The sequence below is a fragment of the Acidobacteriaceae bacterium genome, from assembly GCA_035944135.1.
Lineage (GTDB): Bacteria > Acidobacteriota > Terriglobia > Terriglobales > Acidobacteriaceae > Granulicella.
The window spans coordinates 1,211,102-1,268,772 of record DASZBM010000002.1; the positions used below are offsets into that span (position 1 = coordinate 1,211,102).

General features: G+C 57.7%; 45 protein-coding genes and 2 tRNA genes (2 of these 47 running past the window's edge). 27 read left to right on the plus strand and 20 right to left on the minus strand.

Annotated features, from left to right (window positions below; all coding sequences use genetic code 11):
• A protein-coding gene (locus tag VGU25_07700; GenBank protein ID HEV2577080.1) for an SCO family protein crosses the window boundary here: on the plus strand, positions 1 to 331 show its end. The gene continues 542 nt to the left of window position 1, outside the view; the window shows 331 of its 873 coding nt (coding positions 543-873); its start codon lies off the left edge, out of view; it ends in the stop codon at positions 329 to 331.
• Between the two features lie 33 nt (positions 332 to 364).
• Here the strand turns inward: VGU25_07700 and hemA are convergent, their stop codons facing one another.
• The 3 genes from hemA to VGU25_07715 form a co-directional block, all read right to left on the minus strand.
• Complete coding sequence (gene hemA, locus VGU25_07705) at positions 365 to 1,669, minus strand: glutamyl-tRNA reductase (protein ID HEV2577081.1); 1,305 nt, start codon at positions 1,667 to 1,669, stop codon at positions 365 to 367.
• A gap of 5 nt (positions 1,670 to 1,674) precedes the next feature.
• Positions 1,675 to 2,490 carry a cytochrome c biogenesis protein CcsA gene (gene ccsA, locus VGU25_07710; protein HEV2577082.1) on the minus strand — a complete coding sequence of 272 codons (816 nt, stop codon included), beginning with the start codon at positions 2,488 to 2,490 and terminating at the stop codon, positions 1,675 to 1,677.
• A gap of 78 nt (positions 2,491 to 2,568) precedes the next feature.
• On the minus strand, positions 2,569 to 2,820 hold the full coding sequence (locus VGU25_07715) for a hypothetical protein (GenBank protein HEV2577083.1): 252 nt from the start codon (positions 2,818 to 2,820) through the stop codon (positions 2,569 to 2,571).
• Between the two features lie 83 nt (positions 2,821 to 2,903).
• Between VGU25_07715 and mutS the strand changes: the two genes are divergently transcribed.
• The 3 genes from mutS to VGU25_07730 are packed head-to-tail and all read left to right on the plus strand — an operon-like array spanning position 2,904 to position 8,406.
• Positions 2,904 to 5,678: a DNA mismatch repair protein MutS gene (gene mutS, locus VGU25_07720; GenBank protein HEV2577084.1), complete on the plus strand. Its 2,775-nt coding sequence runs from the start codon at positions 2,904 to 2,906 to the stop codon at positions 5,676 to 5,678.
• Positions 5,675 to 6,868 (plus strand): anhydro-N-acetylmuramic acid kinase, encoded by a 1,194-nt coding sequence (locus tag VGU25_07725; protein HEV2577085.1) that lies wholly within the window; start codon positions 5,675 to 5,677, stop codon positions 6,866 to 6,868. The genes mutS and VGU25_07725 overlap by 4 nt, the downstream gene beginning before the upstream one ends.
• Positions 6,865 to 8,406 carry an ABC transporter substrate-binding protein gene (locus VGU25_07730; GenBank protein HEV2577086.1) on the plus strand — a complete coding sequence of 514 codons (1,542 nt, stop codon included), beginning with the start codon at positions 6,865 to 6,867 and terminating at the stop codon, positions 8,404 to 8,406. Before VGU25_07725 ends, VGU25_07730 begins: the two co-directional genes overlap by 4 nt.
• Here the strand turns inward: VGU25_07730 and VGU25_07735 are convergent.
• Positions 8,378 to 8,572 carry a galactokinase family protein gene (locus tag VGU25_07735; protein ID HEV2577087.1) on the minus strand — a complete coding sequence of 65 codons (195 nt, stop codon included), beginning with the start codon at positions 8,570 to 8,572 and terminating at the stop codon, positions 8,378 to 8,380. The two genes, VGU25_07730 and VGU25_07735, sit on opposite strands and share 29 nt — an antisense overlap.
• A 154-nt stretch (positions 8,573 to 8,726) precedes the next feature.
• On the opposite strand from VGU25_07735, the gene VGU25_07740 reads away from it, so the two are divergent.
• The 11 genes from VGU25_07740 (at position 8,727) to VGU25_07790 (ending at position 30,282) form a co-directional block, all read left to right on the plus strand.
• Positions 8,727 to 9,695 (plus strand): aldose epimerase, encoded by a 969-nt coding sequence (locus VGU25_07740; protein HEV2577088.1) that lies wholly within the window; start codon positions 8,727 to 8,729, stop codon positions 9,693 to 9,695.
• A 56-nt stretch (positions 9,696 to 9,751) separates the two neighbouring features.
• A complete protein-coding gene (locus VGU25_07745) occupies positions 9,752 to 12,022 on the plus strand; it encodes an alpha-galactosidase (GenBank protein HEV2577089.1) in 2,271 nt (756 codons plus the stop codon).
• 397 nt (positions 12,023 to 12,419) lie between these two features.
• Positions 12,420 to 13,346 carry a hypothetical protein gene (locus VGU25_07750; GenBank protein ID HEV2577090.1) on the plus strand — a complete coding sequence of 309 codons (927 nt, stop codon included), beginning with the start codon at positions 12,420 to 12,422 and terminating at the stop codon, positions 13,344 to 13,346.
• Complete coding sequence (locus VGU25_07755) at positions 13,347 to 14,555, plus strand: hypothetical protein (GenBank protein ID HEV2577091.1); 1,209 nt, start codon at positions 13,347 to 13,349, stop codon at positions 14,553 to 14,555. It begins immediately after the preceding gene.
• A gap of 253 nt (positions 14,556 to 14,808) precedes the next feature.
• A complete protein-coding gene (locus VGU25_07760; protein HEV2577092.1) occupies positions 14,809 to 17,022 on the plus strand; it encodes a glycoside hydrolase in 2,214 nt (737 codons plus the stop codon).
• 101 nt (positions 17,023 to 17,123) lie between these two features.
• Positions 17,124 to 20,786, plus strand: coding sequence for a carboxypeptidase-like regulatory domain-containing protein (locus VGU25_07765; GenBank protein ID HEV2577093.1), 3,663 nt, complete (start codon positions 17,124 to 17,126; stop codon positions 20,784 to 20,786).
• A 79-nt stretch (positions 20,787 to 20,865) separates the two neighbouring features.
• On the plus strand, positions 20,866 to 22,062 hold the full coding sequence (locus VGU25_07770; GenBank protein ID HEV2577094.1) for a tetratricopeptide repeat protein: 1,197 nt from the start codon (positions 20,866 to 20,868) through the stop codon (positions 22,060 to 22,062).
• Positions 22,063 to 22,356: 294 nt separating this feature from the next.
• Positions 22,357 to 25,704, plus strand: coding sequence for a DUF5107 domain-containing protein (locus VGU25_07775; protein HEV2577095.1), 3,348 nt, complete (start codon positions 22,357 to 22,359; stop codon positions 25,702 to 25,704).
• Entirely contained in the window at positions 25,701 to 27,131 is a 1,431-nt protein-coding gene (locus tag VGU25_07780) for a sugar porter family MFS transporter (GenBank protein HEV2577096.1), read from the plus strand. Before VGU25_07775 ends, VGU25_07780 begins: the two co-directional genes overlap by 4 nt.
• Before the next feature lie 74 nt (positions 27,132 to 27,205).
• Positions 27,206 to 29,161, plus strand: coding sequence for a family 16 glycoside hydrolase (locus VGU25_07785; GenBank protein HEV2577097.1), 1,956 nt, complete (start codon positions 27,206 to 27,208; stop codon positions 29,159 to 29,161).
• 35 nt (positions 29,162 to 29,196) lie between these two features.
• The gene (locus VGU25_07790; protein ID HEV2577098.1) at positions 29,197 to 30,282 is read left to right on the plus strand and encodes a LacI family DNA-binding transcriptional regulator; all 1,086 of its coding nucleotides are present in this window, start codon (positions 29,197 to 29,199) and stop codon (positions 30,280 to 30,282) included.
• Between the two features lie 410 nt (positions 30,283 to 30,692).
• Here VGU25_07790 and VGU25_07795 read toward each other — a convergent pair whose 3' ends face one another.
• Positions 30,693 to 31,430, minus strand: a complete 738-nt coding sequence (locus tag VGU25_07795) for a hypothetical protein (GenBank protein HEV2577099.1) — start codon at positions 31,428 to 31,430, stop codon at positions 30,693 to 30,695.
• A 730-nt stretch (positions 31,431 to 32,160) separates the two neighbouring features.
• On the opposite strand from VGU25_07795, the gene VGU25_07800 reads away from it, so the two are divergent.
• Positions 32,161 to 32,973 (plus strand): winged helix-turn-helix domain-containing protein, encoded by an 813-nt coding sequence (locus VGU25_07800; GenBank protein ID HEV2577100.1) that lies wholly within the window; start codon positions 32,161 to 32,163, stop codon positions 32,971 to 32,973.
• Positions 32,974 to 33,413: 440 nt separating this feature from the next.
• Here the strand turns inward: VGU25_07800 and VGU25_07805 are convergent.
• The 3 genes from VGU25_07805 to VGU25_07815 form a co-directional block, all read right to left on the minus strand.
• Positions 33,414 to 33,487, minus strand: a tRNA-Gln gene (locus VGU25_07805).
• Between the two features lie 106 nt (positions 33,488 to 33,593).
• On the minus strand, positions 33,594 to 36,194 hold the full coding sequence (locus VGU25_07810; protein ID HEV2577101.1) for an FtsX-like permease family protein: 2,601 nt from the start codon (positions 36,192 to 36,194) through the stop codon (positions 33,594 to 33,596).
• A 2-nt stretch (positions 36,195 to 36,196) separates the two neighbouring features.
• Positions 36,197 to 36,898, minus strand: coding sequence for an ABC transporter ATP-binding protein (locus tag VGU25_07815; protein HEV2577102.1), 702 nt, complete (start codon positions 36,896 to 36,898; stop codon positions 36,197 to 36,199).
• Between the two features lie 139 nt (positions 36,899 to 37,037).
• On the opposite strand from VGU25_07815, the gene VGU25_07820 reads away from it, so the two are divergent.
• Positions 37,038 to 37,742, plus strand: a complete 705-nt coding sequence (locus tag VGU25_07820) for an arylesterase (protein ID HEV2577103.1) — start codon at positions 37,038 to 37,040, stop codon at positions 37,740 to 37,742.
• A gap of 4 nt (positions 37,743 to 37,746) precedes the next feature.
• Here the strand turns inward: VGU25_07820 and truB are convergent, their stop codons facing one another.
• From truB to VGU25_07845, 5 genes are all read right to left on the minus strand, one after another.
• On the minus strand, positions 37,747 to 38,619 hold the full coding sequence (gene truB / locus VGU25_07825) for a tRNA pseudouridine(55) synthase TruB (protein ID HEV2577104.1): 873 nt from the start codon (positions 38,617 to 38,619) through the stop codon (positions 37,747 to 37,749).
• 10 nt (positions 38,620 to 38,629) lie between these two features.
• On the minus strand, positions 38,630 to 39,187 hold the full coding sequence (folE, locus tag VGU25_07830; GenBank protein HEV2577105.1) for a GTP cyclohydrolase I FolE: 558 nt from the start codon (positions 39,185 to 39,187) through the stop codon (positions 38,630 to 38,632).
• A gap of 110 nt (positions 39,188 to 39,297) precedes the next feature.
• Positions 39,298 to 39,741, minus strand: a complete 444-nt coding sequence (locus tag VGU25_07835; protein HEV2577106.1) for a 6-carboxytetrahydropterin synthase — start codon at positions 39,739 to 39,741, stop codon at positions 39,298 to 39,300.
• Positions 39,738 to 40,151, minus strand: coding sequence for a 6-carboxytetrahydropterin synthase (locus tag VGU25_07840; GenBank protein HEV2577107.1), 414 nt, complete (start codon positions 40,149 to 40,151; stop codon positions 39,738 to 39,740). The genes VGU25_07835 and VGU25_07840 overlap by 4 nt, the downstream gene beginning before the upstream one ends.
• A gap of 62 nt (positions 40,152 to 40,213) precedes the next feature.
• The gene (locus tag VGU25_07845; GenBank protein ID HEV2577108.1) at positions 40,214 to 41,386 is read right to left on the minus strand and encodes a glycosyltransferase family A protein; all 1,173 of its coding nucleotides are present in this window, start codon (positions 41,384 to 41,386) and stop codon (positions 40,214 to 40,216) included.
• 20 nt (positions 41,387 to 41,406) lie between these two features.
• Between VGU25_07845 and VGU25_07850 the strand changes: the two genes are divergently transcribed.
• From VGU25_07850 to VGU25_07860, 3 genes are all read left to right on the plus strand, one after another.
• On the plus strand, positions 41,407 to 41,970 hold the full coding sequence (locus VGU25_07850) for a TlpA disulfide reductase family protein (GenBank protein HEV2577109.1): 564 nt from the start codon (positions 41,407 to 41,409) through the stop codon (positions 41,968 to 41,970).
• Positions 41,971 to 41,993: 23 nt separating this feature from the next.
• On the plus strand, positions 41,994 to 42,260 hold the full coding sequence (locus tag VGU25_07855; GenBank protein HEV2577110.1) for a hypothetical protein: 267 nt from the start codon (positions 41,994 to 41,996) through the stop codon (positions 42,258 to 42,260).
• 124 nt (positions 42,261 to 42,384) lie between these two features.
• A tRNA-Arg gene (locus VGU25_07860) sits at positions 42,385 to 42,460 on the plus strand.
• Between the two features lie 1,337 nt (positions 42,461 to 43,797).
• Here VGU25_07860 and VGU25_07865 read toward each other — a convergent pair.
• Both VGU25_07865 and VGU25_07870 read right to left on the minus strand, forming a co-directional pair.
• The gene (locus VGU25_07865; GenBank protein ID HEV2577111.1) at positions 43,798 to 44,058 is read right to left on the minus strand and encodes a hypothetical protein; all 261 of its coding nucleotides are present in this window, start codon (positions 44,056 to 44,058) and stop codon (positions 43,798 to 43,800) included.
• A gap of 205 nt (positions 44,059 to 44,263) precedes the next feature.
• Positions 44,264 to 44,485: a helix-turn-helix transcriptional regulator gene (locus VGU25_07870; GenBank protein ID HEV2577112.1), complete on the minus strand. Its 222-nt coding sequence runs from the start codon at positions 44,483 to 44,485 to the stop codon at positions 44,264 to 44,266.
• Between the two features lie 527 nt (positions 44,486 to 45,012).
• Here VGU25_07870 and VGU25_07875 point away from each other — a divergent pair.
• On the plus strand, positions 45,013 to 45,522 hold the full coding sequence (locus VGU25_07875; protein ID HEV2577113.1) for a hypothetical protein: 510 nt from the start codon (positions 45,013 to 45,015) through the stop codon (positions 45,520 to 45,522).
• Between the two features lie 68 nt (positions 45,523 to 45,590).
• On the opposite strand, the gene VGU25_07880 is transcribed toward VGU25_07875, so the two are convergent.
• Both VGU25_07880 and VGU25_07885 read right to left on the minus strand, forming a co-directional pair.
• Positions 45,591 to 46,466 carry a hypothetical protein gene (locus VGU25_07880; protein ID HEV2577114.1) on the minus strand — a complete coding sequence of 292 codons (876 nt, stop codon included), beginning with the start codon at positions 46,464 to 46,466 and terminating at the stop codon, positions 45,591 to 45,593.
• Between the two features lie 745 nt (positions 46,467 to 47,211).
• Complete coding sequence (locus VGU25_07885; protein ID HEV2577115.1) at positions 47,212 to 48,228, minus strand: hypothetical protein; 1,017 nt, start codon at positions 48,226 to 48,228, stop codon at positions 47,212 to 47,214.
• A gap of 499 nt (positions 48,229 to 48,727) precedes the next feature.
• Here VGU25_07885 and VGU25_07890 point away from each other — a divergent pair, with 499 nt between their 5' ends.
• The 5 genes from VGU25_07890 (at position 48,728) to VGU25_07910 (ending at position 52,893) form a co-directional block, all read left to right on the plus strand.
• Positions 48,728 to 49,615 carry a hypothetical protein gene (locus VGU25_07890; protein HEV2577116.1) on the plus strand — a complete coding sequence of 296 codons (888 nt, stop codon included), beginning with the start codon at positions 48,728 to 48,730 and terminating at the stop codon, positions 49,613 to 49,615.
• Between the two features lie 148 nt (positions 49,616 to 49,763).
• On the plus strand, positions 49,764 to 50,375 hold the full coding sequence (locus VGU25_07895) for a site-specific integrase (GenBank protein ID HEV2577117.1): 612 nt from the start codon (positions 49,764 to 49,766) through the stop codon (positions 50,373 to 50,375).
• Positions 50,376 to 50,807: 432 nt separating this feature from the next.
• On the plus strand, positions 50,808 to 51,413 hold the full coding sequence (locus VGU25_07900) for a hypothetical protein (GenBank protein ID HEV2577118.1): 606 nt from the start codon (positions 50,808 to 50,810) through the stop codon (positions 51,411 to 51,413).
• The gene (locus tag VGU25_07905) at positions 51,413 to 52,426 is read left to right on the plus strand and encodes a hypothetical protein (GenBank protein HEV2577119.1); all 1,014 of its coding nucleotides are present in this window, start codon (positions 51,413 to 51,415) and stop codon (positions 52,424 to 52,426) included. The genes VGU25_07900 and VGU25_07905 overlap by 1 nt, the downstream gene beginning before the upstream one ends.
• A 14-nt stretch (positions 52,427 to 52,440) precedes the next feature.
• Positions 52,441 to 52,893 carry a hypothetical protein gene (locus VGU25_07910; protein HEV2577120.1) on the plus strand — a complete coding sequence of 151 codons (453 nt, stop codon included), beginning with the start codon at positions 52,441 to 52,443 and terminating at the stop codon, positions 52,891 to 52,893.
• Positions 52,894 to 53,021: 128 nt separating this feature from the next.
• On the opposite strand, the gene VGU25_07915 is transcribed toward VGU25_07910, so the two are convergent.
• Complete coding sequence (locus VGU25_07915; protein HEV2577121.1) at positions 53,022 to 53,234, minus strand: hypothetical protein; 213 nt, start codon at positions 53,232 to 53,234, stop codon at positions 53,022 to 53,024.
• Positions 53,235 to 54,111: 877 nt separating this feature from the next.
• On the opposite strand from VGU25_07915, the gene VGU25_07920 reads away from it, so the two are divergent.
• Positions 54,112 to 54,432 (plus strand): hypothetical protein, encoded by a 321-nt coding sequence (locus VGU25_07920; GenBank protein HEV2577122.1) that lies wholly within the window; start codon positions 54,112 to 54,114, stop codon positions 54,430 to 54,432.
• A 230-nt stretch (positions 54,433 to 54,662) separates the two neighbouring features.
• Here VGU25_07920 and VGU25_07925 read toward each other — a convergent pair whose 3' ends face one another.
• Complete coding sequence (locus tag VGU25_07925) at positions 54,663 to 56,720, minus strand: AIPR family protein (GenBank protein ID HEV2577123.1); 2,058 nt, start codon at positions 56,718 to 56,720, stop codon at positions 54,663 to 54,665.
• On the minus strand, positions 56,717 to 57,671 hold the 3' portion of the coding sequence (locus VGU25_07930; GenBank protein HEV2577124.1) for a PD-(D/E)XK motif protein. It continues 8 nt past the right edge of the window; 955 of the gene's 963 nt are visible here — the last part of the coding sequence; the start codon falls outside the window, past its right edge; the stop codon is at positions 56,717 to 56,719. Before VGU25_07930 ends, VGU25_07925 begins: the two co-directional genes overlap by 4 nt.

Consider the following 57,671-nt stretch of genomic DNA (forward strand, 5'->3'; position numbering starts at 1 on the left):
CTTCGTACGCGTGCCGGGACCGGACGGCAAGATGGATCAGTTCGCGCACTCGAGTGTGATCATGTTCGCGACGCCGGATGGAAGGATGTCGAAGTACCTGGCAGGGATTGAATATCAGCCGCGCGATTTGCGCATGGCCCTGCTGGAAGCGAGTAACAGGAAGATCAGCAACCCGGTGGATCTGCTGATCCTGTATTGCTGCAACTATAGCCCGTCGGCGGGTAGGTACACGGTGTCGGTGATTCGGGTGCTTGGGCTTGCAGGGATGGCGTCAATGGCAGGATTGATTACGCTGATGGTGCTGCTGACGCGGAAGCCGAAGACGGCGTGAAAAGTAAATAGCAGGTAGCGAAGAAGAGCGAGGCTATTCTTCGTCGCGGCGCCTGGGGTCGGTACTGCGCAAGGCCATGATCTGCGGGTGGAGCAGCTTGTTGGTGATTGAGCGCGTGAGGTGCTCGATGGCGGACTGTTGTTCGGGCGTGAGCGGCAGGTTGAGGTTGGCGAGCCGCTGGGCGGTGCGGGCGAGCTCGGCCTCGCGCATGGCTTCTGCGGCGGATTGAAGCTGCTTAATGGCCTCGGTGGTTGGGCCCTGGGCGAGTCGCTCGCCATAGCGGTCGGCCTCGAGCTGCACGATGGATTCGGCCGTCTGGGCCTCGCGGCTGCGGAGCGTGCGGTTCTCCTGCGCGACCTGCTGGAGGTCGTCGATGTCGTAGACAAAGCAGCCTTCGAGATTGTTGACCGCGGGGTTGACGTCGCGCGGAACGGCTATGTCGATGAAGAAGACGGGGCGGTTGCGCCGGCGATGAACGAGCGCGCGGCCGTTATCGGGAGAGAAGATCTGGCCGGCTCCCGTTGAAGTGATGATGATGTCGGCGCGATGCGTCTGCTCGTGAAGCTGAGCAAAGGGGATGACGCCGGTGGTAATGGCGGGGGTGCGCAACGCGTCGGCGATCTTTTCGGCACGCGCCTCAGTACGGTTAGAGACGAGAAGCGTGGTCGCGCCCTGCTGGATGAGGTGCTTCGCCGCAAGGTCGCTCATCTTCCCTGCACCGACGAGCAGGATGGTCTTGTTGGCGAGTGAGCCGAAGATCTTGCGCGCGAGCTCGGCCGCAACCGAGGCGATGGAGACGGAGGAGCTGCCGATCTGGGTCTCGGTGCGCACGCGCTTGGCAACGGAGAAGGCGCGCTGCAGCAACGGGTCCAGCATCGAGCTGAAAGCTGCGGTGGAGTTGATCGCGCCGACTTCGCGGGCGATGTTCCAGGACTCCTTCACCTGACCGAGGATCTGGGGCTCGCCGACGACCATGGAGTCCAGCGAACTCGCGACGCGGAAGATGTGCCGGATGGCCTCGCGCTCACGCAGCGTGTAAAGGTGCGGCGTAACGGCCGCGGACGGAATGTTCAGGTATTCGTGCAGGAAGTTGAGCGCGATCGCGGGCTCTGCGCCGTCTTCCGGGCCTTCTGCGCTTTCGGTGACGGTGAGGAGTTCGACGCGATTGCATGTGGAGAGGATTAGGGCTTCGCGAATGCCGGGCTGGCCGGCGAGCGAGCGCGTCGCGTCGGCGAGGCGAGCGAGCGGGATGGCGAGGCGCTCGCGGATGTCAAGCGGCGCGGTCGTGTGGTTTACACCGACGAGGAGCAAGGAGCCGAGTTTTGTCTGATCACTCACGGAGCTTATGGAGTTTTGAACCTGTGCACGACGGAAAGCTGGTTCGCGGCCCAGACCGCGAGGACGATAAGAAAGACGAACCCGGAGAGATAAATTGCGCGGCGTCCGCGCAGGCCGGAGTGGCGGCGGATGAAGATCATGGCGATGTAGACGACCCACATCGCGAGCGAGAGCAGAACCTTGGGGTCCGCGAAGAACCTCGGGCCGATGGTTTCCAGTGCGACAACGGAGCCGATGAGCAGGCCGGCGGTCATGCATGGCAGGCCGAAAAGAAGTGACTTGAGGGCGATCTGGTCGGTGGTTTCGAGCGGAGGCAGCCAGCTGCGGGCCTGCGAGGTGCGCTTCTGCTTCAGGCGGCGCTCCTGCACGAGATAAAGGACGCTGGCGATGAGTGAAATGAGCAACGCAGCGTATGCGGCAAGCAGCAGGGCAACGTGGAGGAACAGCCACCCGGTGTGGAGCAGAGGGTAATTCAGAAGCTCGGCGCCGGGGCGAAACGCCGGCACGACGGTGAGGAGGGCCGCAACCGGCAGAAGGAAGATGCCGAAGGAGACGGTGCGGTATCGGACGGCGAGGACGAGGAACGCAGCGCCCAGAAGCAGACCGAGCATCGACAGTGTCTCGTGGGTGTCGACCGGAAGGGCGTGGTGCGCCGCGTTGAGCATCTCCGCCAGCGCGACGAAGTGGAAGAAGACCGCGCAGAGCGCCGCCGGCATGGCTATGTGACGCCAGCGCGGGCGGTTATAGAGTGCCGCGGGCAGCACGGTAAGCGCGGCGATGCCGTAGAGAAGAACCGCGACTCGGAGCCAGAGGAGGGTCATTCGGACGTGCGCCTGTAAGATTCTGCGCGAATCCTCAGTATATCGTCCGGATCCTTATCCCGGGCTCGCTCCACGGCGTCAGGCGGGCCGGTCGAGCTCAGTTAGGCCCTTCTGGATATAGCTGCGCATCTGCGACTCAATGGTGCTGAGGGGCATGAAGAACGGCTTGTCGATGATCTCGATCGTAAGCAGGTTGTTGGCGTAGTTGTAGCGGGCGGTAACGCCGCTGCGCGAGAGCGTTCCAGAGGGGCCGGTGAGGTTGACTCCGTAAGCCTGCAGCCGCTTGCCGGCCGCGGCGAACTGATCCTCGGTGAGGGGGACTTCGATCATTCTTCGAGTGTACGGCGGTGACCGATTTTCGGCCCAGTTATGCAGAGGGGCGAAGACGATATCCTGAGCCTTCCAGCATAGTGATGGCCGTGGTGAAAGACATGACGGGCGAGGCGGGGCTGACCCCGGCAACCACCCCAGCGAGCACAGACCGCTCGCAGGGGACCCCGGCGATGCGGCAGTATCGCGCGGCCAAGGAGGCCCATCCTGATGCCCTGCTCTTCTTCCGGATGGGCGACTTCTACGAGCTGTTCTATGAGGACGCGATTGTGGCGTCGCGCGAGCTGCAACTGACGCTGACGGCCCGCGATAAGGCGCGCTCCGTGCCGATGTGCGGCGTGCCGTATCACGCGGCGGGCGGATACCTGCAGCGCTTGTTGCGCAAGGGGTTCAAGGTCGCGATATGCGACCAGATGGAAGATCCGAAGCTCGCAAAGACGGTCGTGCGGCGTGAAGTGACTCGCGTGCTGACGCCGGGCACGGCGCTTGACGCGGCTTTGGGTGCGGGCGAGAGCCAGTGGCTCGCGAGTACAGCGAGTGTGGGAACGGGCGCGAACGCATGCGTGGGTGTCGCGTCCATCGATCTGTCGACCGGTGAGTTTCGTGCCACGGAGTTCAACGGAGCGCATGCATGGGCGCTGGCGTGTGATGAACTGGCGCGGATGAGTCCGGCAGAGATGCTGCTGGCGCGCGGAGCGACGTTCGGCGGTGCTGGGAGCAGGAAGCAGCCGACCCTTGCGCGCAATGGCGATGAATCTGCCGGTTTCGGCGAAGACGAGAATGCGCCGCAGGATGTTGCGGGAGCGCGCACGGAGCTCGACGAGTGGGTGTTCACGGAAGACTACGCGGTTCCCTTGTTGCGGCAGCAGTTGCGTGTGCACTCGCTCGACGGCATGGGGCTGAGCGGGCACGCGGCCGCAGCCGTTGCCGCGGGTGCGATTGTGCACTACCTGCGCGCGACGAAGCAGGGCGCGCTGGAGCATCTGGACGGCCTGCGCTTCTATGAGAAGCGCGAGAGCCTGGAGCTCGATGCTGTGAGCGTGCGGAATCTCGAACTTGTGGAGCCGTTGTTTTCGAGCGAAGGGCCGCAGACGACGCTGTTGTGGACGATGGACGCGTGCTCGACGCCGATGGGTAAGCGGCTGCTGCGCGCGCAACTGCTACGGCCGATGCAGTCGCTAGAGGTCATCAACGCGCGACTGGATGCAGTGTCACTCGCAGTAGGTGATCTGCGCAGACGCGAGGGAGTTCGGCGCGCGCTGGATGGTGTGCTCGATCTCGAACGGCTGCTGGGCCGCGTGGCGCTGGATTCAGCGGGTCCGCGTGAGGTGGTGTCGCTGGGAGTGACGATCGGCAAATTGCCCGGTGTGCTCGCAGCCGTGAAGGAATGTGCATCGGATGCGTTGCGATGGGCAGAGCTCGCGCGCGCGCTCGATCCGCTAAGTGATTTGCAGGAGATGATTGCGCGCACGCTGATTGAGGAGCCGCCACTAACGCTGACGGATGGTGGTGCGATTCGCGAGGGCGTCGATGCGGAGCTCGATGAATTGCGCAATCTTTCGCAGAACGGCCGCAGAATGATCGCAGCCATTGAGGAGCGCGAGCGCGGACGTACGGGAATCGCGTCGCTGAAGGTCAGGTTCAACTCGGTTTTCGGTTATTACATCGAGGTGACGAAGGCGAATTCGAAGGCGGTGCCGGCGGACTACGAGCGCAAGCAAACGCTGGTAAACGCCGAGCGATTCACGACGCCGGAGTTGAAGGAACTCGAGACAAAGATCCTGACCGCGCAGGAGCGTTCCGGCGATATCGAGCGCAGGATCTTTGCAGAGCTCCGGCGGCAGTTGCTCGCAAACGCATCGCGTGTGCGCGAGACGGCGCGGCACGTTGCGGAGATCGATCTGCTGGCGTGCTTCGCCCATGTCGCTGCCATGCGCGGGTGGACGAGGCCGCAGGTGGATGCAAGTGGAATACTGGAAGTGATCGGCGGTCGTCATCCTGTGGTCGAGCGCAGATTGGAGGAGTCGGGCGGCGGTCGCTTTGTGCCGAACTCAGTGTACCTGTGCGCGGGCGAAGGATGCGAAGGGCCTTCCCTGCTGCTGATCACAGGCCCGAACATGGGAGGCAAAAGTACCTATCTGCGCCAGGCAGCGTTGCTGACCATTCTCGCGCAGTGCGGATCGTTTGTGCCTGCCGAGCGCATGCGACTGGGACTGGTGGACCGCATCTACACCCGCATTGGCGCCAGTGACAACGTGGCGCGCGGGCGCTCCACCTTCATGGTTGAGATGACCGAGACCGCCGCGATTCTGAACACCGCGACCGATCGTTCCCTGGTGCTGCTCGACGAGATGGGGCGTGGCACGGCGACATACGATGGCCTCTCGCTCGCGTGGGCGACCGTAGAGCATCTGCACGATCGCATCGGCGCACGCACGTTATTTGCAACTCACTATCACGAGCTGACGCTGCTGAGCGAGCGGTTGGCGCAAATGCAGAATGCGCGCGTTACAGTGCGGGAGGGTGCGGCAGGAATCGTATTCCTGCACACGGTTGAAGCTGGCGCGGCGAACAAAAGTTATGGCATTGAAGTCGCGCGGCTGGCAGGTTTGCCACAGACTGTCGTCGAGCGCGCGCGCGAGGTTTTGAGACTGCATGAACGCGCGGAGTCTCAGCAGGTTCGTGAAGCTGTGCCGGTGAAGGAGCGCTTGCCCACACTGCAGATGACGATGTTCACGCCTCTCTCGCAGAAGATTGTCGATCGTGTAGAAGGCCTCGATGTGGATGGCCTGACACCGCGGGAGGCTCTGCAGATTCTCGCCGAGTTGCAGCGCGAGTTGAAAGGCGGCGCGGCGTGATCGCTGTTAAACCGAAGGCGATGATCGTTGCAGGCGTGATGAGCGGGACGTCGGCGGACGGTGTTGACATCGCCATCTGCCGCGTGTCGCCGGGAGCAGAGCGTGTGCCGCGCGTAAAGGTGCTGGCGCATCACGCGATGGCGTATCCAACGAAACTGCGCGCGGCGGTGCTGGCGGCGATGGATGCGACGAACACAAGCACGGCGGAGATGGCGCGACTGAACTGGCGACTCGGCGAGGTCTACGCGGAAGCTGTCGAGACTGCGGCGCGCAACGCGGGCCTGAAGCCGCAGTTGATCGCATGCCATGGGCAGACGATCTACCACCAGGGCTCCGCGACGAAATATCTTGGCGTGCCCGTGCGATGCACGTGGCAGACGGGCGAGGCGGCGGTTATCGCCGAGCGCATGCGCGTGCCGGTAGTGAGCGACTTTCGGGCTGCCGATATGGCCGCAGGCGGACAGGCAGCGCCACTGGTTCCAATGTTCGATTTCTGCGTGTTCCGGCACGCAAAGCGCAGTCGCCTGCTGCTGAACCTTGGTGGCATCGCAAATGTCACGGTGCTTCCGGCAGCGTGCCGTGCGGAGGATGTCGTGGCGTTCGATACAGGCCCCGCCAACATGGTGATCGACGCCTGCATGGAGCGCTTGTTCGGACGCGGGTTTGATCGCAATGGCACGATCGCTGCGCAAGGGCGCGTGCTTGAGAGTGTCCTGGCGAAGCTGCTGCGCATGCGCTACTTCTCCGCCCCACCGCCAAAATCGTGTGGGCGCGAAGAGTACGGGGAAGCATTCGTGAGCCGGTTCATTGCGGCATGCGAGCGCAACTCGGCTCGCAAGGAAGATGTGATTGCGACTGCGACGGCGTTGACCGCGGCCACCATCGCTGATGCGTTCGTGCGGTTTTGCAATCCGCTGCTCGAAAAACTCGCGCCGAGAGCTAAGGTGGAGTTGATTGCTGCAGGCGGCGGGGTAAGGAATTCCACCTTGATACGAATGTTGAGTGAATCGCTTAGGCCTCAGGGAGTGCGCGTGCGTTCGATCGAAGAGACTGGCCTGAATCCAGGCGCAAAAGAAGCCGCCGCATTTGCGTTGCTCGGCTGGTTGACCTGGCATGGTATGCCCGGCAACCTGCCGAGCGCGACCGGCGCGAAACGGCCGGTCGTTCTGGGCAAGGTGACGCTCGCGTGAGGATTCGAGCACTGTGCGCCGCAGCACTGGCCGCGCTGCTGTTGCCGCTCGTTGCATGCAACGGACGGCAGCAGGATGCGGAGACGCTGCGATTCCTCATCGAGAGCTCGCCAAACAATCTGGACCTGCGACAAGGAACGGACGCGCAGTCCGAGCGCGTTGGCGGCTTGATCTACGACGCGCTGGCGAAGAAAGACGCGCACTTCGTTCTGCAGCCATGGCTCGCAACAAGTTGGGAGCGGCCGGATCCGCTGACGTGGATCTTTCACGTTCGCAGTGGTGTGCACTTCCACGATGGTAAGTCGCTGACCGCCGATGATGTTGCGTGGTCGATCAAGAGCATGATTGACGGCACGCTGATTACCGCAAAAGGCGGCGCTGCGCTGGCCGATGTGAGCTCAATAGTTACGAGCGGGCCGCTAACTGTCGTCGTACGCACGAAGCAGCCTGAGGCCAGCTTACTTTTCGATCTAAGTGATGGACTGTTCGGCGTCGTAGAAAAGGGCGCAGGACGCGACGAGGGCCTGCACCCCGTCGGCACAGGCCCATTCCGATTCGTGAGCCAGATGCAGGACAAAGAGGTCGTTCTCGAGCGCAACGCGAACTACTGGGCGGGTGCGCCGAAGATCCAACGGGTGCGATTCGAAGTTGTGCCCGACACGATTACAGCGGCGCTCGAAATGCGCAAGGGCTCTGGCGACGTGGAGAGCAATGTGCTCACACCCGACATGGTGGACGCTTTGCGCAAAGAGCATAACGTCATCGTTCAGTCCGGACCGGGTGCGATCGTGATGTACGCAAACTTCAACACGCAGGATCCGAAGCTGCGCGATCCACGTGTGCGGCAGGCGATCGCATGTGCGATCGACAGGCCCGAGTTGATCGCAGCGTTGTGGCGTGGCGATGCGCGCATTGCCGACACGCTGCTACCCGAAGGACATTGGGCCGCGGCGAGCCCTGCCGAGCTGCCGCAGTACCCGCACGATGTCGCACGTGCGGTGAAGTTGCTCGACGATGCTGGTCTGAAGCCCGGCAAAGATGGCATCCGCTTGCGGCTCACGCTCAAAACCTCTACGGATGAAACGACGCGGCTCGTGGCGCAGGCCATGCAGCAGCAAGTGCGTGCTGCGGGGATCGAGCTTTCGATTCGATCAGCGGAGTTTGGCACCTTCTACTCCGACGTCACGCGCGGCGCGTTCGAGATGTATATGCTGCGCTGGATTGGCTCGAACGAGGACCCGGACTTTCTAACCTACGCGTTTGCAAGCTCGAGCTTTCCGCCCAAGGGCGGCAACCGCGGGCGTTATGCGAACCCGCAGGTGGATTCATTGCTGATGCAGGCGAATGCCGAGACGAATGAAGTGGCAAGAAGGCGCGACTACGTCGAGGTCCAGCAGATCTTGGCGCGCGATCTGCCATCGATTCCGCTGTGGTATCCCAACAACGAGGTTGTGCACTCAACGCGCATAACCGGAGTACAGCTGGACCCCGGCGGAACGTTTGATTTTCTCAGGACCGCGGAGCTCTACGCGCATTAATGAACGCCTGAGTGTAGAACGGAATGGCAACCGGCATCACCAGGCCATCCGTATAGTCCGTTTGCTCTCCCAACAAATTCACACGCGCCGGTGCAGATAACGAGGCGCCGGGGACTGCGTCGGTTAGACGTGCGCGCACAGCGATATTTGCGCTTCTTTCCTTCATAAGGGGGCTGCTTCTTGAATGATTCTTTGACACGACGTCAAAGATACGTGTACGTTACCGCCAAATGGTAAAGACCGAGACAAAGCCTTATCAAGATAAGCTTTGTCTCGCTGTTTGTTTGGCCCTAACCGGAAACTGTGGCGCACGAGAGCGTATGCACTCGCTTCAAGAGTACACTTTGCAAAACTTAGATCTACGGGTGTTGATAAAGCCTGCGGAAGGCGGACGGGTGGCGTCGTTGAAGAGCGTTCACACCGGCGTTGAGTTTTTGGCACAGTCTCAGCATTCAACGACTCCCATTCAACCCGGGTGGGACACTAAGTTCCAGAACGGCGCCTGCGCGGGGATCGAGGAGTGCATTCCTACGATTGGTGCGTGTGGCGAAGGCATGGTAGGCGGGCCCGTTCCTGATCATGGCGATTTCTGGCAAATAGACTGGACGGTGACAGATCGTTCGCTCACACGACTTCATCTCGAGGCAATGGGCTTCAGTCGTCCTCTGTTCTTCCAGAAGGAAATCTCTCTCCAGGGCAATAGGCTCAACATCGGGTACCGGGTAACAAACTTGAGCAAATCCGAGGTGCCATTTCTCTATGCATGCCATCCCCTTTTCGCAATCGAAGAGGGAGATCGAGTCTGCCTGGCGCAAGAGGTTTCATCATTGTCTTTGTACTATTCGCGGGAGAGCCGACTCGGGAGGCAGGGCACTCATGTCTCATGGCCGGTCACTTCCCTAGGCGTAAACCTTGAAAGAGTATTGCCCGTTCAAACCGGCTTCGCTGAAATGTTGTATACCGACCGTCTTCATACAGGTCGTTGCGGGCTCTATCGAAATGCCGCACAGCAAGGACTTTGTCTTCATTTCGATCCGGCGGTACTTCCCTATCTCGGACTGTGGCTCTGTTACGGTGGCTGGCCTGAGTCGGCCGTGGGCCCAAAACAATATGCCATTGCATTGGAACCGACCTTCGCACCCGCCAACACGCTCTCAGAGGCTATCGATATGGGATTAGCCGTACGACTGCCGGCCAACGAAAGTGCCTCATGGAACATCGCCTTCGAAATCAGTTCCCCGAGCCTTCCTTTGTCGCAATTTCGCTCTATGGTGAAGGGCTCAGTCTAGGCGAGGGTAATCGTGCCTCGATAATAGGCCCCAAGGCCGCAAAGGATGACTACGTAATGAGAAATCTTTCACTGATAGTCGGGCGCTATAATCCCGAATCTCAATCGCCCCGCAGAGCATTGGCAGTGAGGATCGCGATCTTCATCGCGCTGTTCCTCGGTTACACGAGCGATGCTCAGTCCCTCAATGCGCTGATCCGATATGACGCCGCCTCACAGACCTTTCGAATCGATGCTGCTGAGACCACCTATGTGCTGGGAATAAATGAAAAAAAACAGGTACAGACGATCTATTGGGGGAAACACCTCAACCAGACAGATGCGTTTGCTCAGGCTCGATCCATGCGTGGAGGAGGATTTGATTTTTCGGCCTCAAGAACACCCCAGGAGTTTGTAGGCTGGGGCGGTGGGCTTGCGGTTGAACCCGATCTGAAAATCACATTTCCAGATGGCAATCGCGATCTCGTCCTTCAATATGTGTCGCACCGCATTGAGGGCAGCACGCTTGAGATCGTGATGAAGGATATCTCGCGCGAAGTCTATGTGACGCTCGTGTACCAGGCGGACTCCGAGACTGGGATAATCCGTCGGTTTGCAACTGTAGAAAATCGGACGAGACTGCCGTTCACCATCGAACAGGTAGCTGCGGGGACATGGAATCTGCCTAGCGCCGGTGATTATAGAGTGCGCTATCTCGCGGGTCGCTGGGCGGCGGAGTGGAACGCCGAGGAGCAGCAGTTGCGTCCAGGAAAGCTTGTGCTGGAGAGCCGTAGTGGGTCGACCGGGGCACAGAATAATCCATGGTTTGCGATCGAGGAGGCAGAAGGCTCAGAGGGCCAATCGAATGATGTGTGGTTCGGCGCATTGGGCTGGAGCGGTTCATGGCAGATTTCTATTGAGCAGGATCTCTCGCAGACAGTGCGTATCACTGGCGGCCCCAATGCCTTTGACTTCGGATACCTGCTAGCCAGCGGGAAAACCTTTGAGACATCCTCCTTTTATGGAGGCTATTCGGACGCTGGAATCGGAGGGGCTTCCCGACTACTGCATCGTTATGAAATAGATTCCATCCTGCCACACCATCCAGCACCGCGGCTTCGGCCGGTCCTTTACAACTCTTGGGAGGCGACGGGCTTTGATGTCAATGAGGCAGGCCAAATCGCTCTGGCTGAAAAGGCGGCCAGCATAGGTGTTGAACGCTTCGTTATGGATGACGGCTGGTTCGGCGAGCGTAAGGACGATCATGCTGGCTTGGGCGACTGGTACGTGAACCCGCAGAAGTTTCCGCATGGACTCACGCCTCTGATCGACAAGGTGCACTCGCTTGGTATGGACTTTGGACTTTGGGTGGAACCAGAGATGGTCAATCCAGACAGCGACCTTTATCGCAAACATCCGGACTGGGTTTTGTACTTTCCCGGCAGACCGCACACGGAAGGCCGCAATCAGTTGGTGTTGAACCTCGCACGGCCTGATGTCCGCGCTTACGTGTTTGGCGTGTTGGACAAGCTCCTGCGCGACAACGATATTGCCTTTCTCAAATGGGACTACAACCGGTACTGGTCTGAGCCTGGATGGCCATCTGTGCCGCCGGCTCAGCAAAAGAATGTCTATGTTGATTTTGTCCAGAATTTCTACTCCATTCTTGCTGAAGTGCGGCAGAAGCACCCTAACGTTGAGATCGAATCCTGCTCAGGAGGCGGCAGTCGCGTGGATCTCGGTGTGATGCAGTACACGGATGAAGTATGGCCCTCGGACAACACTGACGCCTACGATCGCCTCTCGATCCAAGATGGCTTCACCTACGCTTATAGTCCGGGCGTGATGATGGCTTGGGTCACAGATTCGCCGACCTGGGTTAACAACCGTATGCTTTCCCTCGAGTATCGTTTCCTTTCGTCGATGCAGGGAGCACTGGGCATCGGCGCGAACCTGAACAAATGGACCCCGGAGAACTTCGCAAAAGCACGCGAGATGATCGCCTTGTACAAGACCATCCGCGAGACGGTTCAGCGGGGCGAACTCTATCGCCTCATTCCTGCCGAACACGACAGCGAGCAATCCGTCACCGAGACAGTATCGCGCGACGGGACGCAGGTCGTTACGTTTGCGTTCTTGCATTCAAGTACGGAGCTGTTTCCATTTCCCCGTATCTTCCTTAGAGGACTGGATGAGAACGGGATCTATAGGATCAGCACGCTTGCGGGTAAAGTGGACAGCAATACCCCGGCAGAGGCGAGCGGAGCCTATTGGATGCACCATGGAATTGACCTCGATCTCCGAAGTGATTTTCAGGCGGCGGCTTTTGAATTGACCCGGATTCACTGAGGCCCATCAACGCGGTGGGTTACATCTGGGTCCCGTAGTTGAAATAAGTGCATTTAACAGGCAGTAGACACCCATGGCACTCACTATCTGCTTGACATTGCAAGCTGTCAGGTCATAAAAGCGTGTACGTACACTATCACCTTCTTCGAAGAGAGTGAGAGGTCGCGCTGTGGCTTCGCATAAATTGGCCCCACACGAAATCGGAAAACAGCTCTCATACGGCCGGCGCGAGTTTCTGCGCAGTTCCGCAGGTCTGGCATTAGGGAGCACGCTCTTACGGTCACCGTTTGCTCGTGCAGCGACCGCCAGGGACAGGAAGGTAGTAGTCGTCACGTTCGGCGGCGGCGCGCGAGATCAAGAGACTTTCGCTCCCGAAGGTCAGGAAAACATTCCGCATATGATGGGGGATCTGATTCCGCGCGCCACATTCTTCACCCAGGTCGTAAATCGCGGAATTCTTGGCCATTACGTGGCGACCGCCAGCCTCGTAACCGGGGCATATGAGACGTTCAATAATTTCTCTGCGATCCCTCCCGATAACCCGACAGTCTTCGAGTATTACCGCAAAGGTTTGAAGCGCCCGTCATCTGATGCGTGGGTTGTAGCTCCGAGCAACGGGTTCAATTGCATCGGAGAGAGCCGTCATCGCTCGTATGGAGAAGGCATGGGCGCCAGGGTGATTCTTCCGAAGTATCTATTGAAAACTGCGATGTCGGGCGGTGCCGCCGATTACGAACACCTGCTGCGCGACAATTACGAGAATCCCTATTTCACGCCGGACATCGAGAGCAGGGAGTTCGAACTCGATCAGATGGAGACGATCCTGAAGCTTTCTGCGAGTGACTTCAGGGAGCACGCGAAAACACTTTCGAGCCCCGATGAGCTTTCACTGTTTATCGTGCGCCGGCTGATTCAGCAGGTGGCTCCGAGCTTTCTCTGGATCACAATGCACGATATCGATATCGCACACGCCGGTGCGTATTCGCTGTATCTCGAAGGCATCCGGCGGACGGACAGACTGTGTGGGGAGTTGTGGCAACTGCTCGAGAGCGAGCCCGAATACGCAGGCAAGACGACTCTTCTCGTGCTTCCGGATTTTGGAAGGGATGCGGACGAAGATGCGGGAGGGAATGGCTTCCAGCACCACCGCACTGGCGATGCTGTCGCGCGTACTACGTGGCTTATGGCCCTTGGCTCAGGCGTTCGGGAAGGTGTCGTTTGCGATCGGGCGGTGGAATCCATCGACCTGGTGCCAACACTGGGAGCCATGCTGGGTTTCTCACCTATATATGCGAAGGGTAAGCCTATTCAGGAGCTGTTGTAATTGCTGCCGCGCGACCTAGGTTCGGTCGATTTTAGAAGCTATCCGCCCCAAGCGAGACAGCTGGCGATCGAGAATATATCAATCTTGCGGCGGTTGCCACTCGGTCTGCTATCGAGCTTGCTTGCAGAGTTGATCGAATACGATTTCAAATTCCCTGCTGAGCGAACACGGTTATCGAGGGAGCTGGCGAGCCTGGGCGCACTCACTGATGCGCAGCTTAGTGAGCTACTAAAAGGGTTCTTCAAAATATCGCTCACCTCACAGCTCGAAAATCTGAATTGGGTGAACTCGCCGGCGCAGTTTGTGGAACAGCTTTCGGCGCATCTGTGGAGGACCGGGCAGCAGGATGCTTTCAGCATCGCCGCCGTAAAGTACGATGATCATCTCACCGCGACGACGGCCGCACAGGCTCCTCCCATTCCACGACTTGGCATCGTCATCATCGGCCGGGGCGTCGCGTCGTACGATGGACAGCTGTTCCGCAGGCTGCGTCCTTACGCTACTTATTTCAGCCGCGTAAGACCGGAAAATGGGTTGCGGCTGTTACTCGATGCAATCGCATCAAGAGCGGAAGCGCACCCAGCTGCATACGCGCATTGGTACATTGATGGCGGTGAGCCAGAGAACCACGATTCGAGGCTCACCGCAATTTCGTGGGCGGCCCTCGCTCCGGTGCGCACCGCACTCCTGGGCCACATTCATTCAGAGATAGAACGTCCCGGCATGGGGCCCGAAAAGCTTCGCAGTATCATGGCGCGAACAACGCCGTCGGAACTCGGCATGAAAACAGCGGCCGGGGATGAAGTGCTGCAGCGATTCCAACTCAGACTGCTGACTGAGGGCTCCGGAACCCAGCTCTTCAGCACTAGCTTCGCACAGTGGGGGGCTCGCGAGGCGCTTCGACGGGCTCAGCCGATAACGCTGCTAGTTCGGTTTGCGCCGCGCCAGCGGCTGAAGCCAATGAATGAGTTACTCTCTGCGCAATCTGGGGCGCCAGAGACAGACCCGTTGGGATCGCTGATTGATGCCGACATGGCTGCCTGGTACACCTGGCTGGATCAGCAGCGCCTGCCTGGCGCAGACCGGAGTTGCTTTCTCGTCTGGTTTGAAGCCCAGAGGTTGGCGCTGGCCATCAGTCCCCAACTGCCGCGCGGAACGGAGTCATCGTCAGAGGTAGGCCTCGAAAAATTGCTAGCGTGGATGACCTGATACGAGCACAGCAACGGGATCGCGCGCCGACGGTTCGTGTAAACGCACACCGCATATTCGATTAGACGACCTAATTCCTGACTGTTGATTTTTCTCTTGACAGATCAATTCGCAGAAGTATATGAAGAGTCGTCACCGTGAACGTTCACGTTAATATTTAGATCACTACTAACGGAGGCCTGCAATGCACTGGAAAAGCAGACACTACCAACGATTCACGGGGTTGATTGTTGCAATCGCTACAGCCTTCTGCATGCCTCCATTGTTAGCTCAGACCGTGAACGTTGACGTATCCATGTCGAACCAAACGCTTGAAGGCTGGGGCACTTCCCTGGCCTGGTTCGCCAACGGTGTCGGCGGCTGGACGAACACTACCAACCAGACGGGCCTCATGGACGCGCTTTTCAATCCCACCTCGGGTTTGGGCCTCACTTACCTCCGCTACAACATCGGCGGAGGCGACAATCCGAACTGCGGCCAATCGGGGTACTACGCCTGCATTAGCTCCCCGCAGAATGCGGTTCCGGGCTACCAGCCGGCGCCAGGAACCTACAACTGGAACGCGGACGCGAACCAGCGGTGGGTAGCGCAGACAGCCCAATCAATGGGAGCCAATCTCTTCGAAGCTATCTCCTACTCCCCACCCTACTGGATGACCAACAGCGGCACCAGCCAGGGCGGTGCTAGCGGCGCCGAGAATCTGGCCAGCGGATATTACGGCTCCGGCTCAGGCACCTTCGCCGATTACCTGACGACGGTGGCGCAGCACTACGCCGAAAATTGGAGCATCACGTTTCATCATCTGGAGCCATTGAACGAGTCCGGGCAGAACTGGTGGGTCGCCGGCGACGCGAAGCAAGAGGGTTGCGCGTTCAGCCTGGCCGATCAACAGACCACGATCCAGAATGTGCAAGCATCGCTGACGGCAAAGGGGCTGACCACGCAGGTCTCCGCTATGGACGAGTACCAGGAGGGCGTGCTCAATTCCACCGCCGCCACGACTGCCTACGAGTTCCACAACTACAACTCGACTACGGTTGGCGATTTTACGGCGCTCAATACTCACGGCTACTCATCAACTCTGGGCAGCGTGGCGGTGGCGACATCGGCTCAACACGCGGGCAAGCGCGTGACGGTGTCGGAGTGGGGAAGCAACGACAGCACCGGACAAGACCTGTCCAATCAAATTCTCGCGGACATCTATTTGACACGTCCTGTGGCATGGTCGATTTGGCAGCCGGATTGGCCGGAACTGATGTCGATCAACTATACCGGCCAATCCTACACATTGAACGAAGGGTATTACGTCTACGAAAATTACACCAAGTTCATCCGGCCGGGATTCCAATTCATCGCCATCTCCGATCCGCAGTCGCTGGCCGCATACAACGCGCGCACTCAGACGCTGGTAATAGTCACGCAGAACTGGACGTCGAGCAGCCGCAGCGTTACCTATCAGCTCAACAACTTCACTTCATTGGGCTCGGCGGCCGCAGTCTATCAAACTTCATCAAGCGAGCAATTCGCCTCGCTCGGAAACGTCAGTGTGGTAAGCGGCACCTTCAGCGACTCGGTGCCTTCCCAATCCGTGACGACTTTCATTATCTCGAACGCGGTATATCAGCCTGCGGCGACGACGGTGAACGACAACACCACGGGGACCGGATTGAACCAGTTCAACTACGTTGGCAGCTGGAGTTACTATGCCGGCCAAACTGGCGCCTACGATAACGACAATCACTGGAGCAGCACCACAAACAATTACTACACGTTCGAGTTCAGCGGCCAGCAGGCGCGTGTGTATGCGTCTCTGGCGCCGAACAGCGGCATCGCGGCAATCTCGGTGGATAACGGCGCGGAGACCTACTTCGATACCTACGCTGCGACTCGCGTGGACAACGTGTTTCTGTTTGCTACACCGACGCTCGGCAATGGCACACACACTTTGAAAGTTCGCGTGAGCGGCCTTAAGAACTCCGCTTCCGGCGGGTACAACGTGTCCGCAGATCGCATAGACGTGGTCGGCTCCGGTTCCGAAGTCGGCCAGGACATCTACAAAATCGTCAACGTCAAGAGCGGGCTCGATCTGGAAGTAAACTCGGCCAGCTTGGCGGACGGCGGCACAGTTGACACTTACAAGGATGTTTCCGGCGCCAACAACGAGCACTGGAACCTGATGGCGGTTGGAGATGGATCCTACCGAATCGTAAACGTAAACAGCGGGCTCGACCTCGAAGTGCATGGCGCCAGCAAATCAAATGGTGGGACAGTTGATCAGTGGCAGGACAGCGGTTCCAGCGTGACCAATGAGCATTGGACGCTGGTTCCGGTTTCCGGAGGATACCGGATCGTCAATCTCAACAGCGGGCTCGACCTGGAAGTGAATGGAACGTCAGGGGTAGTTGACCAATGGCAGGACATCGCGGGCGCGTCGAATGAGCACTGGACACTGACCCTTACAAATTAAAGCAGCAAGCAAAAGCCCCAGCTCACCGGATCTTGGTGGGAGGGCCCAATCAAAAAAACGTGTACGTTACCTACACTGCATTACTGAAAAGGAGTTTGAAAATGAGGCCACACGCAAATTCGATCGCCGCAAGTTGGTTGTTCTTTCTTGCGCTCGCGCTGCTCTGCATCGGCTTGCCCACGGCTGCGCGTGCCCAGGTTGACGCCGGCGCGGTGCGCGGCACCGTTAGCGACGCTAGCAAAGCTGTCATTCCCGGAGCGAAAGTTACTCTCGTCAATGTTGGCACCGGTCTGACGACCTCAGTGGTCACCGCTAAGGACGGTGCCTACACCTTCAGCCCCGTAAAAGTCGGGTCATATAAGGTCACAGCGGAGTTTTCCGGCTTTCGCACTGACGTCCTGCACGTTACTGTCAACGTCCAGGACCAGGTTCGCGCTGATTTCACTCTCGTTCCCGGAGAGGTGACGCAGCAGGTGCAAGTGACATCAGTAGCGCCTCAACTGCAAACACAGGATGCGTCGGTGGGCGCAACAGCCACGCACGAGCAGATCGAAAATCTCCCCCTCAACGGGCGCAACTACACCTTCCTTGCCCAGTTGAACGCGGGAGTCACCAGCCTCAACCCGACCCGCGGTCTTGATCAGACCGGAAGCTTTGTGGCCAACGGCCTTACGTCGGTTCACAACAACTACATCCTTGACGGTATCGACAACAATAACGACACAGTCGACTTCCTTAACGGGGCAGCGTACGTGAATTTGCCGCCTCCTGATGCAATTCAGGAGTTCAAGCTGCAGACCAGCAACTTCAGTGCAGAGTTCGGCAGGGCCGGCGGCGCTGTCGTCAACGCCTCCGTCAAGTCCGGTACGAACCAGTTCCACGGCTCGCTTTGGGAGTTCTTGCGCAACAACGACTTGGACGCGCATCCGTTGAGCGAATACTTCAACTCCGCCAGCAATCGGCCCGTGGTCCCTTACAAATGGAACCAGTTTGGCGGGTCGGCCGGCCTCCCCATTCTGAAGAACAAACTCTTTATCTTTGGCGACTATGAAGGCATGAGGATCCGCCAGGGAGACCAGACCTCAGCGACTGTGCCGACCCCAGCTGAAGTAACGAGCAAATACACCAACTTCAGCGACCTCTTTCAGTCGACTTCGGCAACCGCGACCGATGCTCTGGGCCGCATCATGAACGTTGAAACTATTCTTGATCCGGCAACGACGCGCCAGGTTACGCAGGGGCAGGTGGATCCGGTTTCGGGGCTGGTTGCCGCGCAAACCGGCTACGTGCGTGACCCTTTTTATACCGGGGGTAGCATCGCGGGAATTACGAACTTTACAACGTTGAGTTCTCAGTTGAACCAAATGCCCGCGAACCGTCTCGACCCGAACGCTATTAAGCTGCTGCAGCTTTATCCGGCGGCCAATCAAACCACCGGCGCCAATGAATTCACCAGCAACTACGCGGTTAACCAGCCCGAGCCCGATAACCGCCAGCACTTCGACGTGCGCGTGGATTACAACCTCGGCAGCAGAGACCAGATGTTCGTGCGCGAGAGCTACGGCCGCAGAATCGCGAACATTCCATCTTCGATCAATGGTCTCGGAGCCAACCCAGGCTTCGGTTCAGGTGTCTTTCAGGATTTGTCGAACAACCTTGCAGCGAGTGAGACGCACGAATTTTCAGCAACGCTGATAAATGAGGCCCGCTTCGGCTACAGCCATCTGTATACCTCGGCGGAGCCTCCAGTTGCGAGTCAAAGCGGAATTCCGACGCAGTTCGGCATTCAGGGAATTCCTCAAGGTCCTGGAAATGGCGGTCTCCCGAACATCAACGTCGGCGGTTTGACCTCTTTGGGCCCAGGCGGCTACGCGAGCCCGAACGACCGAACCAGCAATACCATTCAGTTCACAGAAAACCTGACGAAAATATGGAGCGGGCACAGTCTGAAAGTGGGCATGGAATACCAGCGACTGAGCTTCCCCTGGGTATGCCCACCGTATTCGCGCGGTTACTTCGCGTTTTCCGGTTATTCCGGCATCCCTAATGTGACCAACGGCGTCGGGGCGGCGGACTTGATGCTGACACCTATCCCATCAACCGTCACGAATAGCTCCACGGGCGTTAAGGGCGTGGACTATGTTGGGGGACCAAACAATACTCAGGTCTCTACGATCGATGCACCGAATGATCTTCGCAGCTATTACGGAGCGTATGTTCAGGATGATTGGAAAGCTACGCGGAAACTCACCGTCAATCTCGGCCTTCGTTGGGAGGCGTTTTTGGCCATTTCAGAAGCGAGCGGTTCGCAGGCCGGCCTGATTCCGTCGGCGGATCAGACGACCGCCACGTACAACATCCTCTCGCAACAGAAGAGCGTTCAGCTGTCCAACTCCTTCCTCTCGCTGCTGGCCAAAGACAATATCCCCCTGAAATATGTTGGAGGATCGAGCATCCTGGCAGGCCAAAAGGCAAACTTTGCGCCGCGAATCGGTATGGCTTATCAGTTCACGCCGAAGCTCGTCGCCCGGGCAAGTTACGGCGTGTTTTACGGAGGATTTGAAAACATCGGCGGCTCCCCTGACCCGGCCGAGAACTACCCCTTCTACGTTTATCTCAGCATATCGAGGCCAGACGCCTCACACCCCATGATCTATGGAGACGGAAACAGGGCAACGCTCGAAGACGGTCTGAACGATGCTGAACCCGATCCCAACAATCCAGCTTTCAATGCCGAATACCTCGGCCCGATTGCATATCAGCAGAATCCGAAGACTCCTTATACCCAGGAATGGAATGCGTCGGTGCAGTATCAACTCAGAGCCAACGAGGCGGTGACTGTTGCCTACGTCGGCAATAACAGCCAGCACATGCTCAATGGCGCGTATACCAACCAGCCAACAGAGATCCTGCCGCCGGGAACCAATCCACAGAATTACATTCAGTTCCCGGATCTTTCGCGCAGCCTCAATTACATGGTTAACAACGGCTCCTCTTACTATCACAACTTCGAAGTAACCTACGAGCGCAGGTACAGCAATGGAGTGCAATTCCTGGCGAACTATACGCGCTCAGTCTGCAAGACCGACAATCGCAACATCCTGAACATAGGCGAGGGAGCGGCTGCCCGCGCCTATGAGTTGCCCGGCTGGGGTCCGGAAAAGGACTACACCTATTGCGGAGACGATGTTCCTAACATCTTCCACGCCAGCGGCATCTATGCCCTTCCGTTCGGAAAGGGCCAGCATTTCGCTTCAAATGCATCCACGCCGGTAGATGCCGTGATCGGAGGCTGGAGCGTGCAGGGAATTTATACCCTTCAGGATGGATTCCCATTCTCGATCGGTTGCCCGGTGAGCACCACCGCCGACTACGGATGCTATGCCAACCTGGTTGCGGGACAGAACATCTACAGCCACACAAGCAATTCTTTAGGAACGCAGTTCCTGAATCCGGCAGCTTTCGCCAATCCGCCTGTGGCCACGAGTATCGGCCAGTCCGATACATCGCCACTCGGCGGCACCGGGATGCAGGCGCACGGCCCGGATTATGACGACATTGACCTGTCGTTATTCAAACAATTCCAGACCACAGAGCGTACGCATCTGGAATTCCGTGCGGAGGCTTTCAACGCTCTCAATCACCCGAACTTCGCGGCAGGTTTCCGCTCGCTTGACTTCAGAAATACACAATACTTTGGAGTCATCGATGCAATCCGCGGAAATTCTCGCGAACTGCAGTTGGCATTGAAGTTCCACTGGTAGAGTTTACGGAGCATAGGGCTTATGCCCTATGCTCCGTAAATAGCAAGGGTTTTAGAGTGTCTCCGACCAGGATAAGGCTGTGACGGCCAGTCTGCCGCGACCGATTACTGATCTATTCTTCAAGTGCATGGCAAGGTTAAGTCGTAATCTAGTCCCGGCGCTTCTGGTTATGCTTCTGTCCGCAGCCCTACCGACGGATCGACTGACATATGCGCAAGCACCGCCAGCCAAACGTAGCCTGTGTCAAAATCCCGCCACCGGGTTAACCGGACACTTCGGCGTGCAGCAAAGCATGGCCTTCGCGGAGCAGTACCTCAATCTCGGCCGTACGAGTGAAGCGATTCCCTGCCTAGAGAATGCCTACTCGGCCGATCGCGAGGATCCGAAGATAGCCTATGAGCTTTCCGTCGCATACCTTGCAACGCGAAACAGCGGAGCAGCCCGTGAGGTTGTCGAAGACCAGCTAAAAATTCAGGAGAGCGCGACATTTCATAGTCTGCTAGGGACGATCGACGCGCAGCAAGGTCAATTTCGGGAAGCAACGGCACAATTTCAGCAGGCCACACGGGAGGACCCGAGCGAACGAAACACATTTGATTTTGGGACCTCCTTGCTCCGGTTTCAGGGGAACTCCGCAGAACAAATATTTCGTTACGGCATCTCGCGTTTTCCTGATTCGGTTCGCATGCATATGGGCCTCGGATATTCGCTATGGATTCAAGGCCACACCATCGAAGCAGTGCAGGAAATGTGCGCAGCGGAGCAAATGGATCCTGACGATCCGCGCCCGATGGAGATGCTGGGCGATATCGAGCAAATCCCATCTTCCGTGGCAGAGCGCGTCACAGCGCAGCTGGCTGGGCTGGTCAAACAGCATCCGGACAACGGACAACTGCTTTTCTATTATGCGATGGCGCTGTCCGGCGTATGGTCCGGGCAGGATTCGTCTCATCTGAATGCTGTCCTCCCCATGATCGAGCACGCTCTCGCTCTCAACCCGAAGCTTGTGAAAGCGTATTTTTATCTCGCAGAGAACGAAGAACAAAAGGGCGAAAAGCAGAAAGCATTGCAAAACTATCAGCGAGCTGCAGAGCTAAACCCTAACGACGAACGCATTGCTTACCGTTTGGCTTTTGCCTACAAACAGGCGGGTGACGATGCGATGTTTCGGAAGCAGTTGCAGAAATTCAGGGCGCTCCATGAAAAGGCCGCCGACAACGCAAGTGCGGCTGCGGTTGAAGAACTAAACGCCGGGAATTCAGCAAAGGAGCCATAACACCAATTGCACTACCAGGACACGCTTCGCGCGCTTCGTCTGAAACCCATGCCGGACCTCGACCTCGAATGAATGCCCACAACGATGCGAGTTTCCAGCCGGAGACTGTGCGGTCCTAGAGTTTCTCCCCCGCGCGAATATAATCGGGCCGCCATTCTGACGATCTCAAATGGCCAACCAGGCAACGTTTGTTGACAATCGTTTATGCTACCGTGTACGTTACCGACACCTGCCGTTTCCCGCATTCATGTTCAGTTCGGGCTCGGCATTTGTGCGGCGGCAGACTAACGTTGAGTGCGGGGTGCGAATCCGGTGAATGTTGCGAACAAGTGCGAAGCCGTGAGCTGCTACGAACGGGAGATCATACTTCCGACGTATCCTGTGCAGGATGCCGATCCTAACCCCATGTTCCTCGAGAAACGTGTCTACCAGGGAAGCAGCGGCAAGGTCTACCCGAACCCGTTCACTGATCGCGTCGCCCTGACGAGAGAGGATAGATCCTATCGCGCGATATTCCTCGAAAACGAGTTCGTTCGGCTAATGATCCTACCGGAGATCGGCGGGAGAATTCACGCGGCCACCGACAAGACGAATCAGTACGATTTCTTTTATCGCCAGCAGGTGATCAAGCCCGCGTTAGTCGGCCTGCTCGGGCCGTGGATCTCAGGGGGGGTAGAGTTCAATTGGCCGCAGCATCACCGTCCCTCCACCTACATGCCCGTCCATGCCGCGATTGAACACAATGATGAAGGCGGCTGTACGGTGTGGCTCAGCGAGCATGACCCCATGTTGCGCATGAAGGGGATGGTTGGCATCCATCTTGCGCCTGGTAAGTCGATCATTGAGGCACGTGTGAGGCTCTTCAATCGCACGCCGCTGCCGCAAACTTTTCTATGGTGGGCCAATGTCGCGGTGCGGGTGCACGATCAGTACCAGAGCTTTTTCCCGCCCGACGTGAGCTTCGTCGCGGATCACGCCAAACGTGCCATCTCTTCGTTCCCGATCGCGCGGAACTTCTACTACGGAGTTGATTACCGCCCGGGCACCGACATTTCGTGGTACAAGAACATCCCCGTACCCACTTCATACATGGTGACGGAGTCGAAGTACGATTTCTTCGGCGGTTACGATCACGCGCAACGTGCCGGTGTGGTGCACACCTCAAACCACCGTATAGCGCCTGGCAAAAAACAGTGGACGTGGGGCAACGCCGAGTTTGGCTACGCCTGGGATCGCAACCTGACAGATGAAGATGGTCCTTACGTAGAGTTAATGGCCGGCGCTTACACCGACAACCAGCCCGACTTCTCCTGGCTTCAACCGTACGAGACCAAGACCTTCAGCCAGTACTGGTATCCGATCCAGGAGATCGGACCGGCAAAAAATGCCAATACCGAGGCCGCGCTGAATCTCGAATTTCGCGACGGCCGAATCTTGGCGGGCGTCTGCGTAACCTCCTTACGCACTATTCGAGTGCTGCTTGCACGCGATGGAGTTGCCCTCTTTGACGAAACCGTCGAAGCCGCTCCGGGCAGACCTTTCACCAGGACTATTGAATTCGCCACAGAGGATCCGACCCACTTCCGCCTTGCCATTCTTGCGGAAGACGGCTGCGAACTGCTTGCCTGGCAACCGGAGTCATTGCCAGAACGTGAGCTTCCAGCGCCCGCTACCGAACCTCCATTGCCAGCGGAAATCGACAGCACGGAGGAACTCTACCTTACCGGCCTGCATCTGGAGCAGTACCGGCACGCGACGCGCTCGCCCGAGGCGTATTGGAGCGAGGGCCTGCGCCGCGATCCCGATGACGCGCGCCTGAACAATGCCATGGGCCTCGCGCTGTTGCGCAACGGCCTCTTCACCGAAGCCGAGCAGCACTTCGCGCGGGCGGTTCGCCGCCTGACCTTCCGCAACCCCAATCCTTACGACGGGGAGCCGTTTTATAACCTCGGCCTGGCGTGTCTCTATCAGGGCAAGGACGCAGATGCCTACACCGCTTTTCATAAGGCCGTATGGAATTACGCATGGCAGAGCGCGGGCTACTTCTGGCTTGCCAGCCTCAGCCTCAAGCGCGGTGAGCTTGCTCTCGCTCTTGAGCAGATAGAGCGGAGCCTCTCGACAAACACGCCAAACCTAAGCGCGCGAGCATTGAAGGCAAGCGTATTGCGCCGCATAGGGCGCGCGCAGGCGACTCGAGAGATCATAGACAAAACTCTGGCTCTCGATCCTCTCTTCTTCCGCATGGTCGCCGAGCGTTTTCTGCTCAGCCGCGATCCTGCGGATCTGGAAGCATTCTTTCAATCACTTGAAGGCGATGTGCAGACGCTGCTCGACGTGGTTTACGAACTCGCTTGGGCGGGTCTGCACGAAGATGCGTTCACGCTACTCAAGGCCGCCGCCGATACGGTTCACTTCAAACATCCGATGATCGGCTACACGCTCGCGTGGCTCGTTTCACAGCTAGGCCGCGCGACAGAGGCAAAGCCATTCATCGACTGGGCCGAAGCCGCATCGCCGCTCTACTGCTTCCCTGCGCGTCTCGAAGAGATGCTCGTGCTGGAGGATACCATCGTGCGGCGCCCTGAATCCGCTCGCGCACACTGCTACCTCGGCAACCTCTACTACGACAAACGCCGCTACCAAGGCGCAATTCATTGCTGGCGCCGGTCCGTAGAGCTCGATGCCTCCTACTCCGTTCCATGGCGCAATCTCGGCCTCGCCGAGTTCAACGTCCTCCACGATCCCGTTGCAGCGGACCGCATGTATGAACGCGCCTTTGCCGCCAATCCGCGCGATGCGCGCCTTTTGTATGAATGGGACCAACTGAAGAAACGGGACGGCCTCGCCTCGCCGGATGATCGTCTTCGCATACTGGAGCAGCACAACGAGCTCGTCAATCATCGCGACGATCTCACGGTCGAACTCATTACGCTGCTTAATCAGACCGGACGTTTCGCGGAAGCGCTCCGCCGCCTCGAGTCGCGACGTTTCAGCCCTTGGGAGGGCGGTGAAGGCCTCGTCTCAGCGCAGTTCGTCTTCGCGCACAAGGCTCTCGGCCATGCCGCTCTCGTCACAGATGACGCCGCTAAAGCGCTGAAGCACTTCGAGGCTGCCCGCGACTATCCGGAAAATCTCGGCGAGGGCAAGCACCTGCTCACCTTGGAGCGCGATCTGGATATTCTCTGCGGTCTCGCTGCCGAACAACTGGGCGATGGCGCCGACGCGCAGAGGTATTGGCGAGCGGCCGCAGCGCCGCTGCCTTCCGTTGGGTATCATTCGTTTTTCCAGGCGTTCGCAGTCCAAAGGCTCGGCAACCCGCAGGAGGCCCGCGAGATCCTCTGTGGTCTCGCCCACTTCGCGGGTACACAAATGAACATCGAGCCCAGGATCGACTACTTCGCCACTTCCCTGCCCAATTTCCTGCTCTTCGACGACGACCTTGCAAAGCGCAATCGCATCGAGTGCACCTTCCTGAAAGGGCTTGCGCATTACGGCCTGGGAGAAATCGACTCAGCGACACGTGAGATCGAGAACGTTCTTTCCGAGGATCCCAATTACCTTGCGGCGCTAGAGATTATTAGCTGGATCAAGACCGGAACGAGGGTCGCGCCTGCAATGGCAGAAGCTGAATCCATCCGATGACTGTGCCCGTTCACGCCTCGGCTGCTGCCGCGCCGCAGGGCAATGCCTCAGTACGCACCGTGTATCTTTGGCTCGCCGCCGCTTCAGGCGCATTAGGCGGTCTGCTCTTTGGCTACGACTGGGTAGTTATCGGCGGAGCCAAGCCCTTTTACGAAATCTACTTTCATCTCACTTCGCCCGAGTTGCAGGGCTGGGCCATGAGCTGCGCACTCATCGGCTGTCTTGCCGGCGCCGTGGCTGCAGGTCGGCTCAGCGATCGCTTTGGAAGAAAGCGTCTGCTGAAACTATCGGCGCTCGTGTTCGCGTTGTCGTCGCTGGGAACTGCACTGGTGACGCATTTCGCTGTCTTCGTCACTTGGCGCATTCTGGGCGGGTTTGCGATCGGGCTCGCCTCGGGCGTCTCGCCTATGTATATCGCAGAGATTTCTCCGGCCCACCTGCGCGGCCGTCTCGTCTCTCTCAACCAGATGGCGATCGTCATCGGCATCCTGCTGGCACAGGTCGTCAATTGGCTCCTCGCTCGTCCCGTGCCCTCCGGCGCCACCGCCGCACAAATATTGGTTTCGTGGAATGGCCAATTTGGCTGGCGCTGGATGTTCGGTGTCACCGCGATTCCTTCGCTGCTGTTCCTCGCGGCCACCTTTTTCCTTCCAGAGAGCCCTCGCTGGCTGGCCACCAAAGGGTGCGATCAGCAGGCGCTACGCGTTCTCGAACATCTAGGCGGCGAACCATACGCTCGCCAGGTCATGGACGAATTTCGCATGACGAGCGGCGAGCAGAATACTATATCTCTGCTCCGCGAGCTCGCCCGTCCCGGCGTCCCCCGTGCGCTTTTGCTGGGCTTGGTGCTCGCCGTACTGCAGCAGTGGTGCGGCATCAACGTCATCTTCAATTACGCACAGGAAATCTTTGCCGCCGCCGGGTACCAGATCTCAGGCATCCTCTTCAATATCGTTATCACCGGCGCCGTCAACGTTGTCTTCACAGTGATCGCGCTTGGCACTATTGACCGCTTCGGTCGGCGCGTCTTGCTGCTCACCGGCGTCACCGGCTTGACCATCATCTATACCGTCCTCGGCCTGCTCTATCGTCTGCACTTCCACGGAATCCCCATGCTGGTCCTCGTGCTTGCTGCCATCGCCTGCTATGCCATGTCGCTTGCGCCGGTCACGTGGGTCGTCATCTCCGAAATCTTTCCCAACCGCATTCGTGCGAGCGCCGTTTCCGTGGTTGTCACCGCACTGTGGATCGCCTGCTTCATCCTCACCTACACCTTTCCGTTATTGAATGCCATCAGCACCGCGGGCGTCTTCTTCCTGTACGCCGCAATCTGTCTTGCGGGACTCTTGTATCTATCCTCGCGCCTACCGGAGACACGCAACCGCACCCTTGAAGAGATTGAAGCGACCCTTCGAGGTGCCGAGTAACAAGGGAGACCATGCACCCACGATCTATCTCTTCCAAGCGGCGCCGCAATTCCTCTGCGAGAAATACTCTTGCGTTGGTTCTCGCAATGTTCGGCGTCGGTGCCTTTGGCCATGCACAGCAGACGACGATCCTTCTGAACGGCAACAGTACCGGCCGCATCTTCGATGGTCTCGGCGCGGTCAGCGCCGGAGCGTCTTCGCGATTGCTCTACGACTATCCCGAACCGCAACGGGGCCAGATCCTTGATTACTTGTTCAAGCCCGGATATGGAGCGGCGCTGCAACGCCTCAAGATTGAGGTCGGCGCCGACGTGAACTCCACCGATGGCTCTGAGCCCAGCTTCATGCGCGCGCCGCAAGACCACGACTCCTCTCGCGGTTACGAATGGTGGTTGATGGCCGAGGCGCATAAACGCAACCCCAACATCATTCTGGAAATTCTCCCATGGGGCGCACCCCGCTGGATCGATCCTCGGCCAAGTGCAGAGTCCACGCTTTACACGGCCAGGATGGCCACGTACATGGTGGATTTCATCAAAACCGCGAAGCGCAACTACGGCCTCGAGATCCGCTATGTGGGCCTGTGGAACGAAAAGGTCTACGACCTTGGTTATCTCAGGGACTTACATCGCCAACTTGTCGATAATCATCTCGCGACGAGGATCGTGTGCTGCGATGAGTACGCCGGAGAAGGCGCGGGCCAGTGGGCCATCGCGGGCGCCATGCTCAAGGATCCGTCGATTGCCCAGGAAGTCTCTGCGATCGGCGTTCACTACCCCAAAGTAAACGGCAAAATCTCTACCACCGATGCTGCGCGCCGCACTGGCAAGCCGCTCTGGTCCAGTGAGGACCAGCCCAACGGCGGCAGCGGTCCCTTTGTCAGCCGCGACTGGGCCATCGGCGGCCGCATCCTCGCTCATCTTTATAACGAGAACTACCTCGAAGGCTCGCTCACCGCCACTGAGATTTGGAGCCCTGTTACTTCTTACTATGACATCCTCGCAGCGCCCAATTCTGGCCTTATGTATGCCAACACCCCGTGGTCCGGGCACTATGATGTTCAGGGCACCATCTGGGCGACCGCGCACACCACGCAGTTCGCTCAGCCGGGCTGGCAGTATCTCGACTCCGCCTCCGGGTCTTTGCCCGGCGGAGGGACCTACGTTTCTCTCCGTTCGCCCAATAGAAAAGACTGGAGCGTCATTTTAGAAACGATCTCTGCACAGAACCCGCAGATCGTTTCCTTCCACATTGACGGCGGCCTCGCCGCATCAACTATCGACATTTGGGAGACGAACGGCACGCGAACTTTCGAACACGTGGCCCGGGTGACGCCCGCCGATCATGCCTTCACGTTCACGTTCGAGCCCGGGTCAGTCTATTCGCTCACGACGACCAGGGGCCAAGCCAAAGGCTCCGCGCAGCCGCCACCGGCCGCTCCGTTCCCGCTGCCTTACGAAGACGACTTCGAAAATACTCCGTTTGCTCGGGCACCAAAGTATCTCTCCGATCAGGACGGCGCCTTCGAGGTCCACGCCTGCTCAGGCCGCGCTGGTCGCTGCCTCGAACAGGTCATCGTTACGCCTCCGATTCCCTGGGGACCTCTGCCAGATCCTTTTACAGTCGCCGGCAACGCCAGTTGGACGGACTACACCGTCTCCACCGATGTACGCTTTCTCTCCGCATCTTCGGCTGCGGTGATGGGCAGGATCGACTCCGCCGACGTTTTCCGGGACGGGCGCGCGCGGTGGCCCAGCGGCTATGTGCTTCGCATCGAGCCCAACGGCGCGTGGGAGTTGCTATCGGCCGAGTACAAGAAACCTGTCGTCACGCTGGCTTCCGGTACCGCAATTTTGGATCGCGCAAGATGGCATCGTCTGAGCCTGCACTTTCAGGGCAAACACATCACAGCCATGCTCGACGGCACCCAGCTCACTGCGGTGGCCGATGCGTCGCACACGCATGGTATGTTTGCGCTCGGCACGGAATGGGGCCGCCTTCAGTTTGATAATCTCGGAGTCACACCATAATGGCTTACTAAACTCATTGGAAGAAACGTGTGCCCATGAAGAAGGAAGAGAACCAGACTGCCGCGGGCATCAAGGAGATTGCCAAACTTCTGGGAATCTCAATCGGGACAGTCGACCGCGCGTTGCACGCACGGCCGGGAATCAGCCCGAAGACTCGCGCCAAAGTACTCAAGAAGGCCGAAGAGCTCAATTACAGACCCAACGTCGCAGCCCGAAGCCTGAAGCTGAATCGCCGTCTTCGCATCGCTGTTCATCTTCCACATCAGATCACCTCCTTTTTTGATCCGCTCCGCGATGGCATTCGGTCAGCTGCGGCCGCGAGCGCCGGCGTCGCCGTGGATTTGGACTTTCGCACCTATCCCTATATCGGCAAGGGCGACGTCGAATCGTTGGAAGCCGACATTGGCGGCGGCTTTGACGGCATAATTCTGACTCCAGGGGATCCGGCGAAATTCGATCCGCTGATCAGGCGCATTACTGCGCAGGGCATCCCGGTCGTCTGCGTGGCCAGCGATGCTCCCCGGAGCGGCCGCCTGGCATCAGTGACGGTGGACGCAGGAATCAGCGGGGCAATTGCTGCCGAGCTGTTTTCGCGAACGCTGAAGAAGCCGGGAACGGTTGCGACCATCACAGGCGATCTGAACACGCTCGATCACGCTGAGAAGCTGAAGGGATTTGCGGCTGCACTGGCGACCATGGCACCTCATCTTTCGCTCCGCCCTGCGATCGAGAGTCACGATCGTCCGAAAGACGCTGCTCGCGCGACGGTCGCGCTTATAAATCACAAGCCCCGTCCTGCGGGAATCTACATCAGCACCGCGAATAGCCTGCCGGTCCTTAGCGCGCTGGAAGAGCGGAATGTACTCGATCAGATTCACGTGATCGCCACCGACCTCTTTCCAGAGCTGCTTAGTTTTTTGGAACATGGGAAGATCCTGGCTACGCTCTACCAACGGCCTTTCACTCAAGGCAAAGTCGCCTTCGAAGCGCTGATCCGCTACTTGCGAGATGGGGTCGCGCCCGACCCGGCGACGCGCTTAGCACCGCATATCATTTTACGTAGCAATCTGCCTCTGTTTGCTGATCGCCTTGCGCAGGAAGGGACTGAGAACGATAGCTGAGCTAGCTTGAGCGGTCTTCGTGGACAGAGAAATACGGTGGTCGCACTAACGGCTTGGCCTATGTCGAGTGCAATAGTGTAGAGACCATCAGCGCGCGGAATCACTTCCCGAACTTCACGCGTGATGACGATTTCGGCCCGAAATTTTGTCGCCTGCCTGAAGGCGCGTTGGCTCAGGTCATCTCCTGATATTCCGTTGGGAATCCCAGATAATTTTCGATTCGAAACGAGGTGCCGGCTTGGCCGCCTGGTGCTTTCCTACAGGTGATTTCAAGGGCTTCAACCCGGCGGCTCAGTACCGGAGAAGGTGGTGGATGTCGGAGGAATCGTAATCACGTTGTCGAGCGCGTTTATGTAGACGGTGTCCATGGGGCTTCTCTCAGATAAAGAATGGTGGAATGTTTTCCTTGCCTATCTAATGACCTTGACTGAATTCCCGTAGTCTGAAGAGCCTGGCACGCCGCCAACCAGGGTGTTCGCAAAGACCTCAACCGGCTTCTCACTCCCAGGTCCGCCGCCGAGACCGAAGATCTCGATGGTGACATGGTTGTCCTGGCTCAAAGGAGCCAGCGCTGCCGACAGCGACCGGGCGCCGATGGCAGCCAAATCCGATCGCGCATCATCCGCCATTCGGCAACCAAACGACCGAACAGTCGCAGTGTTATTGCTCCCACCGCCGCCTCCAGTTGATGCGTTTTCCGAGGCGATGACCAGCAAGCCGCCCTGATCAAGCGTCGACGGCGTAGTGTTATCAAGGGACTCGTCTCCGAACGCCTCGAAGTTGACGGTGTTACCATCCGCCCGCGTGTTACTTGTGCTGATTCCGGCGAAGATAATTGTGCCGGTTTGATTGTCGTAAGAGCGGTTTCCGAAGGAAACGACGTTGATCGTCGAGTTCTCCGCCCTGGAATCCTCGAAGTTGCGGCCCGTGAGATTGCCCCACATCACGTTGCCGGACATCCGGATATTCACCGTGCCGCCTTCGGCTCCCACGAAGCTTCCAACACGTACGCCCTCACCCGTTCCTAGGATGTTGTCAAAGAAGTAGGAATCGTTAATGTCGGCGTCGATGGTCAGGCCCGAGTTTTGCGGACCGTAGTTGATAACCTCCAGGCCGCGCAATCCGCCGCTGGAGGCGACATGCGCCACTTCGATGTGTGGGTATCGGGATCAAGCGCATGCAGCCCCGCGTCGATATTTCCCTGTGCGTTCACCGCATCCCGAACGCTGAGCCATTCGAGAGTGTTGCGACCCCGCCCCTTTCGGACCGCGGCGTTGGGGCCGTTGGTCTGCGGGAACGAACTCGCCGGAAGGCCGGACGCATCGATCACCACCGCGTCTCTCGCCTTCCACGCCCACAATAGACATGTTCGGCTGCAGCTCGATCCTTCCTCCGTTCGGTCGCGCCGCGTTGGAGGTGTCTGTCGCGGAAAGGACGTAGGTTCCGGGCGCGAGGACGAGCGTCGCCCCGGCGTTTGCCGGATCATTGACCGCACCGTACAGCGCGTCAACGTTCGAGATCGGAATCACCCCAACGACCGCGGCAACGGGAAGCGCCACTACGGCCGAAAGCAAAAGAGCGCACCATCCAGAACTCAGCCTTTCATGTTCATCTCCTTCACGTTCAATCTCCCGGGCGTGAAGAGACCTGACGTGGAGTAGTGAACGACTGAGCTGAAAGACTTGCAATGCACAGCGCGTCCCCAAAAAGTCCATCATTTCCCCCCTTGTCTTTTCCGCAGTTTGAGAGCCATCCTTATCCGTATCGAATCGTTTTGGGGCCCGATGCAGCACGCAGGGGCTGGATATAGCAAGCAGCACGGATACGCTCAGGGCCCGGTTTGTCGATATTGAGCTTGACCTCACCTCGGGCGAGCTGATGCGAAACGGACGTACTGTTCGCCTTCCGGCGCAACCGCTCCTCGTCCTTCGTATCCTGCTGGACCGCGCCGGCGAGGTCGTTACACGCGAGGTGTTGCAAGGGCAGCTCTGGTCGGATGTAGCGTTCGGTGATTTCGACAATGGCCTGAATAAAGCAGTTGGGAAACTGCGCGACGCCCTCCAGCTCCTCGAGGGCGACTCCAACCTCATTCAGACAATTCCGCGCAGAGGATACCGTGTAAATGCGGAGGTCGATTGGATTGGTCCGCCGATCCGCCCGATAAGCGTTGCGGAGGCGCGGCCTGTCGAGCAACCGTCTTCGTCTGCGGGACCCGACAAAGCCGGCTTCTGGCTCGGCATGGGTCTGGCGCCCGCACTCCTTCTTGGTGCCGGAATCGCCGCGTCGCATCTCTCCAGCGGTTTATACCGCTCCAGTCCCGCACCAGCGATTCGCTCACTCGCGGTCTTGCCCCTGATCAATCTTTCCCGCAACCCGGATGAGGAGTATCTCGCTGATGGTATTACCGAGGAACTCAGCACGGACCTGTCCCACGCGAAGTCTCTGCGAGTGATCTCCCGCGCCTCGACCAGCGGGTTCCAGGGATCGCGCCTGTCCATCCCTGAAATTGCCGAACAACTCCACGTGGACGCTGTGATTGAGGGGACGTGCTGCGTTCCAACAACACCATTCGCACCACCATCCGGCTCATTACCTCCCAGCCCGAGCGGCAGATATGGGCGTCCTCCTACGAGCGGGGCCGACCCGCGCTTCGATGCCATCGTGAAAAAGACGGGCCTTTACGACAACTAAGGGTGCGCCTATCCGGTCACGCACGGCGATGGGTCTCAGCGGCTCGGCGCGATCAAATGGGCTCGGAGCCAAAGAGCTCAAGTGCTCGCGGCCACAATCAAAACCGCGCGAGCTCCTTTCTAAGACATTTAGCGGCTGACAATTGATCAGGTCCGACTTCTAGAGACCCGCGCCACGGGCCCGCGCATTCCGTCGCCGATCGTCCGGTACTCCCCTGTACTATGCCGAGTTCCTGTGCAGCGAGCGCCGTCTCCTCGACAGAATCCGCTCCATTACTTGCGGCCGTATGCGTGTGCAGGTCGCCGCGAATGTCCTGCTGCGTGATGAGTTGCGGCAACTCTCGTCTGCGCATTGACTTACCTCATCAAAGCCTGCGCGGAGTTCAGGACGAATGAACAGCATGCCAAAAAGGTTCCGGGACGTTCGCGGCAGTGATGTATTGGTTGCCCCCCAGGGATTCGAACCCCGATTGATCGGTTCAGAGCCGACTGTCCTACCATTGAACGAGAGGGCAATTCAGATTGAATATGGCAGCTGCAGGCTCGGGCGGGAGCCACAATCAGCCGCCTGTTTGAGTGTATTTGCCGCAGGCGAATGGGTCAACTCGCGCGGGCGATCCCCTACTCCTCGCGCAACACCTCCAGAGGCTTCTGCCCGAGCACACGGTGACTTGCGAGCCAGCCTGCAGCTACAGTCAGCGCAGCCGTGACGCACAGCGCACCCGTGTTCCACCCAGGATTCAGGTGGTAGTCGAAATGAAAGACACTGCGTAGCAGCACGCGAGCGAGGCCATTCGCGAAGATCAGGCCGACAATCCCTGCGATCAAGCCGAGCACGGCGAACTCGATGGAGAAGATGCTGGCAATGCGCGGGCGCGTCGCACCGAGTGTCTTCAGCACCACAACTTCGCGGATGCGGCGATAGCGTGTGCCGGCGATAGCGCTCGCGAGGATCACGATCCCGGCAAAAGTACTGAACGCAGCCAGGAACTGGATGACGTAGCTGATCTGCAGCAGCACCTGGCGCACAGTCTCCACCGTGGCCGCTACATCGATCACCGTGATCGTCGGGTAGTGCTGGTAGAGGACGCGGCGAAGCTGGCCCGTGGCTGACGGATCGCAATGCAGACCACCGTACCAGGTGACCGGGAGTCCTCGCAGCGCGGCCTCCGGAAGGATGAACTCCGCGCGAGAGAATGCGTGCTGGCTGTCGGCTTCGTACAGCGCGGCAACGGTTGCAGTAATCGGCTGATCCTGCGGCACAAAGGTGACGCGATCGCCGGCGCGAACATTGAGTCGTGCGGCCTCATGCCGCTCGATGGCAACCACTGGATGCTCCCCGTCGGCCGCCTGCTGCGCGCTCCACCACTTGCCGGAAACGACCTTGTCGCCGGCCGGTGGCGCATCGGCTGCCGGGGGCCAGGTGAGTTGCACGGACATAACGCCTCGGCGCGGCATGTGCAGGAGATGAAGCTGCTGAAACGGCGTGCCGTTGACCGCGGAAATTCGAGCGGAGATGACGGGTGCGATCTCCGGCTTTCCCTTCACGGCTGGTTGTGCGGCAAGCAGCGACCGCACGCCTTCTACCTCGTTGGTCGCAATATCAATCAGAAACAGGTTCGGCAACTTCGCAGCGGTGGTCGCCTGCATCTCGCCGACGATGGATCGCTGCACCATCGACACCGCCGCAATCTGCATCACGCCAAGCCCGAGCGCCGCCAGCAATGCCGCAGACGGATTCCCGGGTCGATAAAGGTTCGCGAGCCCATGGCGCAACACCGATGGAAGCTGACGGCGCGTCGTGTTGAGAAATAACTTCAGCAGCAGCAGCGTCAGAGCCGCAGCGCCGAGCAGCACGAGCAGCGCGAGAAGCAATCCAAAAGCGAACCACCCACCAACCTGGCGCGAGTCCGCGACCGTTGCCGCCAGCGCTGCGAGTCCGACGAGGATCAACGCTGTAGCAGCAAGCTGCAGGCCGGAACCTCGCACATGCTTCGCTGCGCGCGTAAAGAGTGGAGACTCTTCATTCTCAACTGCGCGACGCAGGATGAGGATCGGACGCACGTTGCGGATGTCGAGCAGCGGAGGCAGCGTGAAGAGCAGCGTCGTCAGCAGACCCGCGCCGAGACCGAGCAGCGCCGCGTGGCCATCCAGCCGGAAGCCTGGTGTGAGGTGAAGCAGCTTCGCGAGAAAGAGCGGCAGCGTCAGCTGCACTCCAAATCCGAGAATCAGTCCGAGCACAGACCCGCCAAGACCAAGCAGCAGAGTTTGGAGCAGATAGATCCGAATGATCTGCGACGATCCCGCACCGAGCGACTTCATGATCGCGATCGAATCGAGCCGCTGCTGGAGATGCGCTCGCATGGCCATCGCAACCCCCACCGCGCCGAGCACGAGCGCCACCAGCGACATCAGCGAGAGCAACCCGGTCGCCCCATCGAGCGCGCGCGTGATCGACGGATTCGCTTCCCTGTAATCGCTGAGCTGCGCCTCAGGCAAAATCGCCTCCAACTGGCTGCGCAGCTCCGCCACATGTGCATCCGAGGCCGGCTGACCAGAAGCCGTGGGCTGCAGCTTGAACAGCAGACGGCGCGTTGCACGCGTGCCAGGCGCAAGCAATCCTGTGCCTGCCAGTGCGTGGTGCGAGATAAGAATGCGCGGTCCGGCCGCAAAGGAACCTGTAAGCCGGTCCGGCTCGTCCATCACGACCGCAGCGATACGGAACGTACTATTGCCCAGTTTGATCGAGTCGCCAGATTTCAGATGCAGGCGCAGTAAGAGATCGTCTCCGACCGCGACAGTCGAATCCGTAAGCGCATCGCGCAACGGCATCGCCGGCTGCAGGACAACGTCGCCGTAGAACGGATACTTCGACGGATCGACCGCCTTCACCGCGACCAGCAGTGGATCGAGTGACGTGGTTGACGATGCCATCGATAGCATCTCGATGACCGGCGTCGCATCCAATCCCGGCAGCTTGTCGAGCGCCGTCTGCTGGGCCGGTGTGGGTGGTTCCATCATGCGCGCGGCGATGTCTGCCGCCATGATGCTGCGGGCGCGCAGCAGCAGCATGGAGCGAAACGACGCCGAAAATCCTCGCACACCCGTAAGTGCAGCGACTCCCACCGCAACTGAAAGCAGGACGAACGCGAACTTGCCGGGAGAGCTGCGAAGCTCGCGCGTGGCGATGCGCGCGGCCGTCGAGTAGGAGAGCGATGGCATTGTTAGGCCTCGCTCGCCATGGCTGAGCGCTCTTCCGCCATAATCTCGCCATCGCGCAGAATGATGCGCCGCGACGCGTGTGCAGCAAGGGCAGCATCGTGCGTAACGAGAACCAGTGTCGTGCCCTCGGCTCGATTCAGTTGCAGCAGCAAATCCAGCACGTGCTGTCCATTCGTTGAATCCAGATTGCCGGTCGGCTCGTCCGCCAGCACTATCGGAGGGCGCAGCATAAACGCGCGCGCCAGCGCGACCCTCTGCTGCTCACCGCCCGAGAGCTGAACAGGATAATGATCCAGCCGCTCGCTGAGTCCCACGGAGTTCAGCAGTTGCCGCGCGCGATCCAGCCCCTCGCGCCTCCCACCCGAATCAGCATTCAGCTCATACGGCAGCAACACGTTTTCGAGCGCGGTTAGCGTCGGTATGAGTTGATAGCTCTGAAAGACGAAGCCGATGGTCCTGCCACGAAGCTGCGCCAGCTCGTTTTCCGGCAGATAACTTATCGCCGTCCCCTGCCATCGCACATTGCCGGAGGTGGGATTATCCAGTCCCGCGAGCAGCCCCAGCAGTGTTGATTTCCCGGAACCCGAGGCTCCCATGATCGCAACAAACTCACCGCGTGCGACCGTAAAATCCAGACCGCGCAGAATGTCGACCGTCGTCGAACCCGTGCGCAGGCTTTTGCGTAAGGCTTCAACAACGATAATGGGAGTGGAACCGTTAGCGGAATGTGTTGAATCAGCTGACAGAAGCAAGGCAGGGCCTCTCAGTAAAATTAAAGCCGTGAATAGACGATACGGGTTGCAATTCGATTCGGTTCTCATCTTAGCCGGGCTGGCTGCGTTAATGGGTTGCAGCACCGCGCGTGGCAACGCCAGGCCGACCGCCGACTCGCCGTCCGCGTCCGCCTCATCGCCGGCCAGCGTAGCTCGAGTACAACCCGCGGATCCGCCACCGCCCGCTGCCGCCGCGGCCACAGATGCAGACATCGCGAGCGACTCTCGTCCTGTGATCGCCTGCTTTGGCGACAGTCTCACTGCCGGACTCGGAATCGAATCGACCGCGAGTTACCCCGCTGATCTCCAGCGCCTGCTCGACACAGCGGGATACCACTATCGCGTTGTCAACGAAGGAATCAGTGGGGACACAACAAAGGACGGACTGGAGCGCATCCCCCGCATTCTCGCAGACAAGCCGCAGATCGTCGTGCTGGAGTTCGGCGGCAACGACGGTCTCCGCGGGCTGCCTGTCTCTCTCGCGCAGCAGAACATCGCGGCGATGATTCGACGGCTGCAGCGCTCTGGAGCAAAGGTCGCGCTCGCCGGAATCTCGCTCCCACCGCAGTACGGTACCGATTACATCGCACGGTTCGACTCGATGTATCCCGCGCTCTCGGAACAGTTCCACGTTCCCTTGCTGCCCTTTATCCTGCAGAACGTCTACGGCGTCGACGGCGACATTCAGCAGGACGGTGTGCACCCGACCGCGCAAGGCGCAAAACAGGTTGCAACCAACGTAGAAAAGCTGATTCAGCCGATGCTGAAAAAGTAGCGCCTCATCCAAGCACAACCACTGGCTGCACCAGCGTTCCTGCGATGCGCCGTGCGATGCACAGCAGATCGCGCGGTCCGCTGAAGACCTTTATCAGCGGAGCCGACGACAGCTCCTGCACGTTCACCTGCATACCATTCCGAATGCGTCCGGCCGTAAGCTCGTCTACGATCACTGACGGCAACTCCGGCAACATGGCACGCGGATGCGGGAGCCGAGCCTCTGTGTCCGCCGGCGTAAGCGCCTTCAACTCTTCAACAGTGATTGCTTGCGCCAGCGTGAACGCGCCGGCCTGCGTGCGCCGCAGCGATGCCAGATGCGCGCCGCAGCCTGCAAGCTGCCCCAGTTCATGCGCGACGGAGCGGACATATCCTCCGGCGGAAACATGCATCGTGAAGCTCGCAACATCGCCATCGAGCGACTCCAGAGTGAACCCGTGAATCGTGATCCGCGCCGCTTTCACCGGCACCTCTTTGCCCGCACGAGCGAGCTTATGCGCAGGCACTCCGCCGATCTTCTTCGCCGAGTACACCGGTGGCACCTGGTCAATCGTGCCGTGAAATCGCGCCGCGAGTGAACGTAGTTCATCGAGTGTGTGGGTTAGCGGCGCAGGCGAAGACTGCGGCTCACCCTCCGCATCGAACGTGTCTGTCGCAAAGCCGAACCGAATCGTGCCGGTGTAGTACTTGTCGGATTCTGAAAAGAACTGTGCAAGGCGCGTGTACTTGCCGAGCAGGAGCGGCAGCACACCAGTCGCCATGGGATCCAGCGTTCCGAGATGACCGACACTGCGCTCGCCCGTGGCGCGCCGCACAATCGAGACCACATCGTGCGATGTCATGCCCGCAGGCTTGTCGAGGATAAGGAGCCCGTTCATACAACCACCTTCAACGGCTGTACGGCCTTGCGTCGATCAGCGAGAGAAATTCAACTCGCGTCTGCTGTTGCGTCTTGAACACGCCAAGCATGGAACTCGTCACCGTCTGCGAGCCCTGTTTCTCCACACCGCGCATCATCATGCAAAGATGCTGGCCCTCGAGCACCACGCCGACTCCCTGCGGGTGAACCGCGTCCTCGATCGCCTCCGCGATCTGCTGCGTCAGACGCTCCTGCACCTGCAACCTCCGCGCAAAGAGATCAACAATCCGCGCGACCTTGCTGAGCCCCACAACCTTCTTGTCCGGCAGATACGCAACGTGCGCTTTGCCATAGAACGGCAGCAGATGGTGCTCGCATAGCGAGTAGAACTCAATGTCCTTCACGATCACCATCTCATCGTAGTCGACATCAAACAGCGCATCGTGCAGCACGTCGTCGACACTCTGACGGTAGCCGCGCGTGAGAAATGCCATCGCCTTTTCCATGCGCTCCGGCGTGCGCAATAGTCCGTCTCGCGCGGGATCTTCGCCGATGCGGCGCAGAAGCTCCGAGTAAATCTGCGGCATCGTTGCCTGCCCAAGCTCAACATGCGCGGCTTCAGCGGCACGCTGCGCAGGCGTCTCTCCATCGCGGTCCGGTCCTGGTTTTTCTACGGGTAGCTTTGTCGTCATCAGCCTTACACTTCCGTTCGCTCTTCCGGCGTATCCGCGCCGAAGTAATCGAATGAGTTGTTGTTTGTTTCCTCTACACGCACGCGTTCCAGCGTTGCATGCGGGTATTCCGCGAAGATATGCCAGATCTCGATCGCCAGGTTTTCCGTCGTCGGCACAACATCGCGGAAGCACTCCAGCGTGTTCAAATTCGCGTGATCAAACTTCGAAACCATCTCGCGTTCTGCAAACGCGTCAAGATCGGCAAGATTGGTCACCATGCCTGTAACGGCATCGATCGGACCCGAGAGCGTCAACTGCACGGTGTAATTGTGCCCATGCCCATAGGGATTATTGCACTTGCCAAAGGTCGCGCGATTCTCTTCAGGCGAAAGCGCATCCACGTGCAGCCGGTGCGAGGCTGAAAAGTGATACCGGCGCGACAAATGAGCATGCGGCCGTCTGGTCATGCACCCTCTCCGTAAAAATCCGCAAACAGATCCGGCATCTCGTACACGCGCACACGGTGCAGCTTCGCGTTCGGAATCTTGCCATCCAGCCGCCGCCATATTGCAACCGCGATGTTCTCTGTCGTTGGCACAGTAGACACGAACTCCGGTACCTCGAAGTTGAGATGGCGATGGTCATACACCGACAGGACTTCGCGCTCCAGGATGTCTTTGAGCTGCTTGAGATCGACCACGAAGCCGGAGACCGGATCCGGTTCGCCAGCCACCGTCACCTCCAGCGTGTAGTTGTGGCCGTGTCCCTGCCGATTCGCGCACTTGCCGAACACGCGCTCGTTCTCCTCCTCGCTCCATGCGGGATTGAAGTAGAAGTGTGCGGAAGAAAATTCGGCTTTGCGTGTCAGCAGAATCATAGGAACATCAAGTCTAACGAATCCGAATATTGGATGCGCGCCAGGCGCAAGCGACGCGACTCCTACCGGCCCGTGTGATACTGCCTTCCCTTCCACGCCACATGATGAAACACGCGGTGCTGTATCCAGCTGCGCACCAGCAGCCCGATAAACAGCGGCAGCCCGAACACTGACAGCGCCGAATTGACGAAGCCGAAGTGCGCCCGCGACACGCGAGTGTAGAAGCGAATCACCGTCCGCAGCCACAACAGCACAATCGCCGCGCGTTGCCATAGCACCAGATACGGAACCAGCCATAGCAACAGTGGAAGCAGGAACAGCAGGATGTCCAGCAGCCGCCATGCAGCCAGACGCAGAGCATGCGGAAACAACAGCGCCAGGTTCTTCGTCCAGCCCTCAATCATGTCGCCCATGCCGCGGTACATGCGCGTACTCAGCGCATCAGGCGCATAACGGAATCGAATCGGCTTCTTCGCCCGCTTCATATTCCACGCGAGATCCACATCCTCCAGCACCGACCCGCCGACCGCACGATGCCCGCCGACTGCAAAGTACGCTTCACGCTCCACCAGCAGAAACTGCCCATTCGCCGCAGCGGTACGCTTGGCCGGATCATTCACCTCGGCCGGCGGATAGACACTCGCCAGCTCCGAGAAGATCAGCGGCATCACCGCGCGCTGCATCACCCCCGACACAATCTGGCGCGGCGAGTACGACAACATCACCACTTTGTACTTCTCCGCCTCATGCATCGCGTGCCGCAGGTCGTTGGGCTCATGCAGTGTGTCTGCGTCGGTAAACAGCAGCCATCGCCCTCGCGCGTGCCGTGCGCCAAACCAGCACGCGTTGGTCTTGCCGGTGAAACCCCCTTGTGTGTCCGCGAGTGACGGCGCCTCCAGCACTCGCACGCCGCTGTGTTTCGCCGCCGCCGCCTGCGCAATCGCGCGCGTGCCATCGGTCGAGTGATCGTCCACGATCAGCAGCTCCCAATCCGTCCCCAACGGAAACAGGCTTGAGTCCTGCACCAGCAGGCTCTCCAGGCATGGCGGAAGATTCTGCTCCTCATTGCGCGCCGGAATGATCACGCTCAGCTCGAAGCTCACCTCTTCGCCCATCGGCGTCAAACGCGCGGTTTGCGCCTCCGCGGCTGCCGCCGGGCGCATGGGCTCATCGTCAACAGGAAGGCCAAGAATGGGGCTCAGTTTCGGCTGGTCGGAGTTGGGCCGGTCGGACACTGGTTCGTATTATAGGAAGAATGGTCAATTGCCTGAGCCTGCGGTCCGCGTTTAGATCAAAGCGGCGATCGAAGTCGCAATCGAAGCGGCTAACGAAAACCGCAATCTTCGCCGCCGCCGCGCTCCTGGCGCTCACCGTAACCGGATGCGATCGCGGCAGTCACCCCGAGCAGCTCGGCACCCGCGCGCCCATCTTCACAGTGAATGACGGTGAGCATTCCATCGACCTCAACAAGCTCCGCGGCCACGTAGTCCTGCTCAATTTCTGGGCTAGCTGGTGCGCCCCCTGCCTCGAAGAACTTCCCAGCCTCGAAGAGCTGCAGCGCGACCTTCCGCAGGTTCAGATCGTCGCTGTCTCCACCGATGACGATGCCACTGCCTACCAGCGTTTCCTCACGGAACACTCCGTCTCGCTGCTCACCGTCCGCGACGCCGACCAGCGGTCCAACGCCATGTACGGCACCTTCCGCTACCCCGAAACCTACGTCATCGACAAGAGCGGCATCATACGGCGCAAGTTCATCGGCCCGCAGGATTGGACCAGCCCCGAGATCGTCAACTACCTCCGCAAGCTCGCCTCCTAGAACCGGCTTGTTAGGATAGAGCTATGACGCAGTTGGATGTGATGTATCGCTATGGCGTGCCGCCGAGCGAAGCCGCGATGATGGCGCTCGCCCGCATTCGCGAGGTCTATGGAATCCGCGGGCTCGTCTTCGACGAAACCGCACGCACCGTCCGTCTCGAGTACGACGCCACCCGCCTCACCGAGCCCATCGTCCAGGGCCTGCTTCGCCGCTCCGGCCTCGACCTCGTCGAGCGCGTCTCGCTCATCCCCCCACAGCCCGAACCCACACCAGCGCCCGCTGCCAGCTAGCCACACATCGTCGCCACCGGGTGACCGGTAAGCCACGCCGAAGGCCCCCGCTGCATGCAATGCCAATGCCTTGCGGCAATCCCGGGACATCCTGTATCCTAATCAAGTTGCATCACTGCAATGTGCGCCCGTAGCTCAGTGGATAGAGCAACTGGCTACGAACCAGTAGGTCGGGCGTTCGACTCGCTCCGGGCGCACCATATAAACCAAATAAAATCAGATTGATAGAGACACTCGCGAGAGCGCGTAGTTTTATTCCCCACGTCATGTTGGCACCATGTGGGCAAATGCGAGCGCGTTGCAGAACCCCTTGCCAAGGGGCGGCTGACCGTGTCCAGAACTTACCCCAAACCGTCCTTGGAGCAGGTCTTCAAATCCACTGGTGTGACAAGGGCCTTGAAGGCAAGCGCCGATTATGCGAGATCGCCCTGAATCCGAATTCACGATCTTCGGCACAGTTACGCGAAATCAGTTTGCCGACCTTTACCCGAGGCGACAATTCTCGAAACAAGCAGAAGGCAAGTACGTCCAAGTATGTCGGCGATCAACTAACTATTTCGCCGCAAGTTGACAGAAGCCGCTTCGCATGTTATAGTTACAGACACTGGCCCTGATCCAATGGAGTGGACGGCAATACCTGGGGCGATTCCACTCTTTGGAGATTCATGTGGCCACTTTTCCAGACGATCCCTCCCTATCCCCTTCTCAAAACGGCGCCCTACCAAGGGTGCTTCAGGGCTATTTGCGCCGCGATGAACTTGCCCAACAGTTTGACCTCAGCACCCGCACGATTGACCGATGGGAAGCTCGGAGACTGGGCCCTCCACGCATAACAGTTGGTCGGACAATCCTGTACAAGATCGAATCCGTGCGCGAATGGTTAGGTGCTATCGAAAGCCGACCGCGTTCTAACGCAAAAAGACAATCTGTCAAGAAGCCGGGCCGATGAATCTGTTGAATCAGGCTTGACAGAGGGAGTGAAACCTGTGGGCAACTACAGGCGGTCGTAAAGCGGTTGTGCTCAGCATAGATGTTGACTAGAGGGCGACGGATGCCGCAGGGCATTGCGGGCGCTGGCATCTATTGGGGATTGAACGGCGACAGCTAGGCGATATGTCAAGAGCCTAGCCGACGTGAGTCAACACGTCGCAAGGCAGCTTGCGCGGGTATGCGTACAGTTCAATGTGAAACCGTGACTCGGACCGTTAGACCGGTCATCTCTTGCGGGAGATGGCTACACAAGCGAGTCAGAACACCACCTGTGGCGACCTTGGCGACTGGAAGCTACCTGAGACCTGGTAAAGGTCTCAGTGTGCTCGCGAGGCTCTTGGATGAGGCGCGTCGTTGCAATTGATTGCGGAAGCCAGGTGTCCAAGGTGGCGAGGAAGACACCAGAAAACGGAACAAGGTTTATCTTTTGGCAGCTGCAATCAATTGCAACGAACGCGCCGAATCCAGCGCGCCGTGGAGAAGCAGAAGACAAAGGGCCGTGGGGCGGCTCTCGATATGGATGGCCCAGACCGATTTGAGGTATTTTTTATCGATGTTTCGAAGGTTGATTCCCGTACTTCGTCACCAATGAATGGACGTTCTCGATATCAGGATCACGCCACAATTCTTCCCAGCTCACGTCTTCCGGGGAGTATCCAGATGATTGCGTCACTTCTTTCTTGATTGTGAGCACCCGGTCTACGGGTGGATCAACAACCTTATTGGCCTTGCCATAGTAGTAAGAAGTGCCGGTGATCCATCCCCCGGGAGTCAGGTGATATTCAATCTCAAAATGATCTGCCGACATATTCCTCCCTAGTGACAGCGCTATTGGTTTCGTCTCATGGGGCAGACATGCCGTTTGCTTCGCGCATCCCAACCAACCCCTTTCCTACATCCTTCAAAGCCGCCATGAAGCGCCCAGACCACACTCTTCCGGCAAACAGAACTGGCTTCTATATCAACTCGGGTACAGAAAGACGACGTTCCATCTTGATCTAAAGCTATGATGGCTAATCCTCGATACCCTTGAGCAGTTCAGCGATTTTCATCTCGAACGCTTGCGCAATCATTTGAAGCGTTTTTATACAAATCTCTTTCCGACCCAGCTCAAGGTCCGACACGTAGTTTTCGTGAATGCCCGCCTGCTCCGCCAGGTCTATCTGCCGCCAGCCACGTTTCGCGCGCAACCCACGCAACCGGTCGCCGAACGCAATGCAGATATCCCTTGCCATCCCTACTATCGTGGGGATAATCTCAGTGCTCGATCCACACTATGGTATGGGAGATAGTGACGATGCATAGGCGTCAGCGGTGCTCCCATTCCGTTATTCCAGGTTTGGTTGGGCTCGTTGGAGGGAGAAGCAAACCGCAATCACGGGCATAGCCCCACAGGAATCGAGCGTGTACCGATGGAACTAATTGGACTTCTAATCCTTGGGGCAATCAGCCTCTGGGCATATCAGGACGCCAACAAGAGAGGAGAAAACGGCCTGTTGTGGGCGATAGCAATTTTCTTTTTTCTCATTATTTTTCTGCCTTGGTATCTGATTGTGCGCAAACCTCTCGCCTCGAACATGGTGGCAAATGTGCCCCCGCAGATCGGTGGATCTACTCTGTGTCATTCGTGCGGGAAATATTACGAGGGGCGCGCAGCTGCATTCTGCCCATTGTGCGGCAGTCTCCACGGTACATCTAATCGTGTCATCGGTACCCCTGCTGGCGCGTCAGAGCCAACTGCAAACGAATGAGGCGCGCGGCTATGAAGCTAATCACAATCACCTTGGGCGCATTGTTGGTATTGGACCTGGCGCTAGTCGGATGCGAGAACAGCATTGATTCCTCAGCTTTTCAAGCCGTCGCAGATTTCCAGGTTGCCCGAGACAGTCTTCGGCCAGGAGCTTCGGATGCGATGCTGGAATTCGAAATAGATAAAGCAAAAGATGACGTAGATGCCTTCAGACGCACGTCGGACTACAAGAGATATCCCACGTTCTCACTCGAACTGGATAGAGCGCTCGCATCATTCCAAGCGCTTGTGCAGATCCAAAAATTTAGTCGAAAGCCGACCGGAAACTTGACCATAGATGCGAAATTGACTGATTGCTCCTCGGGGGCCTCATATATATGCCAGCTATTACCGCAATACGTGATCAAGGCCGAAAACAGCGGTAAGAGTTGGTTCGATTGGGACAGAGCCAAAACCGATTCGACCGACGCTGCCATTGACAGCACCACGGCTATTACAGATCTCTTGCAAAAGCCTGAGTAACTGCGCGAGGACGATGGACTGACGTTCTGCCTTTGAGGCATGGGACTCGCGCGGTGTCGGGGCGATCTTCATCCGTGTTGAAAATAGCGTTCGTGCAGATAGGCTATGTAGCTTGAATCCGCCAGGTCCGAACGAGCTTTGAGGCGCAGGAACACCTCTTGCCAAGTCGTTACTTCTAACGGGATTTCTCCGTGGGTCTGTTCCCGAAAATCATTCAATTCGTCTAAGAGGAACCGGCACTCGGCAGCAGCAAGCGGGTCACCGACCACCTCGAACCAGACATAGACAAGACGCCATCGGCCGCTCCTAAAGTTCCGTTTGCACGCCAACGCAGTCTTGATCAGCTGGGGGGCCTCAAGTCTGGTGAACAGAGGAGACTCATCATTCAGGCGAATCGCGAGAGCTCTTGTGCGATCCATCCCCGCCCAGATCGGCTCGGCAGCTGGGCAGAAATAAGTGGACGTGAATGGGCGTCTGGTTTGCGGGTAAATCACAAACGGTTCAGTGAACTTGCATTCCAGAGCCACGCTGCCTGAGGTCTCGTCTCCGGCAAGTTCCAGGTCAATGTTCGGATTCTTACGTTCCGGATCTTCACGCAGAATCCCGTCGAAGATTGACCGAACCTTTTCGAAGCTCATTCTCCTCGCCTCTGGCAGATCGAAACACGCTCCCGCGATTGTGGTCCGGTTCCTCCAGTAGTCGAATACGTTTGCGACAAGAGCCGCTGACGAGCAGAGCTTCTTCAGCTTTCCATCCAATTCCTTTCCGTCGCCCGATGCGATTTCGTTGCGAGTCTCGGGCCTAAGCGGACGGAAGAGATTTTCGTCGATTTGTTCTACGGAATAGTCACTGGCGAAAGGAATACCTGCATTGCGAGCCCAGACTTGTTGGCGTTCGTTTATGACACGAAACGCCTGACCGATGTCAGGGCGTGGTCTCGTCATCTGGTGTGCACCTTCCGCAGACGAAAATGGATTCCCTCCCGTTGCCATCCCGAGTCGAGAGCGTAGAGATCAATTATGACCACGTTTCTGGCTGCAAGTTCCGTTATCCAGGCTATGGCCCGTTCAAACTCGCCATACCGCTTACTCGAGCGCCTTTCGGCCTCGTCATAGAAAGCATGCGGCGCAATCAGTACCAGCCGACACGGGACCGTCGGTTCACAACCGAAGTCGGCGAGAAGAGCACGGAAATCATCTTTGTGCCGCATGTGAAATGCCCAGTGGTATAGCAGTTCAAGGATGGCGCCGGAAAGCGGATCGGATGCGCTTCCATCCTTCAATTCGACGAGGATCGGCTCGCCGTGCGCATCATCGAAACCGAGAAGATCTGCGCGTCCCTCGGCCGGCTCGCCGACGCAACAGGTCGGCAGTTCGCGGCAAAGAATGCGCTCACTCGAGGACGAGAGGTGCCCACGATGTACGAATAGCCACTGTAGAGTCTGCTCTCGAGGTGGCGCCGCCTTGAGAGCTTCGATGTTGGGACACGCCGTGCGAGACAGTGCTTCAAGCTCGGGCTTAGTTCGAAGGCGGCCTCTGGCTCCGGACGATATTTCCTCCCTGAGGAGCGCGATAAGTGAGTGCGAGGTGAGAGACTGGACGTCCTTCAGGAACTCGCCTCTGCTGCCACTGCGGCTGGCGCGGTACCACTCTCTGATTCCTCGGCCTACGTCCATCTGGCTTAGCCGCTCTATTGCCATGTGGCACCATTCAGCACTTTTGCGAGTTCGTCAGTCGAATAGACTCGACGCGGATTGTAACCGGAGATCATCGCCGACAAGTCGAGATACCGAAATCCCATAATGCCTTGGGGAGTCGTCTTTTTGGCATCTGTCGGCGCAAATTTATCGACCAGGTAAAACCGATGAGGGCTGCTCCGCAAGTCGTAATAGGGGGTCTGTGCGATGGTGTCGCTGATCCGCTTTCTGTGGTCTTCGGTCAACGTCCCTGCCTCAACCTCAAAATCGATTGCATCGCTCGTGCAAGTGGCGACGGCAATCGCCTCAACAGTTCCGACAAAGGTCACAGCTTTCTGCTTGTACACGCCGATAAAACGGTAATTGCGTTTACATGAACGGGATGGCGGCTCGTAATACAAGCCGAACCGTTCATTCTCCGCAGCGGACACACCACATGGAAAAACGACCAAATATTGGTTCCGTTCTTCCAATAATCCCTGTTCCGCTAAGTAGGCGTCGTAGTCGTCTACGATTGAAAGCAGCTCCCGCTCAAATTCAGCGCATTGGGCACGAAGGGCCTCCACAATCTGCGAAAAGGTTACTGCGGCAAAAGTAATACCAAGTGCTGCGCCATCGGCCATGAGTGCCTTTCGGTCGGGTTCAGCGAGCGGTTCCTTGGTAAGCCCGATCAAAACAGTGCCGTCCGAATGGCTGCTCGCGGTCGGATGCGCGGCAATGCTCCGGAAGTGACGCCGGATCTGATCGACATCCAACGCCCCTCCGCGCTTTGTCTCTACGAACATCCGAATCGGCTGCTGCATGATGAGCGCGTCCGGGACACTGGCTTCACCGGATATCTGCTGCTCAAAGGTCAGCCCAATCGCCATTTCCCGTTCGAGTAGCGAAGTCAGCACCCGCTCAATTTTGAAGGGCGAAGACTGATAAAAGTAACGCAACACAAGGAGCGTGTTGTTGGTCGCATGGTTTTCCGGCTGAGAGAAGCGCTGAAAATGAGATACGCGTGACAAACGTCTTTCCTCCTGCAGGCCCAAATGTCGGTAGCGGTCGCGATTGTCTCGACGATTCAAGCGCCATGAAACTGTACATTGGGATGTAAATCATGTATAATCATATACATAGATCCAGTGCTTCTACACTCGATTTTCTACAATTTTGACGGGGCTCTACATTTCTTCCTTACGCCTTTAGGAGACGAATGATGCTAACCCGAGAAGGTTCGCTCGACTGATTCTGAAAGGTCTCGCAGAATTGCGGCGAGAAAGAGGACTGTGTAGAACGCGCGTCGAATCGGCAAAGCGGATGTTCGATGCCTCTCTAATCCAAAAACTGCTTGACTACCCTCAAGCAGGGTTTGGAGAAGTTGCCTCCCCTCGCTGGAAATCCCTTTGTAATAGTCTCCAGGCACTGCAGAACACTGAGACCAAGCTTCACATTTCTGCAGAACGCAGGTGGGAGCTTGTTTCGGCGCTGCAGAAGTCGATACGGCGGGGCGATGCGGAGCTAGCGATGCAATTGATTGCAACAGCGGCAAGTGCGCCGACGGTCATATCCCAGTTGCCTCGACGCCTTGCGGTTATCGCTTGTGAGGATATCGGTGCCGGTGATGAGATACTGACGTGTTTTACGGTAGCCTGCTCGGCGGTATTTACGCCGAAACGCAGCGCTGTAGAAATGCCTTCGGTGACCTGTTTTCTGACAAATCAGATGTGTTTGGTCCAACGGCGGAGCAGGATAGGGTGCAGCCTGTCCCTCATCGCCGAATCGGCGTCCATGGGTGTGAAGCTTTCGAATCTCAGCGCGGCAGATCGAGCGGTCTTCTCAGCCATTAGGAAGCGAAGCGAACAACTAGAGGCTCCAGACACCGCATGGAGAACATGGCAGCGCACGAACGATTGGAGAGGCGAGCGAATGCTCCGTTATTTGGAGCTGCCTCTACCGTTTGATTTGGCAACGAGAAGCGTTCATCTTAGGCCAGCGAAGATCCTGCATGATCTTCCCAGCTATTGCTATGACCTTCACACCAGGATCGGCCGATCTGTGATTCAGTCACTGATACACGGTGCACAGGGCGCGGACCCACTGAAGTACTTTTTCGCGCGGCATAAAGTGTGTGATCGGGCCACCGCCCTCGGAATGGCACTCTTCTACAGCGAAGGTGGGCAGCTCCGAAATGAGATTTTCTTTGCAGAAGTACTCGATCTCGAGCAGCGCATCATGGCCCAGAAGTTTGGGCTCAATATCTCCGAGTGGGATGATCTTCGTGCTCACGTGAACGAAGCGCTCGAAGCCGGTATCGTTGACCGTTTGCGCCGGGAAGAACTGGAGCTTAGAGGCTTACAGATGCAACTACTGTTCGGATCTAACGAAATCGCTATGAAGGGCACTAGTTCATGAAACTAATTGGCCATGGTTGCGGCTTCGGCACAATGCAACAAACTATTCATACTGTTGCATTCTTCGCCGATCAACCTCGAAAACACTCATCTTTTCGGATCCCTGGCCCCCAATACTCGAACATAAAGTTGCATTTAGGAGATCAACCATGGGAGAAGTCCAAATTCCCCGAACCACGGGCGCATCAATGCAAAATCTTGAGCCAGCGGAACTCCTTAGGGTGTTACGTTCCGCGAAAGCCAAAAGTAGTCGGGCTTGGGCGATGATATTGCTCGCATATCGTCACGGGATGAGGGCGTCAGAAGTCTGCAATCTCCGGATTTCAGATGTCGATCTGAAGAACGGCAACATTGTGATTGAACGACTGAAGGGATCGCTCCGCACGACTCAAGCAATCAACGAACATCGTGGAGAGCCCTTGCTAAACGAGCAGAAGGCGCTGAAAGAGTGGTTCAAAGAGAGGCCTCTTGATGGGTCGGACTTTCTTTTCACAAGTCAGAAAGGCGGTCGGCTGGATCGCTCCCAGTTCTTTCGGCTATTTCGATCGATTGCTGGAGAAGCCGGACTGCCCCCATTCAAACGGCATCCACATGTTCTCAAGCATTCATTGGCAACCCATCTGGTCTCTGCCAATGTGAATCTTGCATTCGTGAAACAACAGCTCGGTCACAAGGCAATCGGCTCCACAATGCGATACGTGACCACCAGTGATGCGCAAGCTTCGAAAGCGGCTGCAATGGCAATGATGACGATCTTCTGACTGCATTTCGCTAGCGATCACCGAAACAGCTTGAAACAATGCGCCAACGTAGTACACTAGCGCCGCGATGCGAATCACTCGCGGTCCGAGCACCTGCCTGTCTGAGATCGCCGGTGTCCATATCCACGCGCACCGTTGGCGCCATACGTTCGCAACCGACCTCTTGTCGAAAGGCGTGCCGGTGTCAGAGGTAGCTGCGATCCTCGGGAACTCGCCGCCTGTTGCCGAGAAGCACCGCTCGCAATGGATAAAATCACGTCAGGGTGCACTTACTGAAGCAGTGACGGCGGCGCGGGCTTGATCAAATGGAATGCGGTCTTTACACGGCTCATGAAGCTCATGGACACGCAGGGAGAGAGTTACTACTCAGGACCTCGGTTTCTGAGAACTCTCCAGCCGTTCAACGACGACCTGCCGCCGTATCACGAGCTCATGGAGCTTCGTAACACCCAAGGCAAGAGCAATACGCGAGCCTACTATTTCAGAGACCTATTGATGGAACTTGAGGAAGGAGCGCGGGTGCGGGCCGTCTTCGCATTCCTCGATGAGATTGAGACGGCTCCGAATATGGAGAAGCCAGTCGCTGAGATCAGAGTGTTGCTCGGCGGCGGCACACTTGCCCCGCAAGCGGTGATCCCGGCGGAGGCATGGAACGGTGACCGCCTCAATCAATATCTGGCGGAAATTGACCGGGCGATTACTGAACCGAATTACGAACGAGCCGTTGGCCTTTCATACACCTGCTTCGAAGGATTCCTCGGAGCATTCCTGCGAGCGCGTGAAAATCGTAAGACCTATCCAAACGAGATCATCGAACTGTCGCGCGAAGCGAAGAAGAACTTGAAGGCAAACCTCAGCGACTTCCCTGATGAAGTTCTGAATGGGATCACACAGGCAGCCTATGCGGTTGATAAGGCAAGAAACCGATTCAGTGAGGCGCATTTTGCGAACGAAGCTGCCGCGTGGCTCGCTATGTACCCGCGACCTCGTGAACACCCATATCCGCTTGCTGCTGCACTTCATGTGATTGTGCCCTGATGATTCCAAAAGATCCGAAACCTCTCATCTTTTCCGTGCTGCGCGATCTCTATGCGGTGCCAGAGGAAGAATTGGCTGGCCTGGACATGGAAGGATATGTCACGCGACTCCGCAGCATACATCAGGGCCTGAGCGCCGAACATGAATTCGCTGCGATCGCTTCCTGGCTCGGCGATCCGCGACTCATTGTTCACACCGACGAAGTGATCACGACTGATAAGCACTTTCGCGTGCCGGACTTCCTTGTGGTCGCACGCCGCGACGGTAAGGACATTCCCTTCCTCGTCGAAGTGAAGAGCGAACAAGACAAGAAAAAGCTTGTGTGGAGCGAGGGATACCTCACGTCGATGCGCCGGTTCGCGAAGATGCTCAATCTTCCGCTCCTCATTGGGTGGAAGACGTTTGGCATGTGGACGCTGTGTGATTCGGAACTCATCGAGAAGAATGTCACTGCCTATCACCTGTCCCGAGAGACGGCGATAAAGAACAATCTGATGAGCGCGCTATTCGGAAACGTATTCATCCGGGTGAAAGATGGATTTCGACTTGAAATTGAGTACAAGCTCAATGATGTAACGGACAGTGTCGCTGTGATCCTGCCGGAGGGAAATTACGAAGCCACAATCACTGAAATGGCGCTTTACACCGCGAAGGGGCGACTGAACTCCGCGCTCACGAATGAGCTGTTCCCGCTCTTCATAGCTAGGGCCACCGATGAGCATGTGACTAAACGCACGGGCGACAGAATACGTGAGAAATATTCAACCGACTCGGAGGGCATGTTCAACGCGAGCGATTTGCTGTTTGCAAACACCACATTTTCTAGCGATCCGGGAGAACCAATCGACTGGCTGGTGAAGCTACGGAAGGGTCTTGTCAAACCAGCGGTGAACCTTCCTAGGGTGCTTGATGACGGCATCGATGCCGGGGCGATTCAGTACGTGTTGGAGCAGCAGCCGGACAAATTGCCGCCATTCCTCGAAGGAATTGATTTTAGAATTCGAAAACAATAGGACATTATCGCTTCATGCCGAATTTCTCCTATACCGAAAGTCGATACGAGAATCCTCAAGATCGCCACTATGGCCAGCCAGTGTTCCGGCCGTTCTTGGGCACGATGCTTGAGCGCGATGGTAGGTTCTCGACCGAGATTTGGAGCTTGGTCGATTCAGGCGGGGACTATTGCATGTTCCCGCTCGCGTTTCTGGATGAACTCGGGATCGATAAATCGACGCTAAAAACCTCACGCCCATTTGGGATGGGTGAAGGGTTCCCGGCTTATTTCGCGACGGTGACAGTGCATGTCACGGGACTCGATTCATTCGAAGAGGAAGTGGCTTTTTGTGAACGAGTGAGAGCGGAGGATTTTGCCATCCTTGGTAATCGGGGCTTCTTTGATCGATTCAAGATTGCGTTTGATCATCGGAGTCGGATCTTCTCCGTCAATCCGTACCTACGCCCTCTGGGGATTTCAGAGTGATTCGGGCCACGGTGCTCCGGAACTACCCAAAGGATTCATGTAATCCCGGTGACACTCGCCACCGTCTCATGAAGACATCTTCACTAAAGCACACTGACGATTTTGTGCAAGCACGTTCTGGAGAAAACTCAGTGGAATGGATTGAGTTCAGGGCAGGGGCCGTCTTTTACGGTAAGAGCTTCGAGAATACCGAAGGCGAGCAACGTGCTCCAACGCTGTGGATGGTCTTTGTAATATTTGTCGATCATTGCGATCGCTTGTTTCATCGGAATATTTTTGGTAATGCAGTCCGCTAGCTTTTCTCTTAGCAACATCCGTGGATGGAGCTGCGAAGTATCCATTCGTGAAACCGCCGTAGAGATAAAGCTTGCCCGTTTCGGGTTGGATGGAACCCCACAATGAAAATTGTTGGAAGATGGTGTTATCGGAAGGTTCCTGCGCTCGATCGATGCGACTAGACGCAAAAAGAAAAGCTACAAGTAGGATGAGTTGAGCGGTCTTCGGCATGCAAGGAATCCTATCGCAACACTCGTTCCAAATCGTTCGAGCGATGATGACGATCTTCTGATTAGCGGGTTGCAGCACAAATTGATTGCACGGTGCGCCAGAGTAGAGCATAATGAGCGGCTCAGACTAATTCCTAAGAGAGTGCAATGAGTCGAGTCGTCGAGACTGACCGCCGCCGTAAGATCGAGAGTACCCGCTCCGCGTGGCGAAATCTGAAGAATCACAACCGGCCTGCCGCAAAGAAGTGGCTCACCTTCGATGGGTTCCTCGCCGACATGGGACTTCGTCCGCAAGGCCAGGTACTTGTTGCACGAAACCCTCAAAAACCATGGAGCAAGTCCAATTGCTATTGGGGACCGCGATACAAGGCGGGCATATATCATCCAGAGGCGAGAATCATAACTTGGAACGGTGTCTCTACAAGTGTTGGAGACTGGGCGCACCGCCTAAAGATTCGGCCGAACACAATCGTTACGCGCCTGAATCGGGGTTGGGATGTCCACCGGGCACTCGGCAGCCCGGAACCTCAAGGCAGATTGAAGTAGTCCCAGTGCGGTGTGTCGCCAGTTAGTGCAATTGATTGCACGGCCCTGGCAATGCGGCTAGCCTCAATGAGGCGCATCAGCGAGCCAGTCCCAACAGGCCGAAGCGGGGTTGGAAGGCCGGAACGAAAGTTGGCATAATTTCAATGACCATAGGAGGGCTGTCTGCATGATTGACGAAACATCTGAGCTCAACGAAGAGAAGATGGCAGAAAAAGTGGCCGAAGCGTTGACCGCTCGAGGGTTGTCAGCATTCGCTCAGGATACAGGTGGAGGAATTGTTTGCATCATCGTTGAGCGCAAGGACGGTGGCGAAATTGCATGGGGAACCGCTGACGTGACTTGGGGCGCGGCGGTTACTGATGAAGACGGCGAACAGATTTCCTCCGTGGAAACAAAGTGGCCCAGCGACTCGCAGGACATTGCCGCAACGGCCAACGCTCTCTTCGAGGCTTCTCTCGGGAACGGAGCACTCTTGACTGAGACATAGCTAAAGTTATCGGCGAACACCACCGTGCTACGTCAGTCCGCAGGATGGGGCTCGACAGATCTCCCCCGCATTGCACGGAGCGACGGAATGGGGCTCGACAGGTGGACCACCCTGTCAGGCTCCCGGAAGATATCCACGAGGTCGTTCCTGATGCGGCCCGTTCCCATACCTTCATCGGCAGGGTGAAATCTCCGCGTGATCGCTGAATACCTAGGCGGGTCGGGGTAGAGCTAAAGAAGACGCTCTTCCTTAGCTCTACCCAGTATCTCGACAAGAATTGCGCTCTGTTTTTCGGATGGGATCTTGTTCGGAATCTGTTCGGCGATTTTTAGGATGTCGATCTCCTTCTGTGTGAAGAGCCCTTGTAATGCACCCTTTCTCAAGATCTGTGACCATTGCGCTGGCGGAATGTGAATCACTTGAGTCTGGACTCCAATTCCGTCTTCGATCTTCTGATTCTGCCGAGCTGTCTTTGCCTGATGCTGATTTTCCTCGACGGAGGAGAGAGATTTCCAGAACTCATTGGGTAACATTGCTGAGATCTCCAGTGCTTTGTCGAGTAGACGCGACCAGCAGCCGTCTCTCTTGCACCATTCGGATATATTCGAGATCCCCGCTGGCGGCTGGATGAGGTCGTCGTTTACGGCAGTCGAAATGATGCTCAGTGCATTCAGTAGGACATCATCCAACGCCTGCGTTGCCCAAATCCTGCCATAGTTGACAGAGGTTTTCCGGCGCTTGGTAACCTCTTGGAGCATCGCCAAGGTATAGGCAACAATGTTCGCGCGATAGCCACCGTTATACCAAGGCTGGCTCGAAACGAGTTTCTCAGTCAACCGGAACAGGATGCCACGGGCTACAGCCCTGCGGAAATACAATTCGTTGAAGCCTTCCGATGATTTTTCCCACTCTTTGCCGATCCTCACGGCATAACGGCCAAAATTCTTCTGGCTTCCAAGATTGACCCACCTCGGGTGATCGTCGAACACGTTCTCGAACTTTGCCAAATCCGTCTTCGTGAACATCTGCGATTTCGGATATTGAGCTTTGAAACGCTTTTGCTCGGCCGCTGTGAGCTTCGACTGCGAATCTAGGTACTGGCCTCGGGCTCGCTCATAGAACCATTTCGTTTCTCTCTGCGCGCCCTGTTGAGCAGGAGCCCATAGACGCCGTGAAAACTCGGCCATCCGGACATGAAAAGGATGGTTGGAGAAGAAATCGGCAGCATTGACCCGATTCTGGGTATTCGCATACTCAGAGATCCGCGGTACGACCATCTCGCTTTCTGCACTATCGATTACCGATAGCTTCATCTGGACAAAGATTCCCGAAATGTCCGCCTTGTCCTTACGCTGCGTATGAAACAACGATGCGGTCGTTTGGCCTCCATTCACAATTTGCAAATCGGTAAGCCGGACAATCTGAAGACCTGAGCTCGATACCCTCGTCTCCACATTCTGTGCAGTGGCTGTGATTCCGTTGTTGTACGCAAAGAACATTTGAGGTTCATCGAGGATCGTCTTGCGAATACCCTTGTTGACCTGCGCTCGGGCCTGAAGAAAGGTACGCACATTCTGCTCCAAGAGACGTGCGCTATATCTGTCATAAAGCGCGGTAAGCACCGTCGCTGGCATGACAATTAGGTACGACAAGTATGTATCGAGGCCAAGGTTTGCTGGCAAACAACAAATGCCATCTCCGAACATTTCTACGAAGTCAATATCGAGCGGTTCTTTATGGCCTCGGGAGCTGCGCTGCCGCTGGAGCCGTGCAACGTCCCAGATGTGAAAGGTGGAACGTATCCCACAGACTTCGCCGTCTGGGTATGCCTGAAATCGGTCGCTGAGTACCCGCTCGGAAACGAGGAAGAAGTTTATCTGCCGAAGATCCCCTCGGCGATCCTGTATCTGACGCACGAGTCCGTACTCGGGAGTCGTCACATCAGGATTGAGTTTGCTTTGGAGACTGGCTTCCACGAAGTTGATAGCTCGTTTGAATGTGGCATCAACATCCGTTTTCGTCAGCGTGTCCAGTTCACGGCGACTTTCGAAGTCTGCAATGAATATGCCGACAGAACCTTCGTCGTCAAACCAGTAACCATCGACCCGCAATCCCCGCTGAGCACGAAAGTGGCAGTACTCATACCCTTCTACGAATCCCGTCTCAATCAACTCGTTCGATATTGATTCCATGAAGGACTCAAGCTGCTGGGAGTCATTCGCGTCGGCTTCGGCAAGCAACTCTTGGCGGAAGTCGTGGAAAAACTCTTCGACAGTTTGTTCCATCATTGCTCCTTGAAGATAGCGTCGCTGTCACATTGATGAGAGGGGATGTGTTCCAGTTCGATCTCATAGCTCACTGACCTGATACCCACGTCCAGGCGGGAACGAATCAAGCGTGGGAAGTCTTGAGCTACGAGGTACGTGCGAACTTCGCTGATTGCAAAAGAAGGCTCATCATAATCAGGCAGAGGGGCATAGCCGCGTATGACCAGTTTGCGATCGAACTCGGTGATGGATTCGGAGTCGAGTCGTTCCTCGACCTCCCGGACGATCGAGTTCAGCGTTCGCATTGTGGACGAATCTCGAAGAGCAGAGAGTCTGTATGTCCTGAGGAAGAGCCGCTCTTTCATACTCTCGAGCTGGTCTTCAGATGAGATACGAACGGCGTTGCGTTCAGCCCCGGAAAGGGATTTGATCTCTACTGCCGAATCAGCAAGTTCGTAGTCGTGTTGGGACATTTCGGAGCCGAGCCATGCTTCAACTGCAGCTTTGGGAGTGAAGTTTCTATCGAGCAGCTCCAAGAGGAAGGCGAGCTCAGCGAAGAGTCCGCGTACCTCTTCTGCGGACAGTCGTTGTGGTCCGCCTGACAGAAACGCCTTCCATCGTCGGATATGTGTCAGCGCAACCGAGAGTGCGCTTGCGGAGTCAGTCGCCTGCTCCAGTGCAGAGGCGAGAGATTTGCAGAATCCACCAAAGAGATCGCGATCCACATGCCTATCGAGAGTGAGCAACAGACGCTGGCGGTTCATTTCGCCACTCCGAAGATCGACCTCTATACCTCTCACCGTCACGCGGTGTTGGCGAAACTGATCCCCATGGTCTCCTTCCAGCTCCACGATGAACAGGCAGTCTCCAGCGACATCGCGGCCCCAAAAACATGGCACGGGAGTCGGAATTGGGACCTGCCGCACGTTGAAGTCGGATTCGGGAATCGCAATGTCATCCCACGGAGAGGTC

Coding starts and splice junctions, on each gene's coding strand:
- ccsA (HEV2577082.1), bottom strand. CDS start 2,490: ATGACCCTCCTCTGGCTCCGAGTCGCGGTTCTTCTCTACGGCATCGCC.
- VGU25_07715 (HEV2577083.1), bottom strand. CDS start 2,820: ATGATCGAAGTCCCCCTCACCGAGGATCAGTTCGCCGCGGCCGGCAAG.
- mutS (HEV2577084.1), top strand. CDS start 2,904: ATGGCCGTGGTGAAAGACATGACGGGCGAGGCGGGGCTGACCCCGGCA.
- VGU25_07735 (HEV2577087.1), bottom strand. CDS start 8,572: ATGAAGGAAAGAAGCGCAAATATCGCTGTGCGCGCACGTCTAACCGAC.
- VGU25_07740 (HEV2577088.1), top strand. CDS start 8,727: ATGCACTCGCTTCAAGAGTACACTTTGCAAAACTTAGATCTACGGGTG.
- VGU25_07745 (HEV2577089.1), top strand. CDS start 9,752: ATGAGAAATCTTTCACTGATAGTCGGGCGCTATAATCCCGAATCTCAA.
- VGU25_07750 (HEV2577090.1), top strand. CDS start 12,420: ATGATGGGGGATCTGATTCCGCGCGCCACATTCTTCACCCAGGTCGTA.
- VGU25_07760 (HEV2577092.1), top strand. CDS start 14,809: ATGCCTCCATTGTTAGCTCAGACCGTGAACGTTGACGTATCCATGTCG.
- VGU25_07765 (HEV2577093.1), top strand. CDS start 17,124: ATGAGGCCACACGCAAATTCGATCGCCGCAAGTTGGTTGTTCTTTCTT.
- VGU25_07780 (HEV2577096.1), top strand. CDS start 25,701: ATGACTGTGCCCGTTCACGCCTCGGCTGCTGCCGCGCCGCAGGGCAAT.
- VGU25_07790 (HEV2577098.1), top strand. CDS start 29,197: ATGAAGAAGGAAGAGAACCAGACTGCCGCGGGCATCAAGGAGATTGCC.
- VGU25_07800 (HEV2577100.1), top strand. CDS start 32,161: ATGCGAAACGGACGTACTGTTCGCCTTCCGGCGCAACCGCTCCTCGTC.
- VGU25_07810 (HEV2577101.1), bottom strand. CDS start 36,194: ATGCCATCGCTCTCCTACTCGACGGCCGCGCGCATCGCCACGCGCGAG.
- VGU25_07820 (HEV2577103.1), top strand. CDS start 37,038: ATGGGTTGCAGCACCGCGCGTGGCAACGCCAGGCCGACCGCCGACTCG.
- truB (HEV2577104.1), bottom strand. CDS start 38,619: ATGAACGGGCTCCTTATCCTCGACAAGCCTGCGGGCATGACATCGCAC.
- folE (HEV2577105.1), bottom strand. CDS start 39,187: ATGCCGCAGATTTACTCGGAGCTTCTGCGCCGCATCGGCGAAGATCCC.
- VGU25_07835 (HEV2577106.1), bottom strand. CDS start 39,741: ATGACCAGACGGCCGCATGCTCATTTGTCGCGCCGGTATCACTTTTCA.
- VGU25_07840 (HEV2577107.1), bottom strand. CDS start 40,151: ATGATTCTGCTGACACGCAAAGCCGAATTTTCTTCCGCACACTTCTAC.
- VGU25_07850 (HEV2577109.1), top strand. CDS start 41,407: ATGGTCAATTGCCTGAGCCTGCGGTCCGCGTTTAGATCAAAGCGGCGA.
- VGU25_07855 (HEV2577110.1), top strand. CDS start 41,994: ATGACGCAGTTGGATGTGATGTATCGCTATGGCGTGCCGCCGAGCGAA.
- VGU25_07865 (HEV2577111.1), bottom strand. CDS start 44,058: ATGTCGGCAGATCATTTTGAGATTGAATATCACCTGACTCCCGGGGGA.
- VGU25_07870 (HEV2577112.1), bottom strand. CDS start 44,485: ATGGCAAGGGATATCTGCATTGCGTTCGGCGACCGGTTGCGTGGGTTG.
- VGU25_07875 (HEV2577113.1), top strand. CDS start 45,013: ATGAAGCTAATCACAATCACCTTGGGCGCATTGTTGGTATTGGACCTG.
- VGU25_07880 (HEV2577114.1), bottom strand. CDS start 46,466: ATGACGAGACCACGCCCTGACATCGGTCAGGCGTTTCGTGTCATAAAC.
- VGU25_07890 (HEV2577116.1), top strand. CDS start 48,728: ATGCAATTGATTGCAACAGCGGCAAGTGCGCCGACGGTCATATCCCAG.
- VGU25_07895 (HEV2577117.1), top strand. CDS start 49,764: ATGGGAGAAGTCCAAATTCCCCGAACCACGGGCGCATCAATGCAAAAT.
- VGU25_07900 (HEV2577118.1), top strand. CDS start 50,808: ATGGAGCTTCGTAACACCCAAGGCAAGAGCAATACGCGAGCCTACTAT.
- VGU25_07905 (HEV2577119.1), top strand. CDS start 51,413: ATGATTCCAAAAGATCCGAAACCTCTCATCTTTTCCGTGCTGCGCGAT.
- VGU25_07910 (HEV2577120.1), top strand. CDS start 52,441: ATGCCGAATTTCTCCTATACCGAAAGTCGATACGAGAATCCTCAAGAT.
- VGU25_07915 (HEV2577121.1), bottom strand. CDS start 53,234: ATGGATACTTCGCAGCTCCATCCACGGATGTTGCTAAGAGAAAAGCTA.
- VGU25_07920 (HEV2577122.1), top strand. CDS start 54,112: ATGATTGACGAAACATCTGAGCTCAACGAAGAGAAGATGGCAGAAAAA.
- VGU25_07925 (HEV2577123.1), bottom strand. CDS start 56,720: ATGATGGAACAAACTGTCGAAGAGTTTTTCCACGACTTCCGCCAAGAG.